We start from the raw sequence: 41,821 nt of genomic DNA, 5'->3' as shown, positions 1-41,821 counted from the left end.
AACCTGTCGAACCCACTATTGCCAACGGCGCCAGCCTGCGGGCGATTCTTGCGTTTTGCAACCGCTTCTTCAGTTCACTAGCACCCGATACGTTGAACTGGCATGTGGAAGTTCATCAATTCCGCATCGAAGCAAGCGTCGAAAGTGCGGGCGAACCCACCCCGGAAGGAAGCCATCGGGATGGCGTGGATTTTGTACTGGTACTGCTGATCGACCGGCACAACATCGCCAGAGGCACGACCACCATCCACACGCCGGATGGAAAGCCGCTGGGTGATTTCACCCTGACGTACCCCTTCGATGCGGCGCTGATCCACGACCCACGGGTGTTTCATGGCGTCACCGCCGTCACGCCGCTCGATCCTTTAGAACCGGCGCATCGTGATGTGCTCGTTGTGACGTTCAAAGCAAAGACGTAAGACGTACGCCGTCACGACGTCGATCCACGCCGACTCGCTTTCCACGCCGTCAATCGTTCAGCGATGTATCGATCGTAATCATCGCCCGTGACCAACTTGGGCGGCGAATGACGCGTGCCGTTGGCTGCATCAGGCACAGGCAATCGCGACACAAGGTCCGCATACACTTCCTGCAAGTGCGACGGCTTATTCGCTGATGGGTTCGTACCACTGGATGTCGGTACGACAACGCCAGCCAGGGGATCGTCCGTGCGCGGCGTGGCAAGACTAAGCACGGCGCCGACATCCGGCGCGGCCGCATCGCGCGCCGTCAAGGAGGGAACATTCCAGCGCAGCTCAATCGTTTTCAGAACGGATGTGTGATCGAGTGGCAGGGATCCAGCGGGCACGCGAAACACCGTACCCGCGGGAATCAGTGGCGAAATAAGCAAGGCCGGTACGCGTGGCCCGAAGCGGGTGAAGTCAAATCCATATTCACCGGCGGTGTTATCCGGTGGCACCGCACCCGACGGCGGGGCAACGTGGTCGTAGCAGCCGCCGTGTTCGTCGTAGAGCACGATCAACAACGTCTGATTCCATAGCGGACTGTTACGCAACGCGTAGTACGTATCGTGGATCAGCTGCTCGCCGAGCGATACGTCGTAATTGGGATGCTGGCTGTTGCCTTTCGATCCCCAACTCGGTTCGAGAAAGGTGTAAGACGCGAGCGTGCCATTCGCCGCGGCTGCCTGGAACGCCGCGAACTCACCAAAGTTGGCGTCCGGCGCGCCGGTCAAATCGGTGAAGGTCATACGCGTCAGCGGATCGGCGTTGTAACCGTAGATCGTCCAGCTAATGTTCTGCTTGGTGAGCGACGCGAAAATCGTGGGCGATGTGAACGTTTTGGTCTTGTCATCCATATGCCCTTGCGACGTCGCCGAATGCAGGAACGCACGGTTGGGCAATGTTTCGGTGGGCACAGATCCGTACCAGTAGTCACACACTGCAAAGCCCCGTGCGAGCGCCGACAAGACGGGCAAGGTCTCGGGCGTATGCATGCCCATGATGTCGTTCGCCACAGTACCTGGCAGCACCGAATCTTTTTCTTTCGTCTCCCAGCCCAGGGTGTACGAAAAATCGCTGATAAAGCCGTTATTCGTGGCAACGGGCGGTGTCGGTGCCGTGGTGTTGCCGAACAGCTGCGAATTGGTCGCGGAGTATCCCTCACCAGGATCCGCGCCGGGCAAAAAATACGTGCTAGTGGTACCGCCTTGTATTTTGTACACGGTGACAGCTGCCGAGCCGCTCACGCCTGGATTGGACTCCTTACCGGTCAGACCTTCGTAAGCCTGTCCCGCGGGAGACACATTGCCGGCGTTCGTATAAAGAAAACCAAGCATGTGATCGAACGACCGGTTCTCCAGCATTAATACGACAATGTGATTGATCGCCGAGAGCGGACTCGTGCCAGTTGCAGACATACGGTGTCACCTTCTGGTTTGGGCATCGGGGCTATCATTACGTCATGTTCGGCGTCGCGATTAGATCAACGACAGGTTTTTGCGATCGTGCCGGCACGCCGTTTAAAGGTAGACGCCCTCTATGACATTTCCGGTTCTTTTTGCCACCGTGTCGAGGTCCGGCGATTGAGATGACGATCTTGTAATGGTCTACTGTGACGACCATCGCAGCGCGAGCTGAACCGGTGGCCGGGGAATCACATTATCTGAGGTGCACATCATGCGCGTATGGACAGCAAGCGTCCTGCTTTTGCTTTTTTCGTTGAGCCCAACTTTTGCCTTTGCCGATCAACCGCCCAGCGATGCGTCGGTGCGTGAGCTGCTTGATGTGATGCAGGCGCACAAAATCGTGGACACGATCATGGGGCAGAGCGACACGATCGGCCGCACCGCCGTTCAACAAGCTTTGAATGGCCGCACGCTGGATGCCCAGGAACAGAAAATCCTCGACAACCAGCTGGATAAAGTTCACGGCGTGATTCTGAGCGAATTGTCGTGGGACAAGATATCGCCGATGTACATGAATATTTATCGCACCACGTTTACCCAAAAAGAAGTCAACGACATGATTGCGTTTTACAAGTCGTCGACCGGGCAAGCCGTGATCGAAAAATTGCCGGTAGTCATGCAGCAAAGCATGCTGCAGATGAAAACGTATATCGCCAAGATCATGCCGCAGATCCAGCAGATCAACCAGGACACCATAAGCCAGCTTCAGACGTACGAAGCCAGCAAGAAGGGACAAGGCAGCTCGAAGTGAAGTGAAAGCATTGATGCGCCGGGCGCTGTCGCTGTTTGCGCCTGGCGCGTCCGTCAGACTGCATCGACATACGGCGCGATGACCTGCGCCAGCCAATCCATGAATACCTGCACGCGCACGGAAATATTGCGCCGCTGTGCGTAAACCAGCGACACCGGCATAGGCTCGGCATGGTATTGCGGCAACACTTCAACGAGTGACCCCTTTTTCAACCATTCCACCATACCCGTGGACGGCGATTGAATCATGCCAAGCCCTGCAAGGCAGCCTGCTTCATAGGCTTCAACGCTGTTGACGGTGAACACACCGCGCATCGGCACGTATCGGCATGCCGCCCCCTCCATATACTCAAAGCCCGGTGGCCGCTGGCCCAGCGTCGACACGTAATGGATCATGTGATGGCTGGCCAGATCGCCAAGCTCACGCGGCGTGCCATGCCGCTCGAGATACGCCGGACTGGCACAGTTGATAATGCGCAGCTTTCCCAGCGGTCGTGCGACAAGGCTGGAATCTTCGAGCGTTCCCACGCGCACCACGCAATCGAAGCCTTCACCGACGACATCCACGCGCCGATCGGTGCAGCTCAACTCCACCTCGATCTGCGGATGCTCGCGCATGAATTCGGGCAATCGCGGAATCACCTGATGCCGCGCGATGCTGCTGTTCATGTCGACGCGTAAACGTCCACGCAACGACTGCGGTGCGTGCTGAAACATCGCATCAAGCTCATCCATATCAACGAGCAAGGTCTTGGCGCGCTCGTAAAAACGCTGTCCGTCTTGTGTCATCTGCACTTTGCGCGTGGTCCGATGCAGCAACTGCGTGCCTAATTGCGCTTCCAATTGCTGCACGGCCGTGGACACACTTGCCTTGGGCAGACCCAAATGGTCGGCCGCCTTGGTGAAGCTGGCCAACTCCGCGACCCTGACAAAGATATGCATGGCTTCAATGCGATTCATAGCCACCCCGCGCATCGACGAATACCGCCCAATTGTTCGCATTTTGCGAACACACTACTCATGATCTGGCGATTTATGCGACTTGTACAGATCAATATGCTTCTTCTGTTGGTTCCACCCCATCCGGAGATGACCCTATGAGCACGCAAACCCCCATCGCCCTGATCACCGGCGGCAGCCGTGGCCTGGGCAAAAGCATGGCCTTGAAGCTGGCCCAGACCGGTACCGATGTGGTGCTGACCTATCGTTCCAACAAAGCTGAGGCGGAAGCTGTCGTGACGGCCATCCGGAAGCTTGGGCGCCGCGCAGTGGCGTTGTCGCTGGATGTCGGCAAGTCATCCAGCTTCAAGACGTTTGCCGATCAGCTGCGTGCAGCTCTGAAGGAACACTGGCAGCGCGATCGTTTCGACTATCTGGTCAACAACGCCGGCATCGGCGTTCACGCCAGCTTCGCGGAAACCACGGAAGCGCAGTTCGATGAATTGGTGAATATCCATTTCAAGGGCGCTTTTTTCCTCACCCAAACCCTGCTTCCGCTGATCAACGACGGCGGCCGCATTCTGAATATCTCCAGCGGCCTCGCACGGTTCGCGTTGCCGGGCTATGCGGCCTATGCGGCAATGAAAGGTGCCATCGAGGTACTGACGCGTTACCAGGCCAAGGAACTGGGCTCGCGCGGTATTGCCGTCAACACGCTGGCGCCTGGCGCCATCGAAACGGATTTTGGCGGCGGTGTTGTCCGTGACAATGCCGATGTGAATGCGTTCGTCGCCTCGCAAACCGCGCTGGGCCGTGTTGGACTGCCGGACGATATCGGTGGCGTGGTGGCCTCGTTGCTGTCCAAGGACAGCGGCTGGATCAACGCTCAGCGTATCGAAGCATCGGGTGGCATGTTTGTATAAGTGAAGCGAAAGACGCGCCCTGCGCGAGGTTGGTTCGTTACAGGGCGTCTGTCGCATCAAGCTGTCATGGCGCGTCGGTATCTTCGCGTTCCTGCCGGAACGGTGTACCTTGTTTTCTTGCCGCCACTCCAACCGTGGAGCTAGCCATGGTTCATTACAGCCCAACCTCCAAGGCCCCCAGTCGCGAGCAGGCATTGCACGCTTTATACGAAGCGGCGGAACTCGAGCATTGCCTGATGTGCACGTATCTCTACGCGGCGTTCTCGCTCAAATGCTCGGTGGACGAAGGTGTCACGGCGGCGCAACTGGAAGCTGTGAAGCGCTGGCGTAGTGTCATCTTGCAGGTGGCGACAGAAGAAATGGGCCACCTGCTGGCCGTGTGGAACATCACGATTGCATTGGGTGGCGCACCGCGCGTCGGGCGATCCAACTTCCCGCTCGATCCGGGGTATTTGCCCGCCGGTGTCGTGGTGAAGCTCACGCCGTTCAACATGGCCACGCTCCAACACTTCATCTATCTGGAACGGCCAGCGAATTCGCCAGAACCGGACGGCGAAGGCTTTGCGCCCGAGCGTGTGTTCACGCGTGGTGTGGATGGCCCGCGATTGACGCCGATGGGTTTGGATTACGACACGGTGGGCGCGTTTTACGAACGGCTCAGTTGGGGTTTAAGTCGGATCGCCGAAGAGGAAGGCGAATCGAACGCGATGTGCGGCGATCCTTCGCTGCAATTGTGCGAAACCGACGTGGCACTGTCGGGTGCCAAGCGCGTGATTTGCATGAAGACTGCCTTGGCCGCCTTCGACGCCATCGTGAAGCAAGGCGAAGGCGCGCAGGAAAATACCGAGGGCTCGCACTATCAGAAGTTCGCGAGCATACGCACCGAATACCAGTCGCTGCTCGCTGCCGATCCGAAATTTGCTCCCGCCTTCCCTGCAGCCACCAACCCCGTCTTGCGTCGGCCGCCGCGACCGGAAGGACGTGTGTGGCTGGAAGATCCACGCGCCATTGCGACGGTCGATCTGGCCAACGCCGCATACGGATTGATGCAGCGCTTGCTCGCTTATGTTTATGCCGTGCCTTCGCATGATTCGGACAAGGCGTTGGCGTTGGAGCTTTCCATTGGATTGATGCATGCCATCGTGCCGCTGGCCGAACGTGCAGCGCGATTGCCGGCGGGTCCATCGAATCCGACCTGTCACGCGGGTATGTCCTTTATTACCTTGCGCGATGCGTCCGCATTACCACCCGGCCCTGGCGCGCGTCGCTTCTTCTGCGAGCGTCTCAAGCAACTGGCGGAGGGAGCCGAACGCATGCAGGACCCAGATGATCCGCGCACTGCACAGGCCGCCTCCATTTTCGCAAAGCTCCAGCAACGCGCGGAACGATGCTTCGATCTCTCCCGACCACCGCCCTATGCCGCGGCCGCGCCCGCCCCGCCAGCGAGTGCCGCACCACAAACTCCGAAGCATGTGCCCACCTCATCTGTGCAGGGTGGCGTTGAGCACGTCGAAGGAGAAAAGTTGACGTTGATCTATGAAGGAAAGCGTTGCATTCACGCGCGCTTCTGCGTCACAGGCGCACCGACCGTCTTTCTCGCCAACGTCAAAGGTGCATGGCTTTATCCAGACACCATGGATGTGGAACGACTCGTCGACATCGCACACGCCTGCCCGTCTGGTGCGATTCGCTACAAACGCAAAGATGGGCGCCCTGATGAAACGGCGCCGCCGGTGAATCTCGCAGCAATACGCGAAGACGGCCCGTATGCATTTCGTGGCGACTTGCGCATCAACGGCACCTTCGCCAGCTATCGCGCCACGCTGTGTCGTTGCGGTGCATCCAAGAACAAACCGTACTGCGACGGCTCGCACCACGACGTGCACTTCGAAGCCACCGGCGAGCCGGCCACCTCCCCATCGCCCGAAACGCTGGCGACGCGCGACGGCCCGCTGCAGATCGACCCGCAAACCAACGGACCGTTGAAGGTATGCGGTAATTTGGAAATCACCAGCGGCACGGGGCGCATGGTCACGCGCGTGACGAATACGTTCTTGTGCCGATGCGGACACAGTCAGAACAAACCGTTCTGCGATGGCAGCCACGCGAAAGTCGGATTCGTTGCAGACTAACTCGCAAAAAAAGGGCCGGTTACCCGGCCCTTTTTCTGATTCAGCCTGCGGCGATCAACGCATGATGCCGGTGTGGCCCAGCGAATAACGACCTGGTTGCGGCCACACGGCCAAACCGTGCGGTTCCATGCCGACCTTGATGATCTTCACCGCGCCCGTGGTGGTGTCGAACGCATAGACGACATCATCGAAGCGGCCGGAAAGCCAAAGGTATTTGCCGTCTGCGGTGACGTTGCCCATATCCGGGCTACCGCCGCCGGGGATGGGCCAGTTGGCAACGACCTTGCGCGTGGCGAAGTCGATGACCGACACGCTGCCCGGACCATGCGCGGGACCGTGCACCTTATTGGAACCGCGATTGGCGACATACAGCTTGGTGGCATCGCGACTGGGATACATGCCGTGGGTGCCGATGCCCGTCTTGACGAAGCCGATCTGCTTGAAACTGTCGCCGTCGATCAGATACACGCCGTTGGCCATCATGTCGGCCACGTAGAACACTTTGCCATCGGGCGAGACGCGGATGTCCTGCGGCATACCGCCTTTGTGCAGTTCGAGATAGCCAACCACCTTCTGGTTGACCATGTCGATCTTGGCGACCTTGCCGCCGAATTCGCAGGTGAAGATGGCGTACTTGCCGTCGATCGAGAAATCCGCGTGATTGATGCCCTTACACTCGGGGACCTGCAGGCTCATCTTCAACGCCATGCTGTGCGCGTCACGGAAATCCAGACGTGCATGCGCTTCGGCGACGACGATGGCTTCTTTGCCATTGGGCGTGAAGTACATGTTGTACGGATCGTCGACCATCACTTCCTTGCCCGGCTTGCCGGTCAGCGGATTGATCGGCGTGAGGCTGCCGTCGTTATGGCCTTCGGCATTATTGGTCACCCACAGCGTCTTGAGATCCCACGACGGTACGACGTGCTGTGGACTGCGGCCTACCGGAAATCGATCGACGACTTGGAACGTCGTCGGATCGATGACGTACACGTCGTTCGAACGCAGGTTCGGCACGTAGATGCGCTGCAATGCACCTGCAACGTTCGGGCTGAAGTTGTTCAATCCCGCGTCGCTATACATGTTGTTGGGATTGGACACCGGGGGCATGCCCGGAACGGTGGTCACCGTTTGCGCCAGTGCAACGCCGGTTACACAAAGGCTTGCCAGAACAGCGCCAGCAAACGATGCAAGACGCCCAAATCGATCACATTTCACAGCAAATTCCTGTATCAGAGACTAGGTAACGAAGGCTGAATAAAACCGAGGCGACGCTATCGCCCCGCTGTGTCTTTCCGGATGGCATCGACCGTGCGCGAAACTATAGCATCCACGCCCAGCTCACCCAGTTGGGCCGACGAACGGTGCGGGTCACCGCCATAGACACCATCATTGGCGCCAAGTTTTGGAGCACTTTGCAACGCACTCAGCCGGACCATCTGGGGCGCCACCGCCAGCTGCAGCGACGTATCGGCCAAACCGGCGTGGGTGCCGATTTCATCGTCGCGGATGCCATGCTGGCGAAGGATCTGCGCATAGCCATCCGACGAGGTCTGGTAGTACTCCGGCGGAAGGAAAGCACGAGCGTTCGTGCCGGCCCAGGTCTTGTTGAGGTGGGCCACCACTTGCTTCAGATCATTCTGGTAGCCGCCATGATCGCCCAGAAAAACGATGTTCCTGAAGCCGTGCACGGCAAAACTATTGGCCGCCGATTCCAGCATCTTTTCGAAAACATCGTCCGCAATGGTAATGGTGCCCGGAAAACGCATGTGCGAGGCCGGCGGCGCATAACCGCCTTCGGGCACATACGACACCACCGGGGCAACGAGTGCGTTACCAAGCTTCTGCGCAATCTTCTCGGAAAGATATTCGGCGCGCACGTTGTGCTTGCCGACGGCAACGTAGGGTCCGCTCTGCTCCGTACCACCGATGGGAATGATGATGGTGGTCTTGCCCGCACGAACCTGATCGCGAATTTCCGTCCAGGTGAGATTCTGAAGCTGGACCGTTTGCGGCGCCTGCGCATACGAAACGTGCACGGCAAGCATCAAGGCGACAGACGCGAGCACGCGTCGAAAAGAATGTTGCATCATCGTTAGCCGGCAAAAACGAGTGGGTGACGTAAAAGGCGATGGCTTAAACGCCGCCTATGGTTACACGCAAGCGCGCGTTACGCATCCCCTCGCCGCCCATCGTCCGCGTTTTGCCACAAATGATCGCCGTACAGGCACGGTGGAGAAAGCCGCTATCGCGCACGCTCAATTTTCGCTTTCAGGCATCGCCTTGCGGAACACACCCTCCCAATACGCCACGCGCTCCGAATACGCCTCTCGTACCGATTCGGGTTGATCGTTCTGCAGGCTGCGTACGTGCGAGATCGGCAGCGTGGCGGAGGCCATGAGTCGCCAAGTATCGGCTGCGACTCGCAAGTGGGAATGGGATGCCAGAAGCGCGGCGATCACTTGCTGATCCACCATCTGCTGTGCGCTCAGCGCCATTAAACCTTCGAGCGCGATATCGGTGCGCTGGGAAAGAAATGTCACCGCGTCACCCCAATTTTTGAAGCTGACTTCCATGGGCGGCTCCTTTTTCGAGTGGGGACGATCAGAGCCTACTCTCTAAGCCTGTACGCTCTGTCTTCGAAATGTTGAAGCACTAATGCTTGGTTCAATGAACATCCATCGATGCGATCCCTACATCATCTGCGTGCACAAAATGTAGTGACGCTTCAGCGCATCTGCACGCGCGTGTTATTCATTCTGCATACGATACATGGCAATCATCAGCGTAGCTGGCTGTCTTTACTCCCGCGCCGGTTGTAGAGGTTTGCGGTACGTTCAGCGTCTTGCGCTTGCTGGCAGCCGACACAGAGCCGCACGCCTGGCACAGCTTTGCGGCGTGCAGCCGGAATCACGGCGTCGCACTCTTCGCAATGGGTAAGTCCAGGCCCCTTCTTCAGCTCACGGCGCGCACGCTGAACCGCGTCGTTGACCGTGGCATCGATCTGGTCCTGCACGGCGCCATCGCCTGCCCAACCCGTCGCCATGGGAACCTCCTCACTTCAAAAAGACAAACCCGGCGGATAGCGCACCCACCGGCATTTGCCGATATGCGGCCAAAACCCGCCGAGTCCAAGGTTACAACCAGGTTCCCGGGGCTACCAAGCTTAAGGCGGCAGGTAGCGCCGATTTCACGCTATCTCGACGCAGCCACGGCTGGCGCGACGGTCAATGGCTCGTACTATCGGGCGCGGGCTTTATGTGGTCCAGCTGCGCCTTATACGCGTGCAAGAAGGAGGTGTGCAGCACATTGAAGATGGCCTGCGGCTTGCCGACCTCGCTGTCATCGATACGTCCGCTGATCGGCACTCGGGCAACGAACTGATCGTTGGACTGATCCTTGAGAAGAGAGACCACGCCTTGTGCGGCGGCTTCATACAGTAGCTTCACTGGACCTTTTTTCTCCTGCTCGACATCTTGCTTCCAGCTGAAAAGTTGCAGGTCCTTGAAGACCGGTTCGGCATACCCTTCCAGTTCGCCGTTTCGGGCTTTGAGCACCATCGTGAAATCGCCCGTGCCGCCCGCGAAATCCAGGCCCGTATAGGCACGTGCAAGATCGTTGGCACGCACGAGCTGAATATGCGTGACATGAATGTGATAACTGAAATCGCCAAAGTGATTGCCAGGATCGAAGCTGGCGTTGGTTTCCATCGGCGCATCGCCAAGAACCATTGCCGTGGTGTGCAACGTAGCAACACGTGATCCATCCCCGCGCCGCGCCTTGCTGAGATTGGTGACGGTGCTGTTGACATCGGTCATCTTCAGATCGACGCGCGGACTGGAAACGAAATTCCGGAACGTCACGGTGCCGTTGTGAACATTGATTTCGTCCACCTCGGCAGGAATCAGAATATTGAGTTCGTCACTCCAGTTGACGCCCTTGCCGGTCTGCCGTTCGCTCTCGGTTTTGCCGTCGATGAAATTGACCACCGCATCGTAAAAATCGGCCTTGCCACGCAGGTGGCCGTGAAACATCGCACCGTAACTGATGGTGATTTCCGTGCGTGGCGCCACGAGAAACGGTTCGTTCGCCGGCGCGCCATCTTTTTGGATACGAAGATTCTCGATGGTATAGCTGCCACGCCATATCTGCAGATGAACGGCCTCCATGGACCCGTGGTATGACCCCATGTGCGCGATACGATCGTTCAGATAATGGCGAACCCAGTAAGGCATCGCGATGCGCGCCATGATCAGCACAACGATCATGGCGACGAGCAGCCAACCAAACTTGTGCACATGCGTGAGTTTCACGGCACGGCTTCCGTCACGGACAGGCTTGAGACTGTAGCGCAATGCATGCCGGACCGGGATGCTTTTCGGCAAACGTTTTGTTCACTTGCGGCGCGATGGATTAACGCGCCATGCTGCGCCCGAATCTGAGGGGAGCTCGTGCAGTTGAATAAGGCATCATCGAAAGGCCGTTTGGCCTGCGTGGGTATCGGCATCACGCTTGGCTCGCACATCAGCCCGCTCGCCCGCAGTCATATCCAACAGGCAGACGTTGTTTTCGCAGGCGTATCCGACGGCATCGTCGAACTGTGGCTTTCCGAAATGCATCCAGACGTGAGAAGCCTGCAACCGTTTTACGGCGAGGGCAAATCGCGCTTGAAAACGTACCGGGAGATGGTGGAAGCCATCTTGAGCGAGGTGCGGGCGGGAAAGCGCGTCTGTGCCGTCTTCTATGGTCATCCCGGTATTTTTGCCTCGGCACCGCACAAAGCGATTGAACAGGCACGTGCCGAGGGTTATGACGCGCACATGGAGCCAGGCATTTCATCCGAGGATTGTTTGTACGCCGATCTGGGCATCGATCCCGGCGCGCGTGGCTGCCAGCACTACGAAGCTACGCAGTTCATGCGTTATCGGCGCGTTGTCGATCCGAGCGCATGGTTGATTCTTTGGCAAATCGGGCTTGCTGGCGATCGATCGAAGAAGCGATTCGCCACCGGCGCCTCCTATCGGCAAGTATTGGTCGACGTGCTTGCACGCGACTATCCGTCTCACCATGAGGTCATCATTTACCAAGCCGCGACACTACCCATTCAGTCGCCGCGCATCGAACGGATTGCGCTTTCCGCACTGCCTCAAGCCAACGTGGGTATGCCCGATACCTTGGTTGTTCCACCATCCCACCCCCTTCAGCCCGATGCAGACACCCGCGTGCGATTGGCGGCGTTAGACATCGGAACGAATGAGGTATAAAAAACTAAATAATTCAAAATGATAGGATGAAATTACCGACGCCCGCACCGGTCTCTTTTTAGCGCGCGTTAGGGCTTAGCAACCGTTCCATGACAGCCAGTGCGAACCATCGCATGGGTGGCTGCATAGCCAGTTATGATGGGCGTCGTCCACGGCCATTGTGTGGACGGAGCATCCCAAGGGTCGATCGTCAGGGGTACTGCCACGGCAGGAACAAACAATGTACAGGGGGCCGCTCGATGTCGAGCATTATTGATTTTCTAGAACGCATGGGCAGCGAGGCACAACTGCGTGACGCGTCGCCGGAAGAACTGGAACTTGCACTAACCGAAACCGAGATCGAAGCGCCGCTACGCACAGCGATCTTCAATAAGGATACATCCGAGCTACAGGCATTATTGCGACAGATGCCACTTTTCGGCATACAGTCCACTCCGGATGAAGATGAAGATGAAGACGAGGATGAAGAAGAGGATGACGAGACCGGCAAGCCTAAACCCAAAGGTTTGCAGCGTAATGCCAGCGAGCTCGTCACCGTGATGTCTGAGTAACCCATGGGCGGTTCCGGCACAACACGCCGGAAAACCTGGACAGGAGCGCTGTTGCTCCTGGGTATGTTTGTGGGCACTGCATTTTTTGCAGTGCCCACCGCCAAAGCCATTGCACCTGAAACCTTCGCCCGAGGCCCTGAGTCCAAGAATCCGCAGGAACTATTGGTACTTGCGGACAGCCTGAAAACATCCGAGCACGATCAATTCGTCAGGCTTCTAGATGAACTGGGTCGCGATACATCGCACATGACGGATCAACAGGTTGCGTACCTACGTTACCTGGTCGCATGGCAAGTCGCTTACAGCGGCGACTACGAACATGCCGAGCCGCTGTTGAAAGCGCTGATGAATCAATCCAGCAATGATGATTTGCGATATCGTGCCATCGCAACGTTGATCAACATTCTTGGCATCAGCGGCCATTACGAGGAAGCGTTTTCTATCCTCAATGAGGCGCTCGATGACATGCCGCACATCAGCAACAAGGCCGCGCGCTTTCAGGTTTTTACCGAAGCTGCCCAGCTGTTGACCGAGGCCGGGCAATATGATCTTGCCGTCAATTATGGCAATCAGATCATCACCGATTCTCCGCAAGGCCGAAATGCCTGTGCGGGTTATTACGTTATGTTGCACGCTAAATTCGAGAGCGGCCATATAGGGGCGACCACACAGGAATTTCAACGGGGTATCGATGCCTGCCTGCAAGCCAGCGAAGGTCTGATCACCGATTCGATCCGACGCGATGTCGCGCACTATGACATTCAACTCCACCGCGCCGATGCAGCGGTGGCGTTGCTACAAGGCAGTTATGCGAATGTTCTGGGGTACCAATACCCGGACCTGACGACCGAATACAATGCATTGCTTGCTCAAGCATATTGGGACAAGGGCGACACCCTTCACGCCGAACAATACGCGCAATACGCGCTGAAAAGCGCAGTCAAAGGTGAGTTCAACGAACCCCTGAGCTTGACTTACAAAGTGCTATATCAGATAGCCGAGCAAAAAGGCGATCTGCGTAATGCCCTCGCCTACCACGAGCAATACATGGTAGCGGACAAGAGACAGCTCGACGAAACAGAGGCGAAAGTGATCGCCTACCAGTTGGTCAAGCAACAGGTGGCCGCGAAGAAGGCAGAGCTCGCAGAACTGAACAAGCAGAACGAAATTCTGCAACTACAACAGGCGCTCGATCACAAAGCGGTGGAGACCAGCCGTCTTTACATCGCGCTTTTGTTGACCGTTCTCGCATCGATCGGGTTCTGGCTTTTCCGTCTCAAGCGATCGCAGTTACGTTTTATGCGATTGGCCCGGCGTGATGGTTTGACTGGCATATTCAATCGCCAGCATTTTGTGGACGAAGCGGAGCAATCCCTGCGCTACGTCGCCAAGTCCTCCCGCAGCGCGAGTCTTGTACTGATCGATCTGGATCACTTCAAGACAATCAATGACACGTATGGTCACGAAGTGGGCGATCAGGTACTCAAGCGCGCCGTGGCCATTTGCCAACGCTATTTGCATTCCAGCGAAGTCTTTGGTCGTCTCGGCGGTGAGGAATTCGGCATTCTGTTGCCCGAATGCAATCACGAGCGGGCTCGGGAACGCGCCGAACAATTGCGCGCCGCCATGCACGCCGAACCGGCGGGCGATTCGCACGACATCACCGTCTCGGCAAGTTTCGGCATCGCCTCGACCATCCATCACGGTTATGAGTTACGCAAATTGCTGCTTGCAGCAGATGAAGCGCTTTATCGCGCCAAGCGCGATGGCCGCAATCGCGTGGTCGTCAACCAGACCCATGCAACCGACGACCCGTCGTCGTCTGCCGATCGTCCGAACTACAGCATCGACGGCCATGCACAGTTAGTCGATCCGGCGAGTTAAAACGACCCGGCCGAACGACCGGTCGCGCCCTTCCTCAACCAGAACACTTTTACACGGTTGCTAGCGATTTCATCTGCGCTTCTTGCGCATGAGCTGAAAACATGATGACTACGCAACCATGTGATGGGCCTCAGCATTGAATTTTCACGTTTGGACATCGATACCAAGCGATATATAGGTGGTGCGAAGCCATCGAATGCATTGACAGTTCGTTGACACCGATAGGTCGTGGCGATGGTCCACGCTTCACGATCGAAAGCTGGAGACTCCCGATGAGCAAGATCAGTTACAACGAGAAGACTTACGATTTCGATAAAATCCGCGATCAGCTCGATCCCACGATCATTGAGCAGCTGGAAGGCGAATACGACTCCGACCAGGATTTCTTCAACACATATCTGGTCAAACACCACGAGAAATTCGGTGAGCAGTTCGTCGTGCATTGACGACATCCGACGGCGAGCCGCCGCGGATGCCAGCGTGATGGTCACTAGTTCGTGGTAGGCAAAATGACCACTTGATTGGCATCGAACAGCGTCGCCACCAGCGTGTTGCCATCCGCCAAAAAGGCGACTTCGCGCGGAAACCCTGCAGCAGGAAGCGTCATGCGCTTGGATGGGACATCATCCGTTGCGTCGGCCATACCAACAAGCTGGCCACCGTTGTTTTTGTCAAACCGGTTGGACAACGCCACCCATACCTGCTTGCCATCCGGCCGAACCGTCACGCCTACCGGACTATTGCCGATGGGAAAGTGCCTGACAGACGCATGGTTGGATTGCGCAAGCCACTCGTCGGTCTGAATTCGCAGCAATGCATTGTCGCCGCGTGCCGTCACCCATAGCTGCTTTCCCGAAGGCGACACGGCGACGCGTACGGGGTTGCATCCCGCAGGTATCGCAGCGACGACAGCATGCGCCGCGTCAGTGGCCACCTTTTGGACGTCGATTCGGAATAGCAATCCTTGCGAATGCATGCGCCCGCGCTCCTGTTCTGGCGCACACGTCGCCGCCATGCTTGAATCGCGCTCCGTCGTTTGGCTGGTTGCATAAAGCCAACGTCCGTCCGGCGAAAACGCCAGCCCTACCGGAAAAAGCGCTACCGGAATTCGTCCAACCGGTTCCACGTCATGAAAACCGTCGCTTTGCGCTTTGGCCAGGTCGAATACGCTAATTCGCGCCTTGCCTTCGTCACTGACAAACAGCAGCTTGTCGTCTGGACCGACCGCTGCGTAAACCGCTTCCGCGCCGGCGCCACTATGAAACTTTCCAAGCAGCGCATTGGCATCGCCGCGCCGCAATGCAGCTGTGCTCAGTATCGCCGTGCCTTCACCCGACGTGATCAGCAACGTCTGCTCGTCGTGAGTCAATGACTCGCCAAGACCTCGATCGTTCAGGGCGATGGTGTGTTCGACGCTGAATGTCCCGCCCTGATTGTGAAGCACGGCGACGGCACCGTGATCTGCGGCGGTGCTGAGCGCCACATACATCCAGCAGTTATCCGCCGTTGCCGCGACGCCAAAAGGGTGGCCTGCCACGGCGATGCTGGTCGTTGCTTTCGGTGAGGGACAGCTCAATGCGTTCGCCTTCGATCCAAACATCAACGCAAGAACGCACGCGATAAACGCGAGAACCTTCATGGTGGGGGCCCTGTTCAAGTGACTGGCACAGCTTCCGGAGATCGGAGGCGCTGAGCATAACCAATGCCGTGTTACAGCATTCGCTCCCAAATCTGACCAACCAGATCCTTACCGAAGCTGTGATGCGGCTCTTCCGATACCAACGCAAAACCAGCCGCTTGGTAGATACGGCGTGCCGAAACCAGCACATCGTTGGTCCATAGCATCATCCTCGCGTAACCGGCTTCTTTTGCGAAAGCCACGCATTCATCGACTAGACGTTTGCCTACACCAAGACCGCGTCCTCTTGGATCGACCAGCAGACAACGCAATTGAGCGACAGCGGGATCTTTTGCGTTGCGCACGACGAATACACAGCCAACGCGTTCGCCATTCACTTCGGCGATCCAGAAGCGTTCTTTGGCAGGATCGTGCTTTGTTGCAAATTGCGCAAAGAGCGTTGCAACCAGTGCTTCGAATTCTTCGTTCAAATCAAACTCATCGGCGTAGAGCTGCCCATGGCGTTCGATGGCCCAGCCGACGTCGCCCGCACGATAGGTGCGGATGACAACCTCGTTACTGTCGTTGTCCGACGAAAGCAGGCGCTGCACATCCTTCATCGATGTAAGCAGACGATCGCGTTGGCATGCGGACAGCCGCGACAAACTGGACGCCGTGACCTTGTGCGACGTCTGATCCAGCCCGCGAAAAACCTTTCGGCCCTGACGCGTCAACGACAGAACCCATTGCCGTGCGTCTTCCGGGGACGGAGCCCGCTCGACCAGATCCTGCGCGACGAAGCTCTGAACAATGCGGCTGAGATAACCGGCATCAAGCCCCAATACGTCTCCGATCTCGCTTGCCGTCGCTGCCTTGCGGGCCCCCAGCTCGAATAGCACGCGCGCCTGCGTCAGCGTGAAGGGACTGGCCAGCAACCCTTCATCGAGCACTCCAATCTGGCGGGTGTAGAAGCGGTTGAAGCCGCGCACGGCCTCCACCTGATCGCTGAGTACATCGGGGATGGGCATGGCGTACCTCCTATCGTGCCGGATTAGGGTAGATCCACATAGTTGACTGAGTCAACTATGTGGATCTACCCGCCAAGGTCGCAGGGCTGCATCTAAAACGACGATTTCGCCGGCATCTGGACGGCGATCTTCATGTTGCGCCGGATGTCCCAGGCACAACGCCACGTCGGCGAATCGATAAAGCGAATACGTACCGGCTGCTGCCTGAAGTGACACATTTAGTCATCTGCCCCGCCCTGGCACGACCGTTTACAGCACCCCGGCAACATGCGCGATCTAAGGGATTGCGCGCAGTCCCCCGCCTAAGTGACTGAGTGGAGAAGCAAGACGTGCGTCACGAAATGCCCCCGGCTCCTTGGCTCAGTTCGTGCTTAGTTTTAATGGCAGCTCGAACAAAACGAAGTCACTTCCGAATAACACGCTGCGTGATGAAACGCTCAAGGGGGAGCGGTGGCAAGACGAAAAGACAACAGCATGGAAATGATGTCCGGACTGCCCTGGCAAGCAGGCATTGTGTTGGGCATCGTCAGCTACACGTGCGTGCGCTATGTGCTCGCATGGTTCGTCGCCACGCTTGGTGGTTCGGTCGGGCAAACCATGGGCAAGCAACTCAGCCAAGGGCCGAGCATTGCCGTCGCCTGGTTGTTGCTCAGCGCATGCTGGCTCGCCGCACTGGTCTCCTTCATCGACACCCGTCGGCGCCGTCGATTGCGGGAAACACAAACCGAATTGAACGGCCTTCGCATGCTCGACTGGCGCGAATTCCATATGCTGGTCAGAGAAACGTTTCGCCGGCAGGGTTATATCGTGCAGGATGTCGCTTCGGGCGAGAACGATGACGGTGTCGATCTATTCCTGCGCAAGGATGGCACGCTGACATTGGTCCAGTGCAGACAATGGTGGACCAAGCTGGTGGATGTCCGGATGGTGCGCGAGATGTACGGTCTGATGAACCACCACTACGCCGATGCCGTAAAGATCGTCGCGATCGGCAATTACAGCGACGATGCCCGCCAATTTGCTCAGGGCAAACCGATCGAGCTGATCTACGGTAACTCGTTGCTCGACATGGTGCGCGACAGTCAGAAAGCGGCGCCCAAGCCGAAAATGATGCGAAGCACCGATGCGGTGGTGCGCTTGGAACCCATTTGCCCATCGTGTGGCCATTCGATGGTGCAACGCTTGAACAAGCGCTCAGGCAAGCATTTCTGGAGCTGTTCCAATCATCCGTGCCAGGGTACGCGCGTCGCTTGACGCAAGCGCGTTGAACGAGACGGGCGATCGAAGAATCACCCGCTACACATGCCTTCATCACCCACTACTCGGCCTGCTGCCACATCACGCGCGTGAATTTCCACGTGCCGTCTTGCTGCTTCTTCATCGCGCGAAGAAAACGGCCATGGAACTGGCCGGTTTGCTGCTGACTGGGGTCCTGAAAGGTCAAGTCGAAGTAGCCCCATTCCACGGCCGAATCCCCATTGATGCTGACGTCCTGAATACGCGGCGTGTAATGGATGACTTTTCCGACGCTGTGCGATGCACCGACTCGAATAGTCTCTCTTCCAATGACGGGCGCATTACCCTGCGAAAGCAACACACCGTCATCAGTCCATAGTGCGGAGAGCTGATCGGGATTCTGGTTCAAGGTCGCTGCAATGTCATCCTGGTGCAGCTTGTTGATACCTGCCATGGCAGCCTGATCCGAGGACGTACTCGATGGCGAGCAGCCCGCAATACTGAGAACTGCACAGATAACCACAACGAGCAAAGCGCCGTGTCGGGGTTTCATGGGGATTCCTCAGGATTTCGAATAACTCATTCAATCCCGCGGCGAGATTATTTCGACTGACCATCATTAGCCAGTGCCGAAAGCGGGGGCGAACACGATCATGGAAGGCGCTAGTGTTCCTTGGACGCGCGTTGTGGCTATCGCCGCGGAACGCGATGTCGGCCCCTTCCCCCGCTCATGTTCCTCACACAAAGGAGGCGCATATGGACAAGAAAAAACTCGGTATTGGACTGGCTTGCGTGCTGTTCGGCATCGGCCTTCCGACTTATTTGTCCGCCAAGACAGCGAGCTTTGAGGACAATTACGCCAAAGCCAAAGCTAACGCAGCATCAGGAGCCGGACTGGCATACGACCAGCAATTAGGCAGCTATATGCAAGGGCTGCCCGACGTTATGCCCGGCATGAAGAGTTGCGCGACAAACCATGGCGGTGCGACGGCGCTGCACGGTTACTTCGCGTTTCAATCGGCCACGGCATACAAAGTCGTGCTGCAACCCAAGAACGCGTTTTCAGATTGCATCTCAACCGTGCTTGAAAATCGTCATCTACCTGCCCCGCCAACAACACCGTATCTGGACCCCTTCGAGCTCGGCATGTCCAACGCGATGTCCAACTAATCGCATCACGCGGACTGCGTAACGCAATCATCCCGCTTTCCGACAAGGGCGGTTGAGCATCGAGGCTCAACCGCTTTTTTTATGTTCATCCACCAGCGAGAACCGGTGTCCGCCGTCCGCACCATGTCCGGACACCCTCAAAATCGTCCGCGGACAGCCGCTCTCCCAACGTGGCGAAGCAAGAAATGGCTTGAGAATGCGGCTTTCGAGGCGTTTAAACCCTTGGCACGGGGTTTGCCATCTATATCTCGAAAGCTTCAAAACCCCACTCACGGAGAACGACCATGAAATTCGAAACCATCATGTTGAAGAGCCTTTTCGCCGCTTGCCTGCTGATCTGCGCGTTGACGTTCGGTGCCATGGTGACAGCCAAGCCCAGCGTGCCGCATGTTGCAACCAATCATGCTCACGTTATTGCCGCGACGAACTCGGCCGCTTGAGTCAGTGGCACGACGATGACATACCACCATTGATCCGGTTGAGTGGGTATGGCTCAACCGGATCTGACTAATCACTTGCTCGTGTTGGTCTACGCAGCCCGACCTTGACCAGAAGGCCGCTCCGCGTCGCTCGACGCAATTATGAAGGTAACCTTTGTAGTTTACCTTCAAATGTGCCATGATGGCGGCATGGGCAAAAGCACCCTCGATTCAGAAGCCACTCCTCTGTCCACCGCCGCGGCGGAACTTCGCGTTCTGCTTGGCCAACTGAGGCGCCGGCTGCGGGAACAAGCAGGTCCCGGCGATCTCACTGCCTCACAAATCTCTGTGTTGGGACGAATTGAACGTGACGGCCCCACAACGGTGACCGCCTTGGCGCAGATCGAAGGCGTGCGGTCTCAATCGATGGGCGCAACGGTTGCCACCTTGCAAACAGCCGGATTCATCGCGGGCGCCTCCCACCCCACCGACGGCCGGCAAACCATTCTTTCGCTGACACCCGCTTGCCGTGCATGGATCAAGAAGCATCGCGCGCAACGCGAAGACTGGCTGGTTCGCACGATGCAAGCAAAGTTGTCGCCCGCGGAACAGAAGAAAGTCGCGGATGCGATCGGCTTGCTAAAGCGCCTTGTCGATCCGTAACCACGCTCCCGCTCGGCGCGCACATTACATGTCATTCGCCCAATGAGTACGTCCCATGGCCATCACCACACTCGATTCCAAAACTGCGTTGATCGTCGTCGATTTGCAGAAAGGCATTTGTTCATACCCCACCGTGACGCCTGCGAATGATGTGGCGAAGCGCGCCAGCGCGCTGATACAGGCGTTTCGCACTCACCATTTACCCATCGTGCTAGTCAACGTAACGGGCCGGGCACCCGGCCGAACCGAGCAGACGCGTGCTGGCAGCACTCAGTTCTCGGCCGATTTCGCCGACTTTCTGCCGGAACTCAACCAGCAGCCGCACGATCACGTTGTGACGAAAAAGGCCTGGGGAGCCTTCACCAACTCGGATCTGGATGCACACCTGAAAAGCCTCGGCATAACGCAGGTGATCATTCTCGGGATCGCCACCAGCGTCGGCGTCGAATCTACCGCGCGCCAGGCCTATGAGCACGGCTACAACGTCACGCTAGCAGTCGATGCCATGACCGACATGAGCGAAGAGGCAAATCAGTACGCCATCACGAAGATTTTCCCGAAGCTCGGCGAGACGGGAACAACGCAAGAAATCATCGATCTTCTCAACGCCACGCACGCCAGATCATGACCACAGCCAGCTCCAAGGAATGGCGAATCGCGCGATGAAAGGTACTTTTCGCTCGTTGCATAGTTACAACTATCGCGTCTGGGCGAGCGGCGCGATCGTATCGAACATCGGAACGTGGATGCAGCGCATCGCGCAGGACTGGCTCGTTCTCACTCAGCTCACCCATAAAAATGCGGCCGCCGTTGGCATTGTGATGGCACTGCAATTCGGCCCGCAGCTTGGGCTTTTGCCCATCACGGGATTTACAGCCGATCATCTGGACCGGCGCAAAATGCTGTTCGCGACGCAAGCAGCGTTGGGAGCGCTCGCGCTTGGTCTGGGTATTCTCACCATCACCGGACGGGTCCAGTTGTGGGAAGTCTATGTCTTCGCGCTGCTGCTTGGATGCGTGACCGCCTTCGATGCGCCCGCTCGCCAAACCTTTGTTTCCGATATTGTCGGTGAAAAAGATCTCTCCAACGCCGTTGCACTGAATTCCACTTCGTTCAACGCCGCGCGCATGATCGGTCCAGCCATTGCCGGTCTACTGATCGCGGCGATAGGCACGGGATGGGTATTTGTGCTCAACGCCGCATCGTTTTGCGCGGTGCTATGTTCATTGACCTTTCTTCGCGTCAATGAACTTCATCCAAGGCATCACGCCGAACGCACACGCGCAGGCCTCGTCGAAGGGTTTCGCTATGTGTTCGCGCGCCCCGATCTCAGAACGATTCTGGTCATGCTGTTTTTAATCGGCACGTTCGGTCTGAATTTCCCGATCTTCATCTCCACCATGGCCGTCACCGTGTTTCACGCCGGAGCGGGCCGATACGGCTTCCTGACATCGACCATGGCGATTGGCTCGGTCACCGGCGCGCTTCTCGCCGCCAGGCGCGCTCAACCGTATTTCACATTGCTGATCGCCGCAGCGGCCATGTTTGGAATCGGATTGATGGTGGCCTCGGTATTACCCAGTTACTGGCTCTTCGGTCTGGCGCTTATCGCGATCGGTGTTTCGGCGCAAACCTTCACGACATCCACCAATAGTTTCATGCAGCTGTCGACAGAGCCGAAGATGCGCGGACGCATCGTTGCCATTTTTCTAGCAATCGCGATGGGTGGCACACCCATTGGCGCACCCATCGTCGGATGGGTCGCCGATACATTCGGCCCACGCTGGGCATTAGGTGTCGGCGCTGCAGCCGGATTGACCGCAGCGGCCCTTGGTGTTCGTTATCTCGTGAAGTATCGCAACTTGTGTGTCCGTATCGAGGGCAAACGTCTTCGCATCGACATGGATGACATCGCTTTGAGCAGTGATTCGGCGGATGCCAGCCGCCACGCTGCATGAATTGACGGCGCATCGTCAGCGCCTTCTGAATCATTCAATCACATGCGGTACAAATCTCGATGTATCTCTCGTAATCAATGTTGTGTCCTCGCGGATACCTATTCCTGCGGGGATATCGCCAACCACCCAACTGCCGATCAAAGGGTAAGCCCCATCGAAACACGGCAATGGATGAAACGCCTGACGAATCACCGGACACTGCGTATATCGTCCCGGCGAATGGACGTGTTCGCCATTGGGTAGCGCGATGTGCACATTGGCCCCTTCACGCGAAAACAGTGGTTTTCGTACCCAGCCCGGTGGCAACGCGGCGTCCTTGTTTTCTTCAAAAAACGCGGGCAATAGATTGGGATGTCCGGGAAAACGTTCCCAAAGTAAGGGCAAGATGCCTTTGTTGCTCAACACCGCTTTCCATGGCGGCTCGATCAATTGAAGCTTGGCACCGGGAAGATACTGCCCATATTCATCCGTGAACATGTTTTCCAATGGATAAAGCTTGAACAGCGAACCGATAACCTTGTTCTTCAGATCCGTGAACAAGCCTTTGCTGGATAGCCCAATATCTTCCAGCGCAATGAAGTCGCTTTGCACACCCGCCTGCACGGCACAATCCTGCAAATAAGCGACCGTACCTAGATCTTCCGCACTATGACGCGTTGCGCTGAAATAAAACGGTCTAGGCAAGGTTTTGGCGATGCTGGCAAAGGCAAGTACCAACAATTCCTGCAGTTGATTGAATTGATCGGCGGATCGGGAAAGCACTCCGCGCTGTTGTTGTTCTTCCAGCCATATCCATTGGAAGAATGCCGCCTCGTAGACAGAGGTGGGCGTGTCGTAGTTCAGTTCGTATAACTTGGCAGGTGCGCTTCCGTCGTAAACCAGATCCATTCTTCCGTACAGGTGTGGCTGACGCTGCCGCCACGAATCGGCAATCCAGTCCCAATAGCGCTCCGGAACGGCAAGCTTTGTCATCAACGTCTCGCTGCGAACGATGTCATCCATCAGCGACAAGGTAAGATGATGCAATGCTTCGGTTGGCGTTTCGATATCGCGCTCGATCTGCTCAAGCGTAAACGCGTAATACGCCGATTCGTCCCAATAAGGAGCGCCGTCGATGGTATGAAACAGAAAGCCATAACGCTCGGCAGTGGCCTTCCAATCGGGTCGTGGCGTAATGGCGATACGTTTCACGCGAGAGGGCTCAGCTTCCGTGTCCTTCATCGCCGCCGAAACCGCCGCGGCTAATAGTGTCGCCCTCGCCAGCCACCTCATCTGACGATACCTTGCCCCAACCGCCCGATCCGCTGTTGGCATAAATACCGCCGAATCGCGGCGAGTAATCGCTCAAATCGCGTTTGCGGAAAATGGGGCCTGCCGGAAAGTAGCTCGTAACGCCATCGCGAATAACCCGCGCGATCAGGAAACCATTCATGCCCGGTATCCAGAACGAGTTGCCGTTTGCGTCTATGTTTTCATCGCACGTGCTGTCTTCGTACTGCGCTGCGCAATCCTGCAACGTGTTGAAGTGAGGTGCATCGACGGACGATTCTGCCAGCGCCTTGTCGTGCGCGGCTTGGCAACTCGACGCCGGTACGCCAGCCTGCGCGCATGCGTCGACCGACGTGAATTCTTGCCGGCTTTTTTGCGTGTCGTCGCATGCGCTGATAAACAGCGGGGTCAATCCCATAACGACCAGCGACACCTTCCTTGAGCGTTTCATGCCATCCCCCGTTAGGCATTCCTGTCCGGCAAATCTTAATTCAAACGGGGAGCGATCCAATAGCCGGACTATAAAAAACGCCGAGGGAAAACCCTCGGCGTTTTTCGCAAACTAACAACGTGACCGCAATCAGTTCGATTCGGTGAAGCTGATCGACGGGGTCGAACCGCCCGAAGCGGTACAGCTGCCCAGGGTCAGGTTGTTGCTTTCGCCGGTGGTGCCGGTGTCGGCTTCGCAGCTCGGAGCGCTGGTGGAGCCATCGGTCGCGGCAATGTTCACCTTGATCGAGACACCGCTGGTGTTGAATTCGGCTTCCGAACCGCCAGCATCGCCCACAACGTTGTACTCAACCTGGTTCCACACGCTGGCGATATCCAGGGTGCTGTCCTTCTGAGTAGTGGTGTAGGCGTCACCGTCATAGGTGACAACGGTCGTGTCATTGCCACCGGTGGCAGCGGTACCGGTCAGCGTCACGCCGCCCAGAGCCGTCGCCGGAATGTCCGCAAGCTCGGTGGCGCTGCTGTTCTTGTAGCAATCGCCTTCGCCATCGCTACCGAAGCCGCTCGGGCAACGGCTGCTACCGTAGTTGATCAGCCAGTCCTGCATGAACACCGCGCCCTTGCCTTCGGTTTCATAGTCGGTCGCATAGATGAACTGCTGCCACACGACGCAACCGGAGTGGCCTTTGCACGCAGCAGTCGTGCTGTTGAAGCTGGTGTTCATCTGAAGCGAATATTCGTTCGAACCGAGAATGCCGCCATCGCCGTAGGACGCAACACCAACGCTCTTCTCCGAAGTCACGCCCGAGTACGTCGGAAAGCTACCTACCGCTTTGGTGATGGCGCTGGTGGTGTTCAGCGTGTAGTCGTTGCCGTTACCGGCGGTTTGTTCCTGACCGAAAACAATCTGGCGCGGCACCGAGTGAGCGCGCGGAGCCAGCTGTTGGCACGAGACCTGCTCCCAAACAACACTTGGATAGGAAGCGTGATAGCAGCCTTCCGTCGGCGCGGCGATCTGTGCAATGTCACTGCGCCAGGAAGCCTTGGCCATCTGTTCGACGATACCGTCGTTAGTAGCGAATGCAGCAGGAACGACTGCTGCACTGACTAGGCCAGCCAAAAGCGCTACTTTGAATTTTGCTTGCATTGAGTTTCTCCCCAGTACGTAAATAGCAATTGGTATCGACTCTGGACCATCCAAAAGTCGAGGCACTTCCAACAACAACGTACTTACACACCGACAACTGCCATCAGTTGCGGCGCCCCCGGTTGCCTATTCACCGTATCCTTACGAAGAAAATCCAGGCAGTGAAACGTCCCAGTTATAAATACTTTTTCAAATGAAACGAAGCGCATAACGTGCTTCGATGGCGCAAGCGTTCTATCGCTCTCTGCACGAATGTGCAGTTGCGTCATCTGGCTACCGGCTCAAATCACTTTTTAAATTCGAAAGTGATTCGATTAAATGAAGTCATGCGCAGCGGATGCGCCGTCGCTGACAGTTATCACATATATAAGAATGCAGAACGTTTGCTTTCCCCAGAAAACACCACAAGCGCGTGCCCATCACTTCTCCTTCACGACTTATGATTGCTCTTGCATCAACCACGCGAAGTGCCCCGTGACTTCGGTTGATTTCGTAAGGATGACTACAATTATGTGTAGAGTGCGTGACGCTTGTCGCATACGCAAACGATCGTGCAATGTCGATGTACGAGAACTAATTTGTAGCTTGCACGAGGATGACATTGCTGCGTTGCACATGTGATTTATTGCGCACTTCGGGCGTGATAAGAAAATTTGAGATTGACTTCTTTTCGATGCATTGATCTACGCAAGAAAAGGTTTACACGCATTGCCATGCGGATTTCCTGTATCGGCGAAAACCATTTCAAACTCGACTCGCCGATCTTCGCCTCCGTGCACAAGTTGACATAGCGCTGCTTATGAAAATAAAAACGCCGAGGGATAACCCTCGGCGTTTTGTTTAGCCGGCAACGTAAAAGCGATCAGTTCGATTCGGTGAAGCTGATCGAAGGGGTCGAACCACTCGCAGCGGTGCAGCTGCCCAGGGTCAGATTGTTGCTTTCGCCAGTGGTACCGGTATCCGCTTCGCAGGTCGGTGCGCTGGTGGAGCCATCGTTAACGGCGATGTTGACCTTGATATCAACGCCGCTGGTATTAAATTTGGCCTCCGAACCGCCCGCATCGCCGACGACGTTGTATTCGACCTGGTTCCACACGCTCGCGATATCCAGCGTGCTGTCGGATTGGCTGGTGCTGTAGGCGTCGCCGTCATAGGTAACAACCGTCGTGTCGTTACCGCCGGTGGTGGCGGTGCCCGTCAGCGTCACACTGCCCAGACTCTTCGGCGAAATGTCCGAAAGCTGGGTAGAGTTGCTGTTGCCGTAGCAGTCGCCTTCGCCATCGCTGCCGAAGCCGCTCGGACACGTACCGTTACCCCAACCGATCAGCCAATTTTGTATGAACACGGAGCCTTCGCCGTCGACGTCATAGTCGGTCGCATAGATGAATTGTTGCCACACGACACAACCGGAGGCGCCACCATTGCACGCAGCAGTGGTGTTGTTGAAGCTGGTGTTCATCTGCAATGAGTATTCGTTACTACCGAGAATGCCGCCGTCGCCATATGCCGCGACGCCAACGCTCTTTTCCGACGTCACACCCGAATAGGTCGGGAAGCTGCCCACTGCTTTGCTGATGGGGCTGCTCGTGTTCAACGTGTAGTCGTTGCCATTGCCAACGGTTTGCTCCTGACCGAAAACAATCTGGCGCGGCACAGTGTGAACGCGCGGATGCAACTGATGGCACGCCACCGGCTCCCACAAAACGCTTGGATAGCTCGCGTGGAAGCAACCTTGCGCCGGCGTAGCAATCTGCGCAACGTCATGACGCCAGGAAGCCTTAGCCATCTGTTCGACGATGCCATCGTCGGTAGCAAAAACAGCGGGAACGAAAGCGGTAGCCACAAGGCCAGCCAAAAGTGCCAACTTGAACTTTGCTTGCATTTAGTTTCTCCCCAGTACGTAAATGGCAATTGATGTCGACTTTGGACCACCCAAAAGTCGAGTTACCTCTAACAACAACGTACTTACATACCGCAACCGACTTAAGCTGCGGCGCATCCCTTCACGTTGCCCATCCGCCGCATCCTTGCGGAGAAGAAAGCCAGGCGCTCGAACTTTCCTCATACAACGCTCTTTCACATGGAAAAGAGCGCATTACGTGCTTCGATGGCGCAAGCGTGCTATCGCTCTCTGCACGAATGTGCAGTCGCGTCATCTCGCTATTGGCTCAAATCACACCTTGAATGCGAAGGTGATCCGATTGAATGAAGTTATGCGCGACAGTTGCTTCGTCGCTGATATTTCCGAAAGGAATGCATGGCCGTTGTTGTCCCCGAAAAACACCACAAGCGCGTGTCCATCAGTTCTCCTCCACAACTTATGATTGCGCTTACACTCACAACAAAAAATCAATCATCACTTTGGTTGATTTTGTAAGAATGTCTGCAAATATGTGTAGCTTCCGTGACGTTTTTGCATACACCACCGTCGTGATACGTCAACACATCAAAAAATATTTTTATAGCTTGCGAGACTCTGACGTTGTTGCAATGCACATGTGATGCATCACACATTTTTTTCGCAAGAAAATTTGAATGCAGCTTCTTTCAGTGACACTGATCAAAGAATAGAAAATGTTCAGCTCTGTGAATGCGCCGATTGCTCGCGATCAATATTTTCTTTTCTGAAGCGAGCGATGTTCTACTTAAATTGCCGTCGCATTGCACGACAGCATCTACATCAACAGGCTTGCACCCTGCTCCCACCTTCTCGCTTGGCTATGTACATGCGCTCGTCGGCGAGGATGGAAAGGTGATCCGGCGATTGCGCATCATCCGGAAACATCGCCACGCCGATGCTCGCACCGATTTGCATGGTGCGCCCCGCCACCGCCATCGGTGTTTCCAGTAACTGCTTCAAGGTGCTTGCAACCTCGGTGGCTTCGTAGCGCGTGATTGGCCCTTCGAGCACGACCGAAAACTCATCGCCACCGGTTCGCGCGATGGTGTCGATGCGGCGCAGATACGTCGTAAATAAATGCGCCACCTGTTGCAGCACTTCATCGCCGGTGTGATGGCCGAACGTGTCGTTCACCGCCTTGAATCCATCCAGATCGATCGCCAACACCGCCGCGCCCGCATTGCGCTGACGGGCACGGTCCATCGCCTTGCTGATGCGATCGTGAAACAGCCGACGATTGGGCAACCCGGTCAACGCGTCATGCTGCGCCATATGCTGATTACGTTTCAGCTGGCTCTCCAGCAGCAGCAGGATCATTCCCACCGCGACCAGATACTTGGGCAGATTCCACACCTCCGCACCTACCTGCACATTGGGCAGGAATACGTCGAACGCCATGCCCACAGGAAAGACCAGCGACCAGGCCAGCAGACCCAGCAGCGTGACCACGAAGCCACCCGTCCGCCGCCGCTGACTTGAGAAGCCGAATTGCAGACAACAAACGAAATAAGTGACGAAAAGTGGCAGGACACCCTGCAAATCTGGTCCATGCGCAGAGAACTGCCAGCGCAGCAACACTGCAGCGAGTGTCGCGTTAATGACGACCCCGATCCATCGGCTCCTCGGCCGCTGCGTCCCGGGCGTTAACGCCACTACGGTGAGTGGCACGATAGCGAACAGACTCGCTGCAACCACGATAAGTGGTTTGGGAGCTGAAGGTAGCGATGTAAGCACGATATAAAACGTATAGACCGCAGAGACCGCCCAGAACAGCAAGCGGCTTCCCCACTGTTCTGGCTGTGGATCCATGGACCAGCAGAAGAGTTCGGCGCACCACACCAAGGCCGCGGTACCGACGATGTCCGCGACGATCCCGCCTACGCCCGGCACGTCCAGGAACGAATAGGCCGCGAAATGCAATTCAATACAGATCCAGCCGGCGAGCCACAGCCGCGTCATCATGCCACCAGCCGGACGCGCAACGGACACGAACGCATAGATCAGCAGTCCGACAGCTAGCAGATCAGGGACTTCTTTCCAGGACATGCATTGGGCCCACGCTTACCGGAAACGTACAAGGGATACATCGCTGTTTGCTGTTGCAAGGTTCAAGCCACATCCCTACCGGCCATGGGCGGCTGTTTCCTAAACCATGTCGGTCAAGCCATCCACCCAAGCCTGACTGCCATAACCGTTGTTCAAACTCGTAAGCGGTTTTACACATTGTGAAATCCGCAGGGCGACATTTAACTGGCAGGGCGCCTATAACAACGTCTGTCCTTGCGGCGTGAAGCACAACCATAAGTTCGGATCTGCCCCTAAATCGGCAGCCCTGCGAAAATCTTTAGCGACGCATCACCGTCAGCATCGAGAAGGCCAGTATTCACCCTGGCCTGAACGCAACATCGTGCGCTGTCTGTTCGCCATGACAGCCAGAGCGAAAACGGTTACGCCGCCCGATGCGGCAACGCGGCCATATACCGACGAATAGCCGAGGCGACGACCATCACAATCGCCAAACTCATCAAACCCATCAACGTATCATCCCACCGATGTTCTGCAGAAGAAGCGTTGTTAGACCACGCCTGATCCTGCACAAACACCATGATGAAACCGACGCCAAACTGCGTGCCTATATAACCGGTGGTCGTGCACCCGGTTTCAGCTGTTCCTCCTACACTTGGATGTACAGCACCGTGTCTTCGTAAACAACACGCAGTGGCCCACCACTAACGAGCGGCCGCCAAAGGCAGTACCGTATTTTTCCGATAAAGTGGCTCTATGCGACCGTTTCATTTTTCATTGAATAAGGCAGCAAGTAAGCTTGATAGTCGCTAGAGAGAAAACTGCCCCTCTTTCGTAGGGCTGTGGCGAAAACGATACCCCCATTCCCCCAGAGATTTTTGATCGTGCCGCATTATTCCGGGCCCTTGCTCACACGTTCTATGGCTCAGGCGCTGCTCGCCGCACACGAAGCTGGCGCGGCTGAATGGACTGGATCGTTGGACCTGGGTCGATCGAGCGGTAACGCAACCTTGCACGCGGATGCGTGGCAGTGGAAAGGCGTGCACTATTCTTATCCGCACACGCTGAAAGACCGCACCATCTATTACTGGGACGGCGATGAATTCGCATCGGTGTCGCGCTTTTCCGGCTCGCTGATCAAGCTGGTGCCCACCGAGTGGGGAGCGCCCACATTCGAGATCGACGGCATCAAGATGCTGCCAACCGCGAAGGAATCGCCATTCGAGGATGCGCGCCGCAAAGTGGCATTGGTCGAACCTCGCGGCAAAGTGCTGCTGGATACCTGCGGTGGCCTGGGCTATTTCGCTGCCTGCTGCCTGGAGGCCGGGGTCGCATGCATCCAGTCGTTCGAAAAGAACGCGGATGTACTTTGGTTGCGCACGATCAACGCGTGGTCACCGGATCCCGATGCACCCGCCAGCGGCGGTCGCTTGCAACTCACGCACGCCGACGTGTCGCAAACGATCGTCCAGATTCCCGATGCCTCGGTCGATGCACTACTGCACGATCCTCCACGCTTCGGCATTGCCGGTGAGCTCTACTCACAGGCGTTCTACGATCAATTGGCACGCGTGCTGCGGCGTGGCGGACGTCTGTTCCACTACACCGGCAGCCCAAACAAACTCACCAGCGACCGCGACGTTCCACGCGAGGTGGCAAAGCGGTTGGAGAAAGCGGGATTCAAGACGCAACTCGCGTTGGACGGCGTTTTAGCGACACGGCGTTAAACACGGTGCAAAAGAAGTATGCCGCTCTTTCGTGGTGACTTCGACGGCAAATGACGTCATACCTCGAAACGTCCCCCAGCCTTTAGGAGGTAGCGTGATCGGCACCTTCAACATTGCGAGGATGGTCCTCGCTTTGGATATTCGATGAGCGGGGTGAACGCGTAGGGGTCAGAGTCATCTTCAAGCGACTCTGACTCCTGTCGAAGCCCCTTCAGCTTGAAGGATCAAACGGCCTGTCGTAACAGTACTTTGCCGCTGGCCAATTCGTACACAGCGCCGACGACACGAACGCCCTTCTGTCCAACGGCTTCGGAAATCACCGGTTGCGCCGATGTCACGCGCGCCACGTTGTAATCCACGTTGGTGCCGATGGCGTTGATCAGCATGTTATCGCCCCCGGCTTCCACCGCCTTGGCGACGCCCGGACGTATGGCGTCGACAATGTCCCAGATGTGCCCGGGCAACGGTGCCGGTTGCTTGATTTCGTTGATAGTCGCTTTGACCGCACCACAATCGGTATGCCCGAGCACCATGATCAACGGCACCTTAAGCACACCTACCGCATATTCCAGGCTCGCCAGGCTATCGCTGCTGAGGTAATTGCCGGCCACGCGCACGACAAACAGATCGCCGGGGCCTTGATCGAATACCAATTCCGGCGCCACGCGCGAATCGGCGCAACTCAATATCGCAGCAATCGGATATTGCGCCTTGGCGCGGGCGGCACGGCCCACCGAGAAATCCTTGGCGTCGATCTTGTTGGATACATAACGCGCGTTGCCATCGATCAGGCGCCGCAGCGCGACATCGGGCGTGATGGCATTTTGAGGCGGTGGTGCATCGGCGAACGCGTAGCGGGGCATCAATGTGCTTAATGCAAGCAATCCCAGACCTGCTTCCAGAAACTGACGGCGGGACTGCAACGAATGCGAAGGGTGATCGCACATGGCATGTCTCCATTCAGATGGCGGATTGCCCCCAAGACGGGAACGAGACAACGGGGACTGGGATAGTTAACGCCATTTGATTAGCCCCGTCACCTTTTTAGCGGTAGTTACCTCTTAACGCACAGCGGTTATCGGAATGCACGCCTCTCCCCTATTCTCCGGAGGCCTGTTCCTTTAAAAGAGGACGTATGAACGCCACTGAGGCCATAGACTTTGTGCGCGAGCACGGCATCGTACTGGTGGCTGCACGCGGCCCGGCGCCAAAACTGGTGGAAGCGATTGCCGGCGAACCGATCAGGGGCAGCTGGTGGGCACACCCGAAAAGCCACCGGATCTTCAAAGTGTTGCAACAACTCGGTGAATCACCGGACATCCTCGCGTGTCGTTTCGTCAACGGTAAAGTCACGTTTATTCATCGCCGGCTATGGCCTGCATTGGTGAAACTAGCGGATCGTTTTGAGCCTTCGCAGTTGGCGCAGGTACATCAGGAACATACCGCGGCAGGGCATCATGAGACGCGTGACGTACCGTATCCGGAATGGGTGCCGCCGGAAGTTTTCGAGGAAGCAAAAGGCATGAGCGAGAGCGACGCGCTGGTGTTACTAGGGCAGCTCGCGTCGCGATAACGGACGCTTGTCCAAGAAAAGGGTGAAATGCGCCTGCACCTAAAAAAGCAGCTCTCCGCCCTTCTCTCATCTCATCTATTTCCAATGCACCGAAGCTAGCAATTGTGACAAACCACTCCAACACAACTGCACGCCGATACAGAAGATCACGAATGCGAAAAGCCGCATGGCGACTTGCGTGCCAACCGCGCCAAGCATTCGTTCGGTCGTACTGACAAAACGCATGCAGATGTAGATGCTCGTGCAAAGGATGATCAGTGCCAGCGCCACACCCAAAATATGTCCCGCAGAAAGGCCTTCCTTTGGCGAACCGGTGCCAAGTGCGATAGCCACCGCGATGGAACCGGGACCCACCGTAAGGGGAAGCGTTAACGGATAAAACGCCTTGGACGCCAGGGATTCCCCACGCGTATTGGCTTGCAGTGCTTGCGAATGATCGTCGGTCGGCTCGTCGCTGGGTTTCTGCAAGAGATTCCATCCTGCCATCGCGATAATCAAACCACCGGCTACTCTGAGCACCGGAATGGATATGCCGAAAAACGTAAGCACGTACGCGCCAATCGATAGCGATGCCAACAAGATCACAAAGCTGTTAAACGTAATTCGTCGTGCCAAGTCGTTGCGTTCGGCCTGTGTCGCATGCGGAACCAGGCTCAGCACCATGAACGCCGATGCCGGCGGGTTGATGATCGGAAACAACCCGGTAACGAGCAACAGAACGGTCTGAGTGAGGTCATATAGCATGGCTCGCAGCCCTTCGATGGTTGATGGCGCTAACGGTCAAGATAAAGGTTCCGCCCCTTCTTACCCGATCTCTTTTCGAAGAATTTACGCGACACGGCCCACACACATATAGCCCCTTTACCCTGAGCGATATCAACATAACGCATCTGTTTCGTATAGCGATATGGGTGCACTGCTTTGACCATCATGATTATCCAGGGGCCCCATGCCCCGACCCGATCAATCAGTAGTGAAATCCTAAGCCATCTACAGCAATTAGCTCGCGCTGCCGGACGGACGTTGGAACTGTGCAGCTGCGGAGGAATGCGCGAATTTGTGGCGCGCGTCAAGGCTGTGCGGCCTCATCACACAGAATTCATGCTGCTCGATCCCGGCGATCTTGCGCAACAGGTGAACGAGCACCCGGAGGTCGGACTAAGCGAAGCTCTCGACAACTTGGCGACGCCCTATATCGAAGTTCACGATGACAGCGATGATACGTTGCAACCCAGGGATTGCTGGCACAACGCGCCTGCAGCGACCATCATCATCCACGGTGACCTGGCCACCAGCTACCGCATTGGTTTAGGGATTGCCCTGAGGCAACTGCAGAACAAGCCCGCTCAGACGGGTTAAAGATAAAAGGGGGTCAGAGATAGTCAACGCCATTTAGTGGCGCTTTTACCGCCAAGCCTGAAGATCGAGCCGGATAAACCGCGAAAAAGCACTCTGCCTTTTTCTACAGAACACAGTGAATCCGCCCCCGTTTTGGCCTCGCTTACTGCCCCGTGTTCTGACCCTTGCTCAGATCGATCATCGGAATCGAACCTGCACCGACGACCTGCGGCAGCACACCGTTCCAATGCTGCAATCCGTAGAAGTGTGCGTAGTCCGGATGACTCTTGAGCGCATCGCCTACTGTCTCGATCGCTTTGGCCTGGGCTTGCGCCTGCAACACCGTAGCCTGCGCCTCGCCATTGGCACGTTCGACCGCAGCGGTGGCCTCCGCGGTAGCGGTCACGGTTTTCTGCTCACCCTCGAATTTCTTCTGTGCCACCGTGTTTTCCGCTTGCACGGCCAGGTTCTTGGCGCGCACGGCTTCCTCAATGGATTGATCGAAAATGGGTGAGTAGTGGATGCCTACCAACTGCACGTCAATCACGTCCACATTGAACAATCGCTGCAGCGCATCGCTGATGTCCTTGCGCATTTGTGCAGTGATTTGCGCGCGCTGATCGGAAATCGTCAGCGTGTTGTACTGCGCAAAGGCAGCAAGCGCACGATCTCTCACGACAGGCAGGATGGTCGCCTCAATATCCACCGCACCGGCACGGCCAACGTGATAGAGCAGATTCATCACCGCCGAACTGGGAATCTGATAGATCAAGCTGACGTCAATCGTCACCTTCTGATTGTCATTGGTGTACACATCCAGACCGTTGAGTGTGTAAACCGAGCGACTGGTCTGCAGGCGGTCCACCGATTCAAAGAACGGCACCTTGAAGTGCACACCCGTCGACAGCGGTGTGCTCGTCATGGTCGTACCACCCATCCAGCGTGTCCCGGCTTCTTCGCTGGGAGAAACAACAAATACGCTGTTGTAAAGCAAAATAATCAAAACGGCGATAGCCATCGTGCCACCGATACCGAAGCGGCCAAGAAGGCTGCGCGGATCCTTGGATGGCATCTTCGAAGGCATATTGATCATGAATCATCTCCCATACGTTGTAAGAAATAATTCTGCCCGCACCATGGGCGGCCAGAACCTAAAGCATGCAAGGCGCCATCCAATATCCGCATCGTGCAAAAAAGGGGGTTGTTAAGTGGGTTGAATGACCACCGCCGATATCCAGATTAATCTGAATCCGACCGGACGTGTGACCTCCCCGTAGTCCACGGCCAAATTGCCAGACGGTTACGATAAAGCCGCTGCCAACATCATAAGCCGTTGGCAATTCAAACGATTTATCAGGCATGCTCAACCTGTCGCGGTCCCGACGCGGCTGACGATGAGACTTCATTTCAAGAAGGCAGATACCGGCATTCGCACAGAGCTTCTTTATGCCCACCAGCCATTCACCCAATCAGACTCAGACACCCATTCAATTGCCTGAGATGGAGCTTGCAATCGCGGATGCTGCGCTCATGCCTTTAAATAGACCGCAAGTAACCACGCAATAAAGTTAAGCGATTCCCAGCAATCGGTTTTGCTAGCATCGGACCGGGGAGGCAATGGAAAAGGTCCGATGTTACGCACGGTAGTCACTACGCTGCTACTAGCTCTTCTGTGTTGCGAAACCGCTCACGCCAGAAAGCTGGATGTGATGACGCAGCCCTTCGAGGTCGAAATCGACCTCGATGCAACAGGGCACGTCACCGCTGCGCGCCCCATGGTGAAACTGCCCGATGAGCTGAAGCCGATCGTCACGGGCACCGTCCTCACATGGCAATTTCAGCCTTATCAAAAGAACGGGCACCCTGTCGCGGTCACAACGTGGCTACGCACCCGATTTCATTACTTCAAGCAACCGAAGCAAAGCCGCGTTTTCAAGGAATTGCTGTATGTCGGCAACGGCCCCTACATCGAAAGCAGCCCCATGCGTTTTCCACATGGTTTCTTAAGTCACGGCATCGACGCAATCTTCGTAATGCAGGCGACGGTGGAACCGGACGGCAGCATCGATCACATCAGCAATGTCCGCAGCGTCACATCGCTTGGAAAACCCGCCAGCGAACAGGCGAACGAGGTGGCCGGCGACATAGCCACGTGGAAAGGACGCCCAGTGATTGCAGATGGCACGCCCGTCGCCACACGCGTGACCATCTCCCGCGCCTTTGTCGTGAACGATGAATTTCTGTCGCGCTTTCAAGTGAGTTTCTGGGACACCGAACCCTTCAAGCCCGCCAGCGACTCACCCGACCAAAGCTTCACACCTATTCAAATGCCGGGAACGGAACTCGCAATCCCCGCGGATGCACTTGTTGTAGAAAATGCTCAGCAGGCGCCCACCGAGTAGGAACAATCAACGCGACATGGGTGAGAAATGCAACATAAAACTCCTGTCGCTTTTAAGCCTAAAAAGCACTCGCCACCCGCCTTTCCGCGCAGTGATCTCCCATAAAAAAAGCCCCCGCGCCGGTACTCGGAGGCTTTTCACTATCGTGCCCGCTTTATTGGGCGAGTGCCGTTACAGGAAACGGCGGAAATCTGAGAATGCCGTATCTGATTTGCCATCGATCTTCGTCGGCGGTGCTCCCGCACCTTTCACGGTGGAGTTTTCAGGACAGCCCATGCATAGATCGGCAAAGCTTTGACAGGCCGTTTTGTCGCCCTGCGAACACTCCGTCCACCAAGTGGCACAGGTTGAACAAGGTGGAAATGCGAAAGCAGTAGTCGGACGAACCAGAGCAGTGATACCAATAAGTGCGGCAGCGGCGTAAGCCATAGAAACGAGTTTCATGGATATCCCCTTACGTTTGGTTGATCACCCCGCCGCATGTGATATCGACTCATACATAAAACACGCGTGAAATCGAGATCGGATGTAAGAGGAGCACAACGTGTCGTCAATCCTCCCTCTTCTCATAGAGAATTCTACTCTCCGCCTTCCCTTCTAACTCAGCCTCCGCCATTTCCTTTGTAAAACATAAAATCACCCTGACGCTGTTTTTTGGGTTCAACGATGATGGATGTGGCCAACTGCTTTGCCATGTCTTCCACCATTTCGTCGGGCGTCGTGAAATGGGTTTTCGAATTCTCCTGATAGGTATACGTCACCAACGCTTGCCCGTCCTTAACGCTCAGAACGCGCACTGAGAGAGCCGCGCGATCCGAGTGCAGTGCCATGTGCCCGGTGCGGTAATAATCCTGGACCTCGCCATTGATGACAAATCGGTAACCCTTTTTATTCGCGTAAGCCACCGCTGCATCGTCAGTGAGCTGCGCGTTGGCTCCAACGGGCCTTGGCAGCGAGACAGCGTGCAGACCCGGCTTTTGCGAAAGTACGCGGACAAAGATCGAACTCGCATTCGCACCGGAGCCGTCACAATCTGGTTGATTCGCGATAGTGCAGTCCTCGAACATCACAACAGCAACCGTGCTTCCGTGAGGAACGCGATGTTTTACCGTGATGTCTGGATCGTCGGTAGCACACCCCGCCAACAGCATCGCCGTTGCCAAAAGGGCACATGTACGCATGGTCATGACTGACTCTCTCCAAGCCTTGAAAGTGCTATCGCTACTAGACGAGAGAGGATACCAAACTGCTTTTCTTGCGCGTCAAAAAGCAATCAAGTCTTTTTCAGTGAGACGATAAGCTTGCCAGAGATGGAATGGCGTGAAATTGAGCGCGCAAATTATTACGGTAATCACACCGGTGGCGCAGAGCCGCGTTCATCCCGCAAATGGGCTCAGGTTCACGCATCAACAAACGTATCGTCTGAATACAGCGAACCCGACCCCGTTTTAGTAGGACACAACGATATTTCTCGGTTAAACCTTATCCAATGGCGTATCGCCACCCGTGAACTGCAGCCGGGCTTGTTCAAGCCGATACCTGCGCTCGGAACGCCAGTTGCGCCAGTTGAACAAGGCACTGATCGTATAAACGAGTTGGAATGCTTTGATGCGGCTCCATACTTTGAGCGAGTCGAATACATCGCCGGCAAGCATGGAAATCACTCCCTGCTCGATCTGCCAGATATTGTGCGGTTCGCGGAACATCTCGCCCATCACTGGGCTGTTGAATCGATAGATGAAAAACGCAAAGTGCCGCATGCCACGGCGCTGGCGACGTTCCAAGCGGCGCAATAGTCGCGCCTCCCGCTGTGGATGACGCAGCGATTCGTCGACCACTGCAACGGCCTGCTCGGCGCCACTCATCGCCAGATACACACCCGAAGAAAAAACCGGGTCCAGAAACGCGAATGCATCGCCAATCAACACCCAACCAGGGCCGCCCATGCATGTGGAGTCGTAGGAATAATTGCCGGTGACGCGCACTTCATTGTCGATCAACTGGGCACGCTCAACGCGTTGCCAAAGCTCGGCATTCATACGCAGCGTCTCTAACAAAAACTCGACCTTGCGCCCTTTGCGTTGTTTCAAATACGCCGGGCGGCACACTGCGCCGATGCTCATCACACCGCCCGGCAGCGGGATCATCCACATCCAGCCATGCTCGAAGCGGTAGATGCTGATGTTGCCGGCATCGTCGCCAGGACGGCGCTCAGCGCCGAGAAAATGGCCGAAGATCGCCGCGCTTTGGTGCTCGTCGTTTTTCCGCTTGAGCTTTTTCTTCGAGGAAAGAAACGCATCGCGGCCACTGGCATCCATCACATAGCGCGCGCGAATTTGGTAGGTCTCGTCGGTATCGGTGCCTACGTCGATCAATGACTCGCGCGAGCTTTGCTGCACGACTTGCCTTACCTCGTGGCCCTCGCGCGCATCCGCACCGCACTCGCGTGCGTGGTCGTAGAGCATCTTGTCGAAGTCCTGCCGCCATACCTGATAAGCATGCGGTGGACTGTTGCGGAGGGCCCGCGCGAATGCGTAAGTGTTGTAGCCGCGCTCGTTGTCGGCCTCGAAATCCGCGCCGGGCTTAAATACGCCGATGCCCCTCACCTTCTCCATCACACCCAGTCGCTCGAACAGCGGCAGATTCATCGGTAGCAATGATTCGCCGATATGAAAGCGTGGGTGCCTGTCTTTTTCCAGCGCGATCACCTTATGACCCATGCGCGCCAGCAGAGCCGCTGCCGTACTACCGGCCGGCCCACCGCCAATCACCACCACGTCGCAATCCTGGGCGACTTGAACTGTGATTTCCGTCATGCCCATCCTTGTGAAGCGGTCAAGCGCTATAGCTCGAATCTGCAAGAGTATGCCAGAGCAAGCCTGCCGCCCCTGTCAAACGCGCTAGGCAGCATCGATTAAATCACGATGCCCGGCGGCAAGAACAATCGCAGCACATGGCCGCTCTTTAAGGATCGTAAAACAGATCAAAGTGGGACAGATTCGCTTACGTGCGCACGCTTCACCCTATTGACGCATGCCCGTTGTCTCGAATCGATTGGCACGGCCCTTCAGCAGTCCACAAAAAGGGCTCTGACCCCTTGCCAGAGCCCCTTTCGCGTTTGACGTTGGCAGGCGCAAGGCCAGGGCCGCGGTATACACGCAGCCCCATCTCCCGATGGCCCCAACTGCCCGAAAATGCGATAATCGGGGGTTGATAGCCGCCCTCGCAGCGGCAACTGCCCCCAGAGATACCGTGAAGACCCCCCAAGGCTTGCAGGCGCTGATCGATGACGGCGTCATTGATGAAGTGCTGCGACCGCTCAAGAGCGGCAAGGAAGCGGCGGTGTACGTTGTCCGCAGCGGCGACGAAGTACGCTGCGCGAAAGTTTACAAGGACATGGCACAGCGTAGCTTCCAGCAGCGCGTGCAGTATCAGGAAGGTCGCAAGGTACGAGGCAGTCGTGAAGCGCGTGCGATCGGCAAGGCCAGCAAGTACGGGCGCAAGCAGCAGGAAGTGGCCTGGAAGAACACCGAGGTTGACGCGCTCTACCAATTGCGCGTCGCTGGCATGCGTGTGCCCGAGCCGTATGGCTATTTCCACGGCGTATTGGTGATGGAGCTGGTCACCGACGCCGAAGGCTTCTCCGCGCCACGCTTAGGTGAGATTGAACTCAGTGCGGAGCAAGCACGCGAATACCATCGCGTGCTAGTGCGGCAGGTGGTGCTGATGCTGTGTTGCGGGCTGATCCATGGCGACCTGTCCGCGTACAACGTACTGGTCGGTCCAGACGGGCCGGTGGTGATCGATTTTCCGCAAGTCGTCAGTGCCGCGGGCAACAATGCGGCGCGCACGATGCTGCTGCGTGACGTCAACAACCTCACTGCACATCTTGGACGTTGGGCACCCGAGCTGCTGGACACGTGGTACGGCGAGGAGATGTGGGCGTTGTTTCAGGCCGGCGAGCTGCGACCCGATACGGAACTGACCGGCGAGTTCACGCCGGACGAAACCGAGGTCGATCTCGATAGCATCCGCCAGTCCATCAACGATGCACGCGAAGAAATGCTGATCCGACAGCAGGGTCGCGAGGCCGCAGAGCAAGACTAGCGAAGCGCCAACGCGTTCCGGCCTCAGAATTTCTCGCCCACCGGCAGATAGCGCCACGCCCCCGGCGGCATCGCGCCGTTCGGGCCCTTGCCCAAGGCAACCCTGCCGATACGCAACCGGCGAATCGACACGACACGTAGCCCGACCTGCGCGCACATGTCGCGCAGCTGTCCATCTTGTACGCCCTTGATCGCGAAGCGAAGCCGGCTCTCGTTCTGCCAACTGACCTTGCTCGGTGGGAGCACCCGACCGTTGAAACTCAGGCCATGGTTGAGCCGGCGCAGACCGTCAGGCGCGATCTCGCCGCTGATTTCGACGATGTACTCGTGCTCGATAAGTTCAGCATCCTCGGTCAGGCGGCGTCGTATCCGGCCGTCCTGGGTCAGCACCATCAGGCCACTGGCCTCGGCGTCCAGCGACACCAGCGATGTCAAACGATGGAAATGGCGCCGAAGCAGACGTTCACCGCTGGGGTCATCGGTCCAGCGCGTCGCCGGCGTTACCAAGGTGCTGGCGGGTTTGTAAGCGTTGCTCGCGTCGAAGCCCGGCGGCTTATGCAGCAAAATCGTGGCCGGCTCTACCGCATCCAGACGAGCTTCGGGATCGAGCTCAACACGCTCGAGGGTTACCTTGTGTTGCGGTGCCTCGATCACCTGCCCGTCCACCGACACCCAACCGTTCTGAATAAATTGCTCGGCTTCGGCCCGTGAGAGACCGAACAGCTCGCAGACACGATGGGCAAGTCGAACCGGAGCGGACATGGGAATTACCAGGAAAGCGAGACCTGCAGTGTAACGACCGGAAAGCCGCCCATGCGCGGGGCATAGGCATGCGATCCGGCAAGAGGAAGAAACGGGACAGTTTCACTTATAAATGGTCGAATCGTTGCGCGCAAAAAGGCTCTGACTCCTTTGGTAGCTCAATCGATCGAAGCGGCCATTTGACCGCACATGTGCTGCGAACACAGCCGATGGTACATAGTTGGGATCGGCGTGATGAAAATGCACCCGCGCATCTATCCCTCATCGACAAGGAGGGTGACATCGCGTCCACCTGTGAAATCAGGGTCGACGCGCGGAAGAAGCGAGAGATTGCTTCAAGCGTTAATGATCGCGTTTGCCAAGCCTTCGTCAGTCCCTTAGAAAAGCAGCTGTACTGTGGCAGCACCACGTCCGACAGTGTCAGATGGGCGCCCGACTTGGCCACCGCGTTGGATGTAGTTCTGGCTGATATCGACATGATCCGCCGCGCGCCCAAACATCGCAGCTAGATTGCCGACCGATGAGGAAGTGCCTAACGTTTCGGCTCCCAAAGCTCAATCTTGTTGCCTTCGGGATCTAGAATCCACGCGAAACGGCCGTTGGGTTCGTTGTCGTCGCGTTTCAGAATGGCGACGCCCTTTGCGCGCAACCGCGCAAGTA

42 protein-coding genes are annotated in these 41,821 nt (G+C 56.7%); 20 read left to right on the top strand and 22 right to left on the bottom strand.

All coding sequences use genetic code 11. The features are described from left to right. Positions 1-419 (top strand): 2OG-Fe dioxygenase family protein (locus tag VK725_RS00530; protein WP_325316119.1); only part of this gene is annotated, 419 nt, incomplete at its 5' end. 11 nt (positions 420-430) lie between these two features. Here the strand turns inward: VK725_RS00530 and VK725_RS00525 are convergent. After that, on the bottom strand, positions 431-1,879 hold the full coding sequence (locus tag VK725_RS00525; RefSeq protein ID WP_325316118.1) for an alkaline phosphatase family protein: 1,449 nt from the start codon (positions 1,877-1,879) through the stop codon (positions 431-433). 259 nt (positions 1,880-2,138) lie between these two features. On the opposite strand from VK725_RS00525, the gene VK725_RS00520 reads away from it, so the two are divergent. Beyond that, positions 2,139-2,678, top strand: a complete 540-nt coding sequence (locus VK725_RS00520; protein WP_325316117.1) for a DUF2059 domain-containing protein — start codon at positions 2,139-2,141, stop codon at positions 2,676-2,678. Between the two features lie 53 nt (positions 2,679-2,731). Here VK725_RS00520 and VK725_RS00515 read toward each other — a convergent pair whose 3' ends face one another. Continuing rightward, entirely contained in the window at positions 2,732-3,637 is a 906-nt protein-coding gene (locus tag VK725_RS00515; RefSeq protein WP_325316116.1) for a LysR family transcriptional regulator, read from the bottom strand. Positions 3,638-3,774: 137 nt separating this feature from the next. Between VK725_RS00515 and VK725_RS00510 the strand changes: the two genes are divergently transcribed. After that, positions 3,775-4,539, top strand: coding sequence for an SDR family NAD(P)-dependent oxidoreductase (locus VK725_RS00510; protein ID WP_325316115.1), 765 nt, complete (start codon positions 3,775-3,777; stop codon positions 4,537-4,539). 146 nt (positions 4,540-4,685) lie between these two features. After that, a complete protein-coding gene (locus tag VK725_RS00505; protein WP_325316114.1) occupies positions 4,686-6,671 on the top strand; it encodes a ferritin-like domain-containing protein in 1,986 nt (661 codons plus the stop codon). Positions 6,672-6,725: 54 nt separating this feature from the next. On the opposite strand, the gene VK725_RS00500 is transcribed toward VK725_RS00505, so the two are convergent. The 5 genes from VK725_RS00500 to VK725_RS00480 form a co-directional block, all read right to left on the bottom strand. Beyond that, positions 6,726-7,889, bottom strand: coding sequence for a YncE family protein (locus VK725_RS00500; protein WP_325316113.1), 1,164 nt, complete (start codon positions 7,887-7,889; stop codon positions 6,726-6,728). A gap of 56 nt (positions 7,890-7,945) precedes the next feature. After that, positions 7,946-8,764: a creatininase family protein gene (locus VK725_RS00495; RefSeq protein ID WP_325316112.1), complete on the bottom strand. Its 819-nt coding sequence runs from the start codon at positions 8,762-8,764 to the stop codon at positions 7,946-7,948. Between the two features lie 165 nt (positions 8,765-8,929). Beyond that, positions 8,930-9,247, bottom strand: a complete 318-nt coding sequence (locus tag VK725_RS00490) for a hypothetical protein (protein WP_325316111.1) — start codon at positions 9,245-9,247, stop codon at positions 8,930-8,932. A 206-nt stretch (positions 9,248-9,453) separates the two neighbouring features. After that, the gene (locus tag VK725_RS00485; RefSeq protein ID WP_325316110.1) at positions 9,454-9,717 is read right to left on the bottom strand and encodes a DksA/TraR family C4-type zinc finger protein; all 264 of its coding nucleotides are present in this window, start codon (positions 9,715-9,717) and stop codon (positions 9,454-9,456) included. 181 nt (positions 9,718-9,898) lie between these two features. Beyond that, a complete protein-coding gene (locus VK725_RS00480) occupies positions 9,899-10,984 on the bottom strand; it encodes a DUF748 domain-containing protein (protein WP_325316109.1) in 1,086 nt (361 codons plus the stop codon). A 144-nt stretch (positions 10,985-11,128) separates the two neighbouring features. On the opposite strand from VK725_RS00480, the gene VK725_RS00475 reads away from it, so the two are divergent. The 4 genes from VK725_RS00475 to VK725_RS00460 all read left to right on the top strand — a co-directional run bounded on the left by VK725_RS00475 (position 11,129) and on the right by VK725_RS00460 (position 14,816). Then, on the top strand, positions 11,129-11,935 hold the full coding sequence (locus VK725_RS00475) for an SAM-dependent methyltransferase (protein ID WP_325316108.1): 807 nt from the start codon (positions 11,129-11,131) through the stop codon (positions 11,933-11,935). Between the two features lie 239 nt (positions 11,936-12,174). Next, complete coding sequence (locus VK725_RS00470; RefSeq protein ID WP_325316107.1) at positions 12,175-12,486, top strand: hypothetical protein; 312 nt, start codon at positions 12,175-12,177, stop codon at positions 12,484-12,486. Positions 12,487-12,489: 3 nt separating this feature from the next. Beyond that, a complete protein-coding gene (locus tag VK725_RS00465) occupies positions 12,490-14,370 on the top strand; it encodes a diguanylate cyclase (protein ID WP_325316106.1) in 1,881 nt (626 codons plus the stop codon). A gap of 272 nt (positions 14,371-14,642) precedes the next feature. Then, positions 14,643-14,816 carry a hypothetical protein gene (locus VK725_RS00460; RefSeq protein ID WP_325316105.1) on the top strand — a complete coding sequence of 58 codons (174 nt, stop codon included), beginning with the start codon at positions 14,643-14,645 and terminating at the stop codon, positions 14,814-14,816. Between the two features lie 44 nt (positions 14,817-14,860). On the opposite strand, the gene VK725_RS00455 is transcribed toward VK725_RS00460, so the two are convergent. Then, positions 14,861-16,009, bottom strand: coding sequence for a beta-propeller fold lactonase family protein (locus VK725_RS00455; RefSeq protein WP_325316104.1), 1,149 nt, complete (start codon positions 16,007-16,009; stop codon positions 14,861-14,863). 71 nt (positions 16,010-16,080) lie between these two features. Further along, positions 16,081-17,016 (bottom strand): helix-turn-helix domain-containing GNAT family N-acetyltransferase, encoded by a 936-nt coding sequence (locus tag VK725_RS00450; RefSeq protein ID WP_325316103.1) that lies wholly within the window; start codon positions 17,014-17,016, stop codon positions 16,081-16,083. A gap of 450 nt (positions 17,017-17,466) precedes the next feature. On the opposite strand from VK725_RS00450, the gene VK725_RS00445 reads away from it, so the two are divergent. Then, positions 17,467-18,270 (top strand): restriction endonuclease, encoded by an 804-nt coding sequence (locus VK725_RS00445; RefSeq protein WP_325316102.1) that lies wholly within the window; start codon positions 17,467-17,469, stop codon positions 18,268-18,270. A 64-nt stretch (positions 18,271-18,334) separates the two neighbouring features. On the opposite strand, the gene VK725_RS00440 is transcribed toward VK725_RS00445, so the two are convergent. Next, the gene (locus tag VK725_RS00440) at positions 18,335-18,805 is read right to left on the bottom strand and encodes a nuclear transport factor 2 family protein (protein WP_325316101.1); all 471 of its coding nucleotides are present in this window, start codon (positions 18,803-18,805) and stop codon (positions 18,335-18,337) included. Positions 18,806-19,008: 203 nt separating this feature from the next. On the opposite strand from VK725_RS00440, the gene VK725_RS00435 reads away from it, so the two are divergent. From VK725_RS00435 to VK725_RS00415, 5 genes are all read left to right on the top strand, one after another. Beyond that, positions 19,009-19,422, top strand: coding sequence for a hypothetical protein (locus tag VK725_RS00435; protein ID WP_325316100.1), 414 nt, complete (start codon positions 19,009-19,011; stop codon positions 19,420-19,422). 284 nt (positions 19,423-19,706) lie between these two features. Beyond that, positions 19,707-19,862: a hypothetical protein gene (locus tag VK725_RS00430; RefSeq protein ID WP_325316099.1), complete on the top strand. Its 156-nt coding sequence runs from the start codon at positions 19,707-19,709 to the stop codon at positions 19,860-19,862. 189 nt (positions 19,863-20,051) lie between these two features. Next, entirely contained in the window at positions 20,052-20,504 is a 453-nt protein-coding gene (locus VK725_RS00425; RefSeq protein ID WP_325316098.1) for a MarR family winged helix-turn-helix transcriptional regulator, read from the top strand. A 55-nt stretch (positions 20,505-20,559) separates the two neighbouring features. Then, positions 20,560-21,132, top strand: a complete 573-nt coding sequence (locus tag VK725_RS00420; protein WP_325316097.1) for an isochorismatase family cysteine hydrolase — start codon at positions 20,560-20,562, stop codon at positions 21,130-21,132. Between the two features lie 34 nt (positions 21,133-21,166). Continuing rightward, complete coding sequence (locus VK725_RS00415; protein WP_325316096.1) at positions 21,167-22,462, top strand: MFS transporter; 1,296 nt, start codon at positions 21,167-21,169, stop codon at positions 22,460-22,462. A gap of 30 nt (positions 22,463-22,492) precedes the next feature. Here VK725_RS00415 and VK725_RS00410 read toward each other — a convergent pair whose 3' ends face one another. The 5 genes from VK725_RS00410 to VK725_RS00390 all read right to left on the bottom strand — a co-directional run bounded on the left by VK725_RS00410 (position 22,493) and on the right by VK725_RS00390 (position 29,274). After that, entirely contained in the window at positions 22,493-23,653 is a 1,161-nt protein-coding gene (locus VK725_RS00410; RefSeq protein ID WP_325316095.1) for a glutathionylspermidine synthase family protein, read from the bottom strand. A gap of 10 nt (positions 23,654-23,663) precedes the next feature. After that, positions 23,664-24,182 carry a DUF1190 domain-containing protein gene (locus VK725_RS00405; RefSeq protein ID WP_325316094.1) on the bottom strand — a complete coding sequence of 173 codons (519 nt, stop codon included), beginning with the start codon at positions 24,180-24,182 and terminating at the stop codon, positions 23,664-23,666. Positions 24,183-24,311: 129 nt separating this feature from the next. Next, positions 24,312-25,328 (bottom strand): hypothetical protein, encoded by a 1,017-nt coding sequence (locus VK725_RS00400; RefSeq protein ID WP_325316093.1) that lies wholly within the window; start codon positions 25,326-25,328, stop codon positions 24,312-24,314. 862 nt (positions 25,329-26,190) lie between these two features. Next, entirely contained in the window at positions 26,191-27,210 is a 1,020-nt protein-coding gene (locus VK725_RS00395; protein WP_325316092.1) for a hypothetical protein, read from the bottom strand. Positions 27,211-28,008: 798 nt separating this feature from the next. After that, a complete protein-coding gene (locus VK725_RS00390) occupies positions 28,009-29,274 on the bottom strand; it encodes a GGDEF domain-containing protein (protein ID WP_325316091.1) in 1,266 nt (421 codons plus the stop codon). A gap of 863 nt (positions 29,275-30,137) precedes the next feature. On the opposite strand from VK725_RS00390, the gene VK725_RS00385 reads away from it, so the two are divergent. Continuing rightward, complete coding sequence (locus VK725_RS00385) at positions 30,138-30,980, top strand: SAM-dependent methyltransferase (RefSeq protein WP_325316090.1); 843 nt, start codon at positions 30,138-30,140, stop codon at positions 30,978-30,980. A gap of 224 nt (positions 30,981-31,204) precedes the next feature. Here the strand turns inward: VK725_RS00385 and VK725_RS00380 are convergent, their stop codons facing one another. Further along, complete coding sequence (locus VK725_RS00380; RefSeq protein WP_325316089.1) at positions 31,205-31,927, bottom strand: carbonic anhydrase; 723 nt, start codon at positions 31,925-31,927, stop codon at positions 31,205-31,207. A gap of 188 nt (positions 31,928-32,115) precedes the next feature. On the opposite strand from VK725_RS00380, the gene VK725_RS00375 reads away from it, so the two are divergent. Further along, positions 32,116-32,553: a hypothetical protein gene (locus tag VK725_RS00375; protein ID WP_325316088.1), complete on the top strand. Its 438-nt coding sequence runs from the start codon at positions 32,116-32,118 to the stop codon at positions 32,551-32,553. A gap of 75 nt (positions 32,554-32,628) precedes the next feature. Here VK725_RS00375 and VK725_RS00370 read toward each other — a convergent pair whose 3' ends face one another. Continuing rightward, positions 32,629-33,297 (bottom strand): MarC family protein, encoded by a 669-nt coding sequence (locus VK725_RS00370; protein WP_325316087.1) that lies wholly within the window; start codon positions 33,295-33,297, stop codon positions 32,629-32,631. Between the two features lie 303 nt (positions 33,298-33,600). On the opposite strand from VK725_RS00370, the gene VK725_RS00365 reads away from it, so the two are divergent. Then, the gene (locus tag VK725_RS00365) at positions 33,601-33,912 is read left to right on the top strand and encodes a hypothetical protein (protein WP_325316086.1); all 312 of its coding nucleotides are present in this window, start codon (positions 33,601-33,603) and stop codon (positions 33,910-33,912) included. Between the two features lie 142 nt (positions 33,913-34,054). On the opposite strand, the gene VK725_RS00360 is transcribed toward VK725_RS00365, so the two are convergent. Continuing rightward, the gene (locus tag VK725_RS00360; protein WP_325316085.1) at positions 34,055-34,984 is read right to left on the bottom strand and encodes an SPFH domain-containing protein; all 930 of its coding nucleotides are present in this window, start codon (positions 34,982-34,984) and stop codon (positions 34,055-34,057) included. A gap of 538 nt (positions 34,985-35,522) precedes the next feature. On the opposite strand from VK725_RS00360, the gene VK725_RS00355 reads away from it, so the two are divergent. Then, positions 35,523-36,293 carry a hypothetical protein gene (locus VK725_RS00355; protein WP_325316084.1) on the top strand — a complete coding sequence of 257 codons (771 nt, stop codon included), beginning with the start codon at positions 35,523-35,525 and terminating at the stop codon, positions 36,291-36,293. A gap of 171 nt (positions 36,294-36,464) precedes the next feature. Here the strand turns inward: VK725_RS00355 and VK725_RS00350 are convergent, their stop codons facing one another. The 3 genes from VK725_RS00350 to VK725_RS00340 all read right to left on the bottom strand — a co-directional run bounded on the left by VK725_RS00350 (position 36,465) and on the right by VK725_RS00340 (position 39,139). Beyond that, the gene (locus tag VK725_RS00350) at positions 36,465-36,737 is read right to left on the bottom strand and encodes a hypothetical protein (RefSeq protein WP_325316083.1); all 273 of its coding nucleotides are present in this window, start codon (positions 36,735-36,737) and stop codon (positions 36,465-36,467) included. Between the two features lie 158 nt (positions 36,738-36,895). After that, positions 36,896-37,480, bottom strand: a complete 585-nt coding sequence (locus VK725_RS00345; protein WP_325316082.1) for a hypothetical protein — start codon at positions 37,478-37,480, stop codon at positions 36,896-36,898. Positions 37,481-37,768: 288 nt separating this feature from the next. Next, on the bottom strand, positions 37,769-39,139 hold the full coding sequence (locus tag VK725_RS00340; protein WP_414648430.1) for an NAD(P)/FAD-dependent oxidoreductase: 1,371 nt from the start codon (positions 39,137-39,139) through the stop codon (positions 37,769-37,771). 406 nt (positions 39,140-39,545) lie between these two features. Here VK725_RS00340 and VK725_RS00335 point away from each other — a divergent pair, with 406 nt between their 5' ends. Then, a complete protein-coding gene (locus VK725_RS00335) occupies positions 39,546-40,400 on the top strand; it encodes a PA4780 family RIO1-like protein kinase (RefSeq protein WP_325316080.1) in 855 nt (284 codons plus the stop codon). Positions 40,401-40,423: 23 nt separating this feature from the next. Here the strand turns inward: VK725_RS00335 and VK725_RS00330 are convergent, their stop codons facing one another. Then, entirely contained in the window at positions 40,424-41,161 is a 738-nt protein-coding gene (locus VK725_RS00330; RefSeq protein WP_325316079.1) for an rRNA pseudouridine synthase, read from the bottom strand. Between the two features lie 68 nt (positions 41,162-41,229). Between VK725_RS00330 and VK725_RS00325 the strand changes: the two genes are divergently transcribed. Further along, on the top strand, positions 41,230-41,670 hold the full coding sequence (locus VK725_RS00325) for a hypothetical protein (RefSeq protein ID WP_325316078.1): 441 nt from the start codon (positions 41,230-41,232) through the stop codon (positions 41,668-41,670). The last annotated feature ends 151 nt before the right edge of the window (positions 41,671-41,821 follow it).

Origin of the sequence: Dyella sp. (assembly GCF_035486915.1) — a bacterium.
In the GTDB taxonomy this organism is placed as follows: domain Bacteria; phylum Pseudomonadota; class Gammaproteobacteria; order Xanthomonadales; family Rhodanobacteraceae; genus Dyella_B.
Note: the sequence above shows the minus strand (reverse complement) of the source record. Positions and strands in the feature narration are given on the sequence as shown.

Coding starts and splice junctions, on each gene's coding strand:
- VK725_RS00525 (WP_325316118.1), bottom strand. CDS start 1,879: ATGTCTGCAACTGGCACGAGTCCGCTCTCGGCGATCAATCACATTGTC.
- VK725_RS00520 (WP_325316117.1), top strand. CDS start 2,139: ATGCGCGTATGGACAGCAAGCGTCCTGCTTTTGCTTTTTTCGTTGAGC.
- VK725_RS00515 (WP_325316116.1), bottom strand. CDS start 3,637: ATGAATCGCATTGAAGCCATGCATATCTTTGTCAGGGTCGCGGAGTTG.
- VK725_RS00510 (WP_325316115.1), top strand. CDS start 3,775: ATGAGCACGCAAACCCCCATCGCCCTGATCACCGGCGGCAGCCGTGGC.
- VK725_RS00505 (WP_325316114.1), top strand. CDS start 4,686: ATGGTTCATTACAGCCCAACCTCCAAGGCCCCCAGTCGCGAGCAGGCA.
- VK725_RS00495 (WP_325316112.1), bottom strand. CDS start 8,764: ATGATGCAACATTCTTTTCGACGCGTGCTCGCGTCTGTCGCCTTGATG.
- VK725_RS00490 (WP_325316111.1), bottom strand. CDS start 9,247: ATGGAAGTCAGCTTCAAAAATTGGGGTGACGCGGTGACATTTCTTTCC.
- VK725_RS00485 (WP_325316110.1), bottom strand. CDS start 9,717: ATGGCGACGGGTTGGGCAGGCGATGGCGCCGTGCAGGACCAGATCGAT.
- VK725_RS00470 (WP_325316107.1), top strand. CDS start 12,175: ATGTCGAGCATTATTGATTTTCTAGAACGCATGGGCAGCGAGGCACAA.
- VK725_RS00465 (WP_325316106.1), top strand. CDS start 12,490: ATGGGCGGTTCCGGCACAACACGCCGGAAAACCTGGACAGGAGCGCTG.
- VK725_RS00460 (WP_325316105.1), top strand. CDS start 14,643: ATGAGCAAGATCAGTTACAACGAGAAGACTTACGATTTCGATAAAATC.
- VK725_RS00455 (WP_325316104.1), bottom strand. CDS start 16,009: ATGAAGGTTCTCGCGTTTATCGCGTGCGTTCTTGCGTTGATGTTTGGA.
- VK725_RS00450 (WP_325316103.1), bottom strand. CDS start 17,016: ATGCCCATCCCCGATGTACTCAGCGATCAGGTGGAGGCCGTGCGCGGC.
- VK725_RS00440 (WP_325316101.1), bottom strand. CDS start 18,805: ATGAAACCCCGACACGGCGCTTTGCTCGTTGTGGTTATCTGTGCAGTT.
- VK725_RS00435 (WP_325316100.1), top strand. CDS start 19,009: ATGGACAAGAAAAAACTCGGTATTGGACTGGCTTGCGTGCTGTTCGGC.
- VK725_RS00430 (WP_325316099.1), top strand. CDS start 19,707: ATGAAATTCGAAACCATCATGTTGAAGAGCCTTTTCGCCGCTTGCCTG.
- VK725_RS00425 (WP_325316098.1), top strand. CDS start 20,052: ATGGGCAAAAGCACCCTCGATTCAGAAGCCACTCCTCTGTCCACCGCC.
- VK725_RS00420 (WP_325316097.1), top strand. CDS start 20,560: ATGGCCATCACCACACTCGATTCCAAAACTGCGTTGATCGTCGTCGAT.
- VK725_RS00415 (WP_325316096.1), top strand. CDS start 21,167: ATGAAAGGTACTTTTCGCTCGTTGCATAGTTACAACTATCGCGTCTGG.
- VK725_RS00405 (WP_325316094.1), bottom strand. CDS start 24,182: ATGAAACGCTCAAGGAAGGTGTCGCTGGTCGTTATGGGATTGACCCCG.
- VK725_RS00400 (WP_325316093.1), bottom strand. CDS start 25,328: ATGCAAGCAAAATTCAAAGTAGCGCTTTTGGCTGGCCTAGTCAGTGCA.
- VK725_RS00395 (WP_325316092.1), bottom strand. CDS start 27,210: ATGCAAGCAAAGTTCAAGTTGGCACTTTTGGCTGGCCTTGTGGCTACC.
- VK725_RS00390 (WP_325316091.1), bottom strand. CDS start 29,274: ATGTCCTGGAAAGAAGTCCCTGATCTGCTAGCTGTCGGACTGCTGATC.
- VK725_RS00380 (WP_325316089.1), bottom strand. CDS start 31,927: ATGTGCGATCACCCTTCGCATTCGTTGCAGTCCCGCCGTCAGTTTCTG.
- VK725_RS00375 (WP_325316088.1), top strand. CDS start 32,116: ATGAACGCCACTGAGGCCATAGACTTTGTGCGCGAGCACGGCATCGTA.
- VK725_RS00370 (WP_325316087.1), bottom strand. CDS start 33,297: ATGCTATATGACCTCACTCAGACCGTTCTGTTGCTCGTTACCGGGTTG.
- VK725_RS00365 (WP_325316086.1), top strand. CDS start 33,601: ATGCGCGAATTTGTGGCGCGCGTCAAGGCTGTGCGGCCTCATCACACA.
- VK725_RS00360 (WP_325316085.1), bottom strand. CDS start 34,984: ATGATCAATATGCCTTCGAAGATGCCATCCAAGGATCCGCGCAGCCTT.
- VK725_RS00355 (WP_325316084.1), top strand. CDS start 35,523: ATGTTACGCACGGTAGTCACTACGCTGCTACTAGCTCTTCTGTGTTGC.
- VK725_RS00350 (WP_325316083.1), bottom strand. CDS start 36,737: ATGAAACTCGTTTCTATGGCTTACGCCGCTGCCGCACTTATTGGTATC.
- VK725_RS00345 (WP_325316082.1), bottom strand. CDS start 37,480: ATGACCATGCGTACATGTGCCCTTTTGGCAACGGCGATGCTGTTGGCG.
- VK725_RS00330 (WP_325316079.1), bottom strand. CDS start 41,161: ATGTCCGCTCCGGTTCGACTTGCCCATCGTGTCTGCGAGCTGTTCGGT.
- VK725_RS00325 (WP_325316078.1), top strand. CDS start 41,230: ATGCGATCCGGCAAGAGGAAGAAACGGGACAGTTTCACTTATAAATGG.